Source organism: Acinetobacter sp. YH12239 (assembly GCF_013417635.1).
Classification (GTDB): domain Bacteria; phylum Pseudomonadota; class Gammaproteobacteria; order Pseudomonadales; family Moraxellaceae; genus Acinetobacter.
Map to the genome: position 1 here is coordinate 1 of NZ_VPDP01000010.1, position 57671 is coordinate 57671.

The following is a 57671-nucleotide window of genomic DNA, read 5'->3' on the forward strand; positions in this document are numbered from 1 at the left end:
ATGAAGCCCAACGCAGCCCAACCCGATTTGACAGTCAAGGCCAACTGCCGGACACCAAAAAACTCGCAGGGATTAAAAGTAAAGAAGTCCAAGGCGAAGGCTATGGACAACTCCGCTTTGATGACACTACAGGACAAATCTCCACCCAACTGCAAAACACCCACGGGGCGAGCCAACTCAACCTAGGGAATCTCAGTCATCCCAAAGCAACCGCAGAAAGTGAAGGACGAGGCGAAGGTTTCGAACTCAGAACTGACCAATGGGGTGCAGTACGAGCGGGCGAAGGCATACTCATCTCCACCTACAAACAAGAACAAGCCAAAGCAAACCATTTAGATGCAAGCGAAGCCAAACAACAACTCGAAAGTAGCTTAAACAACGCCAAAGCATTAAGTGAAGTGGCAAAAAATCAACAAACTGATCCACTGAACTTACTCGAAAACCTACAGGGCTATCTCAAGAACTTAGAGAGCGAAGACCAAAGCAAAGCCGCGGCTTTTAAACAAGCGATCATGCTCTTGGCTTCACCAAGTTCAATTGCCATAGAAAGTAACGAAGACATCTACCTTAGTGCAGATGGACAGATCAACCAGATTGCACAAGGAAGCATCAACACCAGTACGCAAGACAGTATCATCGGACATGCCAGCAAAAAGATCAGTTTATTTGCCGCGCAAGAAGGGGCACGACTGTATGCAGGGAAAGGTAAGATCGAGATTCAAGCTCAAGGAGATGATGCTGATCTGATTGCCAGAAAGGGCGTTCAGATTATTTCGACGGAGGCAAATGTCGACATCACGAGTGCGAAAGAAATCGTACTGACCGCAGGTGGTTCGCAACTAAAAATAAATGCTTCAGGGGTATTTCCTACGACTGCAAGTAAGTTTGAGGTTAAGGCAGGGCAGCATCAATTTGTGGGGGGAGCAAAGGTGCCGTTGAATTTTCCACTCATGCCAAATGAAATAAGAAAACAGATTGCAATTAAATATCATGATGATGAGCCTGTTAAAGGTGTAAACTTTAAAATGAAATACGCAAATGGTCAGATATTTTCAGGTGTGACTAATGATGAAGGGATAGCTGATATAAGAGATGCGCCTGATGGTGAAGCAGAGATTATTTTTGGGGAAGATGCTAGATCTTATGAAGTTGTAGCACAAGCAGAAGAAAATATTAATTTTAAAGCAGATTGGAACATCTCAGATCTAGAAGAATCATACCAACAAGCACTTAAGGATTCTAAAAAATGAGTGCAGAAAATAAAATAGCTATAATTCAAATTGGTTCAGAGCTTTGGTCGAATACCAAGGCTGCCGGCAGTTGGGTAGGTGGAGCCTTACAAGGTGAATTTAACGAAAAATCAACTTTAGGTCAGATCGTATTTGATGCAGTTATTAGTATGTTTCCTGTCGCAGGTGAAGCCACAGCTGTTAGGGATTTAATTGCTATTTCAAATCGCATGGCAGGTAGTGAACAAGAGAAAAATAAAGTCCTGAACTGGGTTAGTGTTATTTTGTGTTTATTGCCACTTATTCCAATATTTGGTGGTGTATTAAAGGGTATTGGGCGCTTACTCATTACGGTGATTAAAGATGCCAGTAAAGCCGCAGAAGTTGCAACCGCAATATTAGCGTTTCTTAGGAAAATGGGTTATGGCGATCCAATTAAATTTGTAAACACACTAAAATTTTCAAAATACCAAACTAAGATTTTATCCGAGTTTAAAAATTTTATTGCGCGATTAAAATCCTCGATTCAGTTTTTCTTATCAAAAACGAGCGTTGTTCTACCTAAGCATGTACAACAACAATTAAACTCATTTTTACCTGAGTTAGATAAACTTGCCAAACTCGCAGATAAAATGATTCCTTCTGCAATTAAAGAGTTGGATAATGCATTAAATAAAGTTCGATCTGAAATGATCAACCAGATGAATAAAGCTGGTGCAAAGATAGGTGGTGGAGAAACTAAGGTTTTAACCACGGAAGCACGTTTAGCTTCTACTGCTAGAAAAACGATTCCAAGTAAAGGGCATAAACCAGCATCTTTAAGTCACTATAATCATAAGGACGGATGGCCAGATTTAAGAAAGTTTTACAATACAGATAGTAAAAAATATGACGTAATTGCTTCTTTTAGTAAGAGTGCCAATATTGAAGCTAATATATATAAGCCGGGCACAAAAATTGATTGGAAGCGAATCATAGATAAAAGATATCCAAATAAGTCTGGAGCATATTGGGCAGACAAAATGCCACATAATGGCACAGCATGGCGTTTCGACTATGCAGTAAAAAGTGGCTGGTCGAAGAATGGAATATTTGTTTCCTTGGATCGTATCCCTACAGTTGCCGAGTTGAAAAAATTAGGAATTCCCGTTCCTAAGAATTGGCAGGGACTTAAAACATGGGAAGGTAAAGTCGCAGAACAATTTGATATGGATAAGATGGAAGGAAGTAAATTACTTTTACCTGGAGGGGAAAAGCAAATTTATATTGATTTTAGGCATTCTGATAATGCACCAATTAAAGCGTATATCGATAAAATGATCGAAATTAAAAAAACCAATTGGAATGATGCCATTCTTCCTGAAAATTTAAAAGATACGGTTGCTTATTTAGAAGCAAGAGAAAAAGCTCGTAAAACGGTACAACAAGGGCAAGTGGCCCGCGCTACTTCCACAACAGGTCGAGCAAATACTAAGCATGAGCAAAATAAGGCGAAGTAAAGGAATTTGTAATGTATACGATTGATCGTAAAGAAAGAGACCAAACTTTTTATTTAATTAAAAAATATTCAAGTTACCAATATCTATATCACATATATAAACTAAAAAAAGAGTTTGTGGATGCATTTGAACAACAACTAAGGCAACCACCTCCTTCTGTACAAGATCAAACAATAGGTGTTCACGAATATCACGAAAAAGAATTTTTATATTATTTGTATGTCATCAATAATTCAGAAAAGGGATTAGATTTATTACTAAAAACTGAATCTAAAAAAGATGCATATGACTTAATATTTGAGGGGAGTATTTACGGTAATATTTTTGGTCGTTATGGTGATGAACATGGCTTAGTAGATGATGTTTTTTATCAAAATTTGGGATTAGGTCGATATTATGGGGATCTTGATGGAAATCACGATCATACAAAATATATATTAAAGTTATTACTCGCAAGTGCAATGACTTTTTGTGTATCTAATACTCTGTATGCTGGGGAGTACGTGATCCATAAAGAAGATAGAATTTACGATAAATGGAGCTACGAATCTTTATTCAGTAAACCAAACTGGCCACCATGTAAGCAAATCGTTGAACCGATTAGCCCATGCCCAGATTATAATGAAAATGCAACAGATCAAATTCATACAGGTGAAGAAATCCAAATTTCAGGCATTTACGAACCATGGTTTGAAAAACCCGTTTATCAAAAATTAACCAATGACCCTGAATATAATGTGTATGTTGGTTGCCCAAATTATTTTTTGGAAGGTTCGGAAGCTACTCAATATAAATTAGAAGGCACAGATGATTGGTATGATGTTAAATGGCGTTTAATTTGGGAAGACAATCGCTATATAGATGGAACCATACCCGAGGAAGAAAAGAATTATATTTTTGATATAGAAAATATAGGAAAACAATCCAATCAACCCGAAACTGAATCAACTGAAAAATTAAGTATGGCGGCTGGGCAGGTTAGCCCTAAAGCAGGCTATTGGTATACAACAGCGAAATTAAATTCACGGCAATACTTTAAAAAAGGCGATATTTTTCCTGATTTTGAAAGTGATTGGGGCGAGGTGTACTGGCAGTTTGATGGAGAAGAATAAAACTATATCGCTCAAGGTGAAAACTTTCGCATTGATGGAAGTTTAATAAAAAACCCGCTTTCGCGGGTTTTTTTGATCTCAAACGAGATTACATATTCGGATAGTTCGGACCACCCGCACCCTCAGGTACAACCCAAGTAATGTTTTGTGACGGATCTTTAATATCACAAGTCTTACAGTGAACACAGTTCGCAGCATTAATTTGGAAACGCTTAGAACCATCATCATTTTCCATGATTTCGTATACGCCAGCAGGGCGGTAGCGCTGAGCAGGCTCATCCCATTGAGGAAGGTGAAGTTTTATATCGTGTTTTAGATCCACGTAGTTTAGATAACAGTATTTGTTGGATGAGGGAAGCTGAGTATAAAAAACTTAAGAGTAAAGCCGATTGGCGACGCTATTTTGCGGTATTTGCATCATGGAATCATAATGGTGAAGTTGTTAAATACAAAGTATCAAAGGGAGGGATCAATGTATGGGAAGGCCCAGCGGAGAGTCAAACCTTTAAAAACAGTGCTGGCAAAGTTGAAAAAGTAGATAACAAAGGCAATATCTTTGTACTGGAAGGTGGGGGCACACAGATTGTCCTTGATCCAAATGATTTGGTGCGCGATAAGGTGAGTAAACGTCAGGCAACACCGTGGGGCTATGACAGCGGTTTAATTGGTGAAACGAAAACCAATATGGTTGGTGTGCCGCGTTTAGAGCAGAATTGGTATGGAGATAAAAAATAATGTCGCAATCATCTGAAATTCGTCCGCAGGAAATTTTCCTACTTGAACGCTATAGTTCGGCTGAATATTTTAAAGAACCGGTAGATGCTTTTGAGCAGACGCTCACCGCTGCTGAGCGTGCACTTGAACTTTTTATGTCAGACCTTCCTTATGACTATCGGGATCGGCATATATCTGAACAACCCGATGTAATTTGGGGTGAGCATGTCTTACCTAATTTTAGATCGACCATGACTTCATTGCAGATAGTGCTCGACTAGCTCATAAGTATCGTGTAACAGACAGTAAAGCCACCAATGCACTAAGCCATCGATCACTGATGACACCTAAAGCAGCCATGATGGCATTGAAAATGGGTCTCGATGTTTATATGGCATCAGACCAAGATGATAAGGTTAAACGTTCAGTGGGGACGACTGTGAGTGATGGTGTGCAGATGTCGCATTTATGGATTGCGAGCAAAATAGATGCATCCAAAATTATTCCGAAACATAGTTCATTAATTCGTGATATTAAAACATGGAGAAGAGTCAATTTTAAGGCTTCTACAGAAAGAAGATTAGGGAAAGTTGTTGCAGTACATTGTCCTTATGACCGAAGTTTGGTCACTATTACTGGTGATAAATTTGATCATCATGAAAAATGTAAAGGTTTAAATAAACCCAAATGCACACGGACAGTGACGGCACACGGGATTAAATTAGAATTTGTTTTACCCAATGAGATGTTGGAGAGATAAAAGAATGTCGATACAAGTAAATGATCAAGAAATAGATTGGCAAAAATGGCAATTTTTAGAGATTAATGATGAAACAAAATTTAGAGATAATTTTTTAAATGCCCAAGATTATCATGAAAATTTTGAAGAACTTATAAATGGACTATATACCGTTGTAGATGGATTTAGTCATTATAAAAATGATTCTAAGTTTGGTGGATATATAGCATCTGGTCACCAAAGAATTAGAGATGCTTTAGATTTGATGTCCTTACAATATTCAGCAGGTGGTGATTTAAATTTTACAAAAGAACTTTACCCGTATCTTCTTCATTGGACAGAAGAATATGCTGAAACGAGTCATCTTTATAATTTAAGCCCTGATGCAGGTGGACGTTATGTCTGGCATATTTCCTTGGGAACTGAAGATTATTGGTATATTGCTTTACGATTGATATGCTTTGGTTTACTGACAGGGTATGCAGATCAAATGAGTCGAATTATGACGATTATCGACTACACAGAAGCAACACCTGAAGGACAAGAAAAAGATGGCTTAATCGAGCGATTGGTTGCTCCATTTGTAACAGATCGAGGCATACCACCGAATGATGCACGTCGTCATTTGCCTTATCGTAAGCTCATTAAAGTTTTTGATGCTGCACCTGAAAAACGTCCAGCGATGATGTTGCAATACTTAGAAGATTGGTATGAAGCCAGTCGTCGTGAACCTTATCATGATCAACATCCACAACCTGATATTAGATCAGGTATCAGTTATTTTGGTTATTGGTCATGGGAAGCGGCAGCTGTTACATGGTTGTTAGATATTGATGATACAACTTATCGAGAGCATCAATTTTATCCGAAAGATTTAGTTGATTTTTCTAAAGCACAATCAGAAAAAGTACAAACACAAGATTCAGTAGAAAAAATTAAAATCAAAGGTGGGGATAAATGTCCAAAAACAGGTTATTGGACGACTCCAGCCCAACCAAATGAACGTCAATATTTTGATAGAGGTGACATTTTACCAATGCTTTCAGAACAAGACTGGGGTGAAGTATATTGGTATTTTGATGGTGAAAAATAAACTTAGAATATCGCAAGATTTAGCCATCCTTATAGGGTGGCTTATTTTTTTATGATAAAGCCTAGTCATAATTACAGGCGAAAAATTTGATCATCATGAAAAATGTAAAGGCTTAAATAAACCTAAGTGTACACGGACAGTAACTGCACACGGGATTAAATTAGAATTTGTTTTACCAAACGAGATGTTGGAGAGATGAAAGTATGTCAATACAAGTAAATGATCAAGAAATAGATTGGCAAAAATGGTTGAGTTTAGAAGTAAAAGATACAAGTTTATTTAGAGATAAGTTGCTTGAGCAAGAAATGTATCACAAGAGATTTGATACGTTTGTTAATGGTATATATACAGTTGTTGATGGATTTAGCCATTATAAAAATGATTCTAAATTTGGTGGATATATAGCATCTGGTCATCAAAGATTAAAAGATGTTCTGAACTTGATATCTTTACAATATTCAGCAGGCGGGGATTTAAATTCTATAAAAGAACTTTATCCATATCTTCTTCATTGGACAGAAGAATATGCTGAAACGAGTCATCTTTATAATTTAAGCCCTGATGCAGGTGGCCGTTATGTCTGGCATATTTCTTTAGGAACTGAAGATTATTGGTATATTGCTTTACGATTGATATGCTTTGGTTTACTGACAGGCTATGCAGATCAAATGAATCGGATTATGCCGATTATCGACTACACAGAAGCAACGCCTGAAGGACAAGAAAAAGATGGCTTAATCGAGCGATTGGTTGCTCCATTTGTAACAGATCGAGGCATACCACCAAATGAAGCACGTCGTCATTTACCTTATCGTAAGCTCATTAAAGTTTTTGATACTGCACCTGAAAAACGTCCAGCTATGATGCTGCAATACTTAGAAGATTGGTATGAAGCCAGTCGGCGTGAACCATACTTTGAACAGCACCCAGAAACCGACTTAAGATCTGGTAGGAGTTATTATGGTTATTGGTCATGGGAAGCCGCAGCTGTGACATGGCTATTAGATATTGATGACACCATTTATCGAGAGCATCAATTTTATCCAAAAGATTTAGTTGATTTTGCTAGATCGCAAGCTGAATCGGTTTCAGCTGAAACAACTATTGAAAAAATTAAAATCAAAGGTGGAGAGCAATCCACGAAAATAGGTTTTTGGACGACACCTGCGCAACCGAATGGACGCCAATATTTCAAAAAAGGTGAGATTTTACCAACGCTTTCTGAACAAGATTGGGGTGAAGTATATTGGTATTTTGATGGTGAAGAATAATTTTAATATGCCCTTCGGGGCATTATTTTTTATTTATAATAATATTCTCAGTTAGACATTTCAAATAACAAAAGTTTAGACATAACTAAATTTTCTCATCAAGAGAAATGCAAAGAATTAAATAAAATTAAGTGCACACGGTCAGTGACTGCGCATGGGATTAAATTAGAATTTGTTTTACCGAATGATATTTTACCGGAGTAAGAAGATTGAATAGTCAAGTAAATGATATAGATATTAATTGGGAAGAGTGGTTTAAGCAAAAAATACTGATTAATAAAAATTACAGAGATAATCTATTACAACATGAAATGTATAGCCGAAGGTTTGATACGTTTCTTAATGGTATTTATTCAGTAACTGATGGTTTTCAAAAATATAAAACAGGTAGTAAAGCTAGTAAAAAAATGGCGGCAGGTCATCAAAGGTTACTAGATGTTTTAAATTTAATATCTTTACAATATTCTGCAGGTGGTGGTATACGCTTTATTCAAGAACTATATCCATACATTTTAAACTGGATGGAAGAATATGCAGATATTCATGCTCAGTACCATCAAAGTACAGAAGCAGAAGGACGTTATGTTTGGCATATCGCTTTGGGAACAGAAGATTATTGGGATATTGCTTTACGATTGATATGCTTTGGTTTACTGACAGGCTATGCAGATCAAATGAATCGGATTATGCAGATTATCGACTACACAGAAGCTACGCCTGAAGGACAAGAAAAAGATGGTTTAATCGAGCGATTGATTGCTCCATTTGTAACAGATCGAGGCACACCACCGAATGATGCACGTCGTCATTTGCCCTATTGTAAGCTCATTAAAGTTTTTGATGCTGATGCAGCAAAGCGTCCAGCCATGATGTTGCAATACTTAGAAGATTGGTATGAAGCCAGTCGTCGTGAACCATACCATGACCAGCACCCTCGGGCTGATATTGATGACGGTTTCCTTTATTATGGTTATTGGTCATGGGAAGCCGCAGCTGTGACATGGCTATTAGATATTGATGACACCATTTATCGAGAGCATCAATTTTATCCGAAAGATTTAGTCGATTTTGCTAAAGCACAATCAGAAAAAGTACAAACACAAGATTCGGTAGAAAAAATTAAAGTACGAGGCGGTGAAAAATGTTCTAAAACTGGTTTTTGGACGACACCTGCTCAGCCAAATCAACGTCTGCACTTTAATAAAGGTGACATTTTACCAATGCTTTCAGAACAAGACTGGGGTCAAGTATATTGGTATTTTGATGGTGAAAAATAAACTTAGAATATCGCAAGATTTAGCCATCCTTGTAGGGTGGCTTATTTTTTTATGATAAAGCCTAGTCATAATTACAGGCGATAAATTCGATCATCATGAAAAATGCATTTGCCTTATCGTAAGCTCATTAAAGTTTTTGATGCTGCACCTGAAAAACGTCCAGCGATGATGTTGCAATACTTAGAAGATTGGTATGAAGCCAGTCGTCGTGAACCTTATCATGATCAACATCCACAACCTGATATTAGATCAGGTATCAGTTATTTTGGTTGTTGGTCATGGGAAGCGGCAGCTGTTACATGGTTGTTAGATATTGATGATACAACTTATCGAGAGCACTAATTTTATCCGAAAGATTTAGTTGATTTTTCTAAAGCACAATCAGAAAAAGTACAAACACAAGATTCAGTAGAAAAAATTAAAATCAAAGGTGGGGATAAATGTCCAAAAACAGGTTATTGGATTTTATCTAATGATAAAGCAAAACGACTGTATTTCACCAAAGGAACCGTAATGAATAAATCTAGCAAAGACTGGGGCGAAGAATATTGGATATATGACGGTGAAGAATAGAAAGTCATTCTAGGCTTTTATTTAATTGAACGCATTGTCATGCTACCCCTTATGATGAAATCTTTGAACTCAGAACAGATCAATGGGGGCAGTGCGTGCAGGAGAAGGTATACTCATCTCTACCTACAAACAGCAACAAGCGAAAGACCTCAGTGAAGTGGCAAAAAATCAACAAACTGATCCACTGAGCTTACTCGAAAACCTATAGGGCTACCTCAAAAACTTAGAGAGCGAAGACCAAAGCAAAGCCGCGGTTTTCAAACAAGCGATCATGCTCTTGGCTTCACCAAGTTCAATTGCCGTAGAAAGTAACGAAGACATCCACCTCAGTGCAGATTATTTCCACAGAAGATCGAGTTGAAATTAAAGCTGCTTTAAAAAAAATGGGTTGTGGAGACCCAATTAAATTTTTAAACACACTTAAATTTTCAAAAACTAAGATTTTATCCGAGTTTAAAAATTTTATTGCGCCATTAAAATCCTCGATTCAGTTTTTCTTATCAAAAACGAGCGTTGTTCTACCTAAGCATGTACAACAACAATTAAACTCATTTTTACCTGAGTTAGATAAACTTGCCAAACTCGCAGATAAAATGATTCCTTCTGCAATTAAAGAGTTGGACAGTGCATTAAATAAAGTTCGATCTCAAATGATCAACCAGATGAATAAGGCTGGTGCGAAGATAGGTGGTGGAGAAACTAAGGTTTTAACCACAGAAGCACGTTTAGCCTCTACGGCAAAAAAGACGATTGCAAGCAAAGGGCATAAACCAGCATCTTTAAGTCACTATAATCATAAGGACGGATGGCCAGATTTGAGGGCATATAAAAAAGATGGTCCCCTAGGTGAAAAAATTTTTCCAGATATTCACTCATTTAGTATTAAAGTGCCAATTCAACCTAAATTATTAAAAGCAGGTTCAAAAGTTCCACTATTTCGAGTGGTGGAAAGAGTAAATCCTAGCAAATCTGGGGGATATTGGGCAGAAAAAATGTCAGAAAATGGTAAAGCGTGGCGTTTGGACTGTGCAGTAAAAGGGGCATGGGGTACTAATGGTGCTTATGTTGTTTTAGATCATGTACCTACTATTGCTGAAATGAGAAAGTTAGGCATAAGAGTATCTGATGATTGGGATGGTTTACGTGTCTGGCGTGGAAAGATTGCAGAACAGCTTGATAATGAGAGTAGCTTAGAAAAAGGTCATCAAGCTACTAATCTGTTACTACCGGGTGGTGATATTCAAATTTTTATAAACTTTAGAGATCCTCATAATTTACCTGTTAAAGAATACATCGATAAAATCCTCAAAGAAAAACCGACAAACTAGAACGATTCAAAAATACCAACTCAAAGTGAAACAATGGTGGAGTATTTGGAAAAGCGTGAACGATCAGCGAAAATTGTACAACAAGGTCAAGTATTAAGAGGAATTTCTTCAACTACACGTGCAGGTGTTGAATATCAACAAAATAAACAGACTGAGAAGCGTTAATCTATGTTAAACCCAAAATTTATGGCACCAATGCAAGAGCAAGAATCACGAAATAAAGCATTTTATTTAATTAAGAAATACACGAGTTATACGTTTTTAGATCAGATACGTGTCTTATACCAACAATTTTTAGATGCTTTTGAAAGACAATTAAGAAATCCACCGAAAAAAGTGCTTCAACACCAATTCTCAGATCACCTACAAAAAAGACACGAAGGAGAATATATTCATTTTTTGGAGAAAATGGTTCAACTAGAACAAGGATTGAATCTATTAAAGACAACAAAATATAAGAAAGAAGCTTATATTACATTCTTAGGACCTGACATTTCAGACAGAATGTTTGATAGATATGCTGATGAAAATGGTATTGTTGATGACCCTTTTTATATTTTGCTGGGTTTGGGATATTCAAAAAGTACTGATCTTTTTATGCCAATAGATCCTAGAATGTATTCTGTATCCACTAAGGTGGATCACTCTAATTATGTAAATTTAGTTTTGATTGCATTAAGTTTGCGCAGTCTGTGTATAAGATCTCTAGCTTCTGTTAAAACAGATCGTGATCCTTTTGCATATTTAGATAAAGAGACTATGCGGGCTTCAATAAAATGGTCATATGAGACAATTTTTTTCTCTAAAGAATGGCCACCGTTAAGAGTTTATCCTGAACCGATTCCTATGTGTCCACCTTTTAATTTAGACTCAAAAGAAGAAATAGCTACGGGTGAAGAAGTATATATCACAGGTATTTATGAGCCATGGTTGCCAATTAATGGAAAAGTAGGTTGTCCTAACTATTTTTTGGAAGGTACTACAGCAACTCAATATCAGTTAGATGGTACTGACGATTGGTATGATGTTAAATGGCGTTTAATTTGGGAAGACAATCGCTATATAGATGGAACCATACCCGAGGAAGAAAAGAATTATATTTTTGATATAGAAAATATAGGAAAACAATCCAATCAACCCGAAACTGAATCAACTGAAAAATTAAGTATAGCGGCTGGGCAGGTTTGTCCTAAAGCTGGCTATTGGTATACAACAGCGAAATCAAATTCACGGCAATACTTTAAACAGGGTGAGATCTTTCCAAATTATGAAAGTGATTGGGGCGAGGTGTACTGGCAGTTTGATGGAGAAGAATAAAATTATATCGTTCAAGGTGAAAACTTTCGCATTGATGGAAGTTTAATAAAAAACCCGCTTACGCGGGTTTTTTTGATCTCAAACGAGATTACATATTCGGATAGTTCGGACCACCCGCACCCTCAGGTACAACCCAAGTAATATTTTGTGACGGATCTTTAATATCACAAGTCTTACAGTGAACACAGTTCGCAGCATTAATTTGGAAACGCTTAGAACCATCATCATTTTCCATGATTTCGTATACACCAGCAGGGCAGTAGCGCTGAGCAGGCTCATCCCATTGAGGAAGGTTAACGTTTACTGGAATTGATGGATCAGTTAATTTTAAATGCGCTGGCTGGTTTTCTTCGTGTACTGTATTTGAAACAAACACTGAAGATAAACGGTCAAATGTAAGCTTACCATCTGGTTTTGGATAGTTTGGTTTGAAGTTCACTGCATCAACAGTTTTTAAAGCACTGTAGTCAGGTGTCAAATCACGTAAAGTGAACGGAACTTTGAATACATTTTGGTCGATAAAGTTGAATGCACCACCGAAGAATGTACCAAACTTATGCATTGCAGGGCCAAAGTTACGAGCATTATATAACTCTTCTTTTAACCAACTGTTGTTAAATTTCTCTATATATGACGTTAACTCTTTAGCAAAGAAATCTTCGCCTTCTGTCACACGAGCAATTGCAAGGTCGCCGCCTTTTTCTACACCAGCTTTAATTGCTTCAAATACAGCTTCACCACATAACATGCCTGATTTCATAGCAGTGTGTGAACCTTTAATTTTTGCAAAGTTCAAGAAGCCAGCATCATCACCAATTAAGCTTCCGCCTGGGAAGGTGAATTTTGGAAGAGAGTTAAAACCACCTTTAACCACTGCACGTGCACCGTAAGAAATACGTTTACCACCTTCCAATACATCTTTAATTAATGGATGTGTTTTCCAACGTTGCATTTCCATGAATGGATACATATGTGGGTTTTGGTAAGATAAGTCGACAATCATACCCAATGATACTTGGTTATTTTCAGCGTGATATAACCACCAACCACCAGATGAACCAGTTTCAGTTAAAGGCCAACCCGCACCGTGCATGACTTTACCTGGTTTGTGCTTCGCTGGATCGATTTCCCAAAGTTCTTTAATACCGATACCGTAATGTTGAGGATCAGCATCTTTATCTAAGCTGAATTGAGCGATTAGGCGTTTACCTAAGTGACCACGGCAGCCTTCAGCGAATAAAGTGTATTTCGCATGGAGCTCATAGCCTGGTGTAAAGTTATGTGTTGGCTCACCATCTTTACCAATACCCATATCACCTGTTTGGATACCTTTTACAGTACCATCAGCATGATACAGAATTTCCGCTGCTGCGAAGCCTGGGAAAATGGATACTTCAAGCTCTTCAGCTTTTTGTCCTAACCAGCGTACGACGTTACCCAGAGAGATGACATAGTTACCGTCGTTGTGCATTGTTTTAGGCACAAAAGCATGAGGCATTTTTTGAGATTTTTGATCTGAAAGAAGGAAGTACGTTTCATCTTCTGTAACAGGTACGTTTAAAGGCGCACCTTCTTCTTTCCAATTTGGGAACAATTCATTAATAGCGCGTGGTTCAAGCACAGCACCAGAAAGAATATGCGCACCTACTTCAGAGCCTTTTTCAACGACACATACAGATAAATCGTTGAGGTTGTTTTCAATTGCAAGTTGACGGATTTTGATCGCAGCTGAAAGACCCGCAGGGCCCGCTCCAACGATTACAACGTCAAACTCCATCGATTCACGTTCGATGTGTTCCATAAAGGACTCCTCATAAAGTAAAGGGTGGCAACCGATAATTCCGACGGTGCTGCCATGAGTGTTCTTAGTTGCAGGTACAATTTTGCTCTCGTACCTTTTATATATTTTGCGCTAGTATAGGTTCAAACCTTGATCAAGCCAATTGGCTGAGTCGCTTTATTTTCCGTCAGCAGGGCATAAACCATGGTAAAACAAAATGATTCTATAACAGCACAGCCTGATTCACTTGTACCTGATGATAAAAACTTAATCAATATCGTACAATATCTAAAAGATGCACAGTCAAGTCACAAAAGGTCAATCCCACCTCTTGAACAATGGAACCCAAAGCATTGTGGCTCAATGGATTTGAAAGTAAAAGCGAATGGTGAATGGTGGCACGAAGGTCAATTGATTAAAAGACAAAGCCTCATTGACCTATTCTCGACAGTACTGTGGAAAGAAGACAACAAATTTTACTTAAAAACACCCGTTGAGCAAATCGAAATTGAAGTCGAAGATGAACCTTTATTGGTCAATCAGGTAGATCAAGTCGAGATTCAAGGGCTTTCCTATCTACAGCTAACAACGACCACTCAAGATCTCATTATTGTGGATCAAGATCATCCAATCTTTATGCGTGATTTTCAAGGAGAGATGCGTCCTTACGTGCATGTGCGTTTCGGCATCAACGCATTGATACAACGATCAACTTTTTTTCATTTAGTTGAAATGGGGGAGTTGAGCGAAAATGAGCAAGGTGAATCAGTTTTGAATTTAAAAAGTGGTAATTTGCTATTGCAATTAGGGACTTGAGGTTTAAGCTTAGCCCATTCATTTAAGCATCATAAAAGTAGTCGTTGAGATGTCTGCAATTTTACCCCAACCGAGCTCTAATGAGCCTATGCCTCATGCACTTGAACATGCCCCTATTGGTATTTTCGACTCGGGTATTGGTGGTTTATCTGTTGCATTGGAAATAGCAAAATATTTACCCAATGAGCATATCCTTTACTATGCAGATACAGCTCATGTCCCTTATGGTCCGCGCGAAGATCAAGATATTCGTCAGCTCACAGCACATGCAATTGAGTGGTTGTATCGTCAAGGATGTAAAGTTGCGGTTGTTGCGTGTAATACGGCATCAGCTTTTAGTCTGGATTACTTAAGGACGCATTATGGTGAGCGATTTCCGATCATTGGGTTGGTTCCTGCGTTAAAACCTGCAGTGTTACAGACACAGTCTAAAGTGGTGGCTGTATTGGCGACTCCAGCGACTTTTAGAGGTCAGTTAATCAAGGATGTAATGCAGAATTTTGCAGATCCTTTAGGTGTTAAAGTTCATCAAGTCACCAGTTTGGATTTGGTTCCTTTTGTTGAATCTGGGCAACAAAATTCGCAAGCCTGTATAGCAACATTACAACGGATACTTGATCCCGTCATGCAAGATCAAGCCGATTTTTTGGTGTTGGGTTGTACGCATTATCCATTTTTAAAATCAGCAATTGAGCATCTTTATGCAGAGCGACTGACTTTGGTTGATTCTGGATTTGCTGTTGCACGCCAAACAGCAAGAGTCCTTATCAAAAATAAATTCAATGCAACTCAACCATATGACAAATCAGTGCAGTTGCGTTGTGTCGTCAGTGGTGGAAATGCGCTTGAACTTCAGCCTGTATTACAAAATATGATCGGGCATGAAATACTATGGTCAATTGAAAATTTAACTGATACATTCGAAGAAGAATGATCAATATCAAGCTATACATTTTAAGCCTTATGAATAGGGCATTTTTACCTAGATGCAGGATTGGATTAAGGCATGCTAGATAAGCGTTACCAAGTGTTTATTACAACTTCTGGTAAAGAGATGCAGCCAGAGCGTATGGTTGTGTCTCAAACGCTGATCGGTATGGGCTTTTTTTCCTGGGGTTTAGAACAAAGAACACCTGTAACAACCGCTTTTGCACGCCGTCAAATTGATGATTGTGATTATGTACTTCTGCTTTTAGGAAGCCAGTATGGTGAGCAATCTGTCTCTGGTATTAGTTACATGCACTTGGAATATATCTATGCAGTGACGAAGCAAAAGCCCATTATTGTATTTATGCATGAACAGCCAGAATCGCGTGAGGAGCATTTACGAGAGCATGAAGTGGATCTTCAACAGCGCTTTCAAAATTTCCGTCAACAGATCATTCAAGAAGTTGATCAGGTCGTATGTTTTAAAAGTGCTCGTGAATTAGAGCTTGCACTCAGGTCTCATATGCCTCAAATGCTTGAGCGTTACCCTGTTTTGGGTTGGGTAAGACCACAAAGCATTCAAGCAAAACAAGATGAGATTGATCGATTAAGAGCTCAGCTGGCACAAGCAAAAATGGAACAAGCCAAATCTGAAGTCGATCCTTTTCTATCTTTGCCTAGAATAGAATGGGATGATCAATTCAGTTTTGATTATCGTATGCATGCTTATGTTGATAGTCATTTTAAAGAAATTATTTGTATACGATCCATGCGATGGCATGAAATTTATACTGTTCTTGAGTCTCAATTTTCCCAAGCAACACCAGAAGATTTTTATTCTAAAGTGTTGAATCAGTATTTGACTGATACGGGGCTGGTCGATGCTCAATTGCAACTTCCTAAGGCACATATGGTATCTAGAGCACAGATTAATGTACGTGCATTGCATACCATCAAGCAACAAATGCGTAATAATGAATGGATCATTCCTGTAGGACGAGATGATCGTCAGCGGATGTTATGGAAATGCATGAATAAATAGATCAAGTTCATATGATAGTTTTTCTCTGTCATTCACATTTTAAAAAGCAATCATAAAATCACGCCGAATTTACTTAGACTCTGATAAAGTATTTCTCAATTAAACAGTGAATTGATGTGGATCAGATGTCTGAGTTAAAGCCGAAAATCACCGTAATTATTGCCAACTTGGGAACACCAGATGCCCCGACAGTGCCTGCGGTACGAACTTTTCTAAAACAGTTTTTATCTGATCAGCGTGTGATTGAGATTCCATCGTTTTTGTGGAAAATTATCTTACATTGTTTTGTTTTACCATTTCGACCAAAGCATGTTTCTGAAGCATATGCGCAGGTGTGGAATGAAGATTCACCTATGCGTGAAATTCTGTTGAAGCAAACAGATTTAATCCGTCAAAAAGTTATTCAAGATTATCCAGATTTTGATGTTCAGGTCGTTCCTGCGATGACTTATGGTCATCCTAGTATTCATGAGGTTCTAAAAAAACTTTCTCAGACACCGCAAGATCACGTCATTTTATTTCCACTTTTTCCTCAATATTCAGCGACATCTACAGCACCTTTGTATGATGCATTGGCGAAATGGGTTTTAACGCAGAGAAATTTACCTGGCTTAAGTTTAATACGCGATTATTATCAACATCCAAAATTTATTCAGGCTTTGGCAAAGAGTGTTCAGGTTTTTCAGGCGCAACACGGTAAAGCGGAAAAATTATTAATGTCTTTCCATGGGATTCCTCAGCCTTATGCAGATAAAGGTGATCCATATGCCGACCGTTGTAGAGTTACAGCGAAAAAAGTCGCAGAGGCTCTGGGATTACGTGACGATGAATGGGCTATCAGTTTCCAATCACGATTCGGTAAACAGGAGTGGGTCAAGCCATATACAGATGCGTTGCTGACTGAATGGGGACAACAAGGAGTTCAATCTGTCCATGTGCTCAGCCCTGCTTTTTCAGCAGATTGCTTAGAGACTTTAGAAGAGTTGGCTGTGGAAAATGCCGAAACCTTTAAAACAGCGGGCGGGAAAGACTATGCTTATATTCCAGCGTTAAACACTGATGCAGCACATATTGATTTGTTGGTCGATTTAGTAGAAGCTCAACTGGATGCACTCAAGATTACCCTCCAACATTCTGCGTAAATTTAAAGGTTCCTATGCTTCAAGTTAAAATTATTCCTGTGACAGCATTTCAGCAAAATTGTTCATTGGTTTGGGATCAAGAGACCAAAGAAGCTGTGTTAATTGATGCAGGTGGTGAGCCTGAAAAAATTATGCAAGTTGTGCAAGAGTTAGACTTAACAGTGAAGGAGCTATGGTTAACTCATGGTCATCTTGATCATGCTGGTGCGGTCGGAGCATTGGCGAGAGAGTGGGGTATTCCAGTAATTGGTCCTCATAAAGAAGATGCATTTTGGTTAGATATGATTCAGGAAGTTTCAGCACGATATGGGTTTCCGATACCTGAACCTGTTGTGGTTGATCAGTGGCTTGAAGGTGGTGAAACTTTAAAATTAGGGGATGAGTCCTTTGAGGTTCGATTCGCTCCCGGTCATACGCCTGGCCACGTCATGTTCTATAATGCTAACTATGGCTTGTTATGGACTGGCGATGTTCTTTTCAAGGGTTCAATTGGTCGAACAGATTTTCCCAAGGGAAATCATCAACAGTTGCTGGATTCGATTGAGAGAGAATGTTTTAGTTTGCCAGATGAAACACAGTTTATTTCAGGGCATGGTCCAATCAGTACCATTGGCTATGAGAAAAAGTTTAACCCTTTTGTGGCAGGTAAAGCTGGTTAATTAAAAACGAAAAAAGTGATCTCGATTGATGTCATTCAATTCCCAAAAGAGAAGGGCAGCGGCTAACACAAATAGTGCAGAGATTAAAATCAAGACGAAATCATGTTGATAAATGCCTAGACCTGCAAAAAGGAGGCCTAGGCAAGATAAAATTATACTGAGTGTGAATGTGAATTTATAAAGTCTCATGTATTTATGAAAGTAGAATTGTTGTTTTAATGTGATTGTTATCACAATATCACAACATAAACTTAAATAAAATCACATTTATTGAGTTTTCTTAAAAAAGCTAATTTTTTTGTTTGTGTAAATATAATTGAATTATTCTTTTAATATTGAGCAAAGTTGGCATTATTCATGATATTCCCCTTGATCAGCTTGAGGAGAATCCTGTGTTGGAAGGCGATATTCATCATTTGCCCAAGCTCCTAAATCGATAAGTTTGCATCGTTCAGAACAAAATGGACGAAATTCATTGCCAGTCCATTGACTAGGCTGTCCACAGCGTGGGCATGGAAATGTTTTTGGCATAAATGAATCCTAGTAAAATAAAACAGCTAAAATAGGCAAAAGCATCTAGAGTTGCTAGACTTGTCGCGTTTTCATAAGTTTGATCTGATTATGCCGATTCGTCAATTTCAAGCACAGCGTATGCATGCGCCACGCGACTTTCAACCGATTCTAGCTGAACCACTATGTGTTGAGATTGGGGCGGGTAAAGGTAAACATGCTTTATTGTTTACGCAACAAAATCCGCAAAGACAACTAATCGCGATTGAACGAACTAGAGAAAAATTTCTAGCGATGCAAAAACAGCATCAACTAGAGGGTCAAACCAATTTGCGACCTGTACATGCAGATGCAATCCCTTGGATCGTACATGCGCTATTTCCACAGCAAGTTGAAGATTTTTTTATTTTATATCCGAATCCTGAACCTCATAATCCAGCGCAACGTTGGTTGAATATGCCTTTTTTTGAATTTTTACTGTCTCGATTGCAACCGAATGGTACGATCACTTTAGCCAGCAATATTCCTGAATATATTGACGAGGCAGAGCAACAACTGCTTAATGTTTGGAACCTTTCTTATGTTAAAGAAAGAATCCCTTCAACTTCGGCAAGAACGCATTTTGAAGTAAAGTATCTAGAGCGTGGTGAATTATGCCAGCAGTTGATTATTCAAAAACCTGAAGCGTACCAAACTCGCTTCGATCACTTTATGCCTCTGCAAGGGCAAATGCCGATCTCTTCTGAAAATCAACAAACGAATAATCTATGAATTTGGAATATTCAAAGCGAATCGCAATCGTAGGCGCAGGTCCGGCAGGTTTAATGGCTGCTGAAGTTTTATCTGCTCATCCTGCATTTGAAGTTCATATTTTTGAACAAAAGCCTTCAGCTGCACGTAAATTTTTGATGGCAGGTAAAACAGGTTTAAATATTTCTCATGCCGAACCTATCGATCAATTTATTGGTCGTTATGATCATGCCGAATGGCTTACACCTTGGGTAAAAAAATGGGATGCGCGTTGGATTCGAAATTGGATGAAAAACCTAGGGATTGAATCCTATGTTGGAAGCTCTGGTCGTATATTTCCCAATGAAATGAAAGCAGCTCCATTACTGCGTGCTTGGTTAAAAAGTTTAGTAGATACCAAGGTCAATTTTCATTATCGGCATCAAATTACCGCGCTTAATCAAAATGAACTGACAGTTTTTGATACTCAATCCAATTCAATACGAACTGAGCAATTTGATGCGATTGTATTGGCGTGTGGCGCTGTGTCATGGGCGCAGTTGGGTAGTGATGGGGCTTGGCAGTCATGGTTGGCTAAAGAAGAGTTAAAAGCGTTTTCCCCGAGTAATGCTGGTGTAGTCAGAGCTTGGTCTTCGTATATGGAACCTGTATTTGGCTCGCCACTCAAACGAGTTGAAGCTTGGGTGGATCATCAGCCCAAAGCTAAGGGTGATATCGTGATCACCCACTATGGTTTGGAGAGTGGGTTGGTCTATAAGCATGGTCGGGCACTTCGAACACAATTGCAATATCAAGATTTCATGGTTTTAAATTTAGATTTACTGCCAGAATTATCTGAGCATGAAATCATCTCTAAACTTAAGAATGCTAAGAAACAAAGCATAAATAATGTTTGGCGAAAATTGGGATTAGACACTGCAAAGTCAAATTTATTACGTGAGTTGACCCCAAAGCATGATTGGGCGTTTGCAGAGAAAATGGCTCAGCATATTAAACATTTATCTATCAAACTAGATGGTTTTAGACCCATTGAAGAAGCCATTAGCTGCGCAGGTGGTGTACGGGAAATTGCCTTGACTAAACAGTTACAGTTGAAAAGTAATCCAATTGTTTTCTGCTGTGGAGAGATGTTGGATTGGGATGCCCCGACAGGTGGTTATTTACTTACAGCATGTTTTGCAACAGGTCGAGCAGCAGGATTAGGTGTAATTGAATACCTAAATAAAACTGTTGAAAAAGACTAGCTAAGCGCTAGTCTTTATTTATGATTATTTCGCAGTGAGTGCATTGCCTTCAAATTTAATGCCATCCCATCCATGAATCATGAATTGACGGATATTTTGATGATCTGATGCTTCAGGTGTCGCCAGAACAGAAGCGTAGTGTTCTGCAAAAAGCTGTAATGTTTGTTCTTGAGAAAGACCATTTAATTTGGCAAAGGAAAAAACTTTAGCACTCCCTTGATTTTCATTACTGGCATTATATTGTTGACCATTACTAAATGCGGTTGGCGTATGTGTATAACCTGCTTCAATCAATGAAATTACGTCGGCAAATTTTACTTCGCCATTTTCTAATTGTTCCAATAATGCTTGAGCCATAATTGAGTCCTTACACGTTTAAATTTGCTACATCTTAACGAAAAAACGCGTGAATCCAAGACAATAATTCGTTACTTTTTAAGGTAAAAATATGATCAATACACGAGAACGGACATAATATGAGTTGGTTATGGGTAGCATGTGGTGGAGCGATTGGTGCAACACTTCGATATATGACCAGTATGTGGTTCATGCAAAATGCAGATCAATTTCCATGGGCAACTTGGATTGTGAATATTCTGGGCTGTGTTCTAGCAGGGGGATTCTTTGCATTCAGTTTACAATATCCTGTATTACAACAAGAAGCTCGCCTATTTTTTATGGTTGGCATATTAGGTGGTTTTACCACATTTTCAAGTTTTGGCTTGGAAATTTTTCAATTGATAAAATCTGGGCAATACAATTTGGCACTGATGTATGTTGTGAGTAGTATCATGATTGGACTCTTAGGACTGATCTTTAGTTTTACCTTTACTCAATTTTATTTAGCCAATAAATAACGATAAGAACAAAAAAAAGCCTAAATTGGAGGAGTAAATTTAGGCTTAAAAATAGTGAGAGTCGAAAATTTTATTATTTACGTTTAAAGCGACCGAAACGCTTATTGAAACTTGCCACACGACCTTCATTATTGGCCTGACGGACCTCACCAGTATAGAAAGGGTGCGAAGCACTTGAAATATCTAGCGTGACATAGGGGTAAGTTTTCCCTTGATATTCTTTTGTTTGCTTTGACTGAATCGTACTACCGATGATGAAATACTGATCTGCGTTGGTATCATGAAATAGTACTTCATGGTATTCAGGATGAATATTGGGACGCATGAAAACACTCCGAATTATTTATATAATGTTATAATATAACATAACAATAATGAGGATTGTAAGGTCTTGTTAATTTTTTCAAATCGGAACGAGCGTTTCAAACAAATCATTGAGATTGTCATCGACCTTTAAGTTAATCAGATTCCAATAGTGTCCAGAAATCGTACGATTGACCATTAATGTGTCTGGAGAGGGCTTAAATGTATCCCAATACTTAAGTGATTTTTTCACTAAAATGACGCCATCATGATGAGATGAGTTTTCAGCAAAATTGTATTGAGTGGTAAGGGGTCTGAGCAACACTTCTAACCATTGTTTGTAAAGTTCCTCAGGGAATTTTCCTGTTTCAGCAAGAGCATCCAACGCGAATAGATGTTGTTCAATCTCTTGGATATTTTCAGCACGACCAGCGCGAACTAATTTTTTAAATCGATCCACCAGTTCAGCAGATAAGGTTTTAACACCACCAAAATCATAGATGATGACACTACCATCTGAGCGGAAAGCAAAATTGCCAGGATGCGGATCACAATGAAAGCGTTTTAAATAGAAAATCTGATGACCAAGAGCTTGAATTAGTCGACGACCAATTTCGTTGCGTGTTTCAAGTGGCCAAGAGCTTGCGGTTTCAATATTGTCACCTGCTTCTAAGCTCAAGGTAAGAACTCGTCTGCTGGAATAATCTTTGAAAACTTGTGGGATAATAATTTTAGAATCCAATGCTTGATGGAAGGTTCTAAATACCTCTAAATTTTGCGCTTCAATTTCATAGTTGAGCTCTTCGTGTAAGCTGTCTTGAATTTCTGCAAATAATCGATCTTGCAATTTTTTATCGATTTTTAGTACACCCATCAAACGTAAGGCCAAGCGAACTTGTTTTAGATCGCTTTCGCATGCTTCATCTACGCCTGGGTACTGTACTTTTACAACGACTTCTTGGCCATTTTTTAAGATTGCTTTATGAACTTGCCCAATCGAAGCTGCTGCAAAAGGTTGTTCATCGAATTTTTTAAAAATATCTAACAGTGGCTGACCAAGTTCTTTTTCTACTTGTTGCTTGATTTGTTGGAAGGGCATCGCAGGGGCTTGACGTTGTAATTTAGCAATAGCCTTCGCGACTTCAGGCGGGAAAATATCTTTATATTGTGATGCAATTTGACCAACTTTCATTACAGCACCTTTCATTTCCCCAAGGGTATCTGCAATTTGAACACCAATGTCTTGAAATAGCTTACTTCGTGCTTCGTTTTTTTTATCATCATCTGCATTAAAGGTGCGGATAGAGTTGGACACGGTTTTAGTAGCAATACTTGCAGTCATACCTGCGAGTTTCATGAAACGACGGCCGGGAGAGCTCGCTTTGTTTGCCATGAGTTAAGAACCTCGATTCATTATTTTCATCTTCTGATCTGATCATAGGCGACAAATCAAAAGATGCATATTTGAAATTGTTAATGAGTTGTAAGTAAATGATTGGCATAAAAAAATAAATCCCGATCATTCGGGATTTATAGTTCATGATGATTGACTACGCTCAAGCCGCTGATTATTCATATATAAACGTCCGAGTAAGAGTACACAGGCAATACTTAACCCCACGATCAATCCAATCCATACACCCGCGGGACCAATACTGGTGAATCTAGAGAGATATACGCCTACAGGGAATGCAATCACCCAATAGGCAAGCATAGTAATCCACATAGGACCCTTCGTATCTTGCATGCCTCTTAGACATCCTGCAGCACTGATTTGCCAAGCGTCCATCAGTTGGTAAGCAACAGCGAATAGCACCAAGTAAACCGCAATTTGAGTCACCAATACATCAGAGGTGTACAACGCGACAATTTGATGGCGGAAGACCCACAATAAAATCATGGTCATCAATGCGAGTACAGTGCCTGTTGCTAAACCCAACCATTGGACTTTACGCATAGATTGGTAATCCTTTTCACCATAATACGTTCCCACTCGGATGGTAAGTGCGATCGCGAGAGACATCGGGATCATAAATAATTGTGACGTAATGGAGATGGCGATCTGATGCGCTGCTACCGTAATTTCACCCAATGGACTCAATACAATTGCAGCGGTACTGAAAATACTGACCTCAAAGAAAATAGCCAAGCCAATTGGGAAACCTAAAGCAAGGATGCGTTTTAACCAGTAGCGATCAATTTTTTCAAAATGACTAAAGGGTTGGGTTTTTTGATATGCCTGATTATTCAAGATATACAATGCCAACGTGATCAGCATCAGCCATTGTAGAATTGCCGTTGCAAATCCACATCCAGCACTTCCTAATGCAGGAATTGGACCTAGACCATACATAAACACAAAATTAAGCGGAATAAGTACGACTAAGGCCATTAAACTGATTACAGTCACTGGGCGTGGATTACCAATCGCCTCAGAGTATCCTCGTAGTGCAGCAAACATGGTGACCGCTGGCATACCGAATCCAATCGCGTGTAAGAACAGGCCAGCTTTAGGGTGAAGTGACTCTGGAACGCCAAGAAGTGGAAGCGTATAGGGGAGAATCTGTAAGACTAGACCAGCAATAATCCCGAGAACTAAAGCTACCCATAATGCTTGTCGTGTAATAGTGGCAATTTTCTCTGGAGTCCTCGCACCGTTTGCTTCGGCAACCAACGGCGTTGTTGCAATCATAATGCCGCTAAATAGCAACATGACAGGAATCCAAAGACCTACCCCGACAGCAATTGCCGCTAAGTCTAATGCAGATAAATGTCCTGCCATAATGGTATCAATCAGTCCTAATCCTGCTTGCGAAAATTGCGTAATCAAGATTGGGATCATGAGATGAAATAGTTTTTTTAATTCATAACTGATGTTGGAAGTTGCAGTCACATTAGACACAAAAATTACTCATCGTTTTTATGTGCTTAGAATGAAGGTTTAGCGTTGTAAAGTGAGAAGCACACCTATAAAAATCACCACGCCACCCAAAATGCGCTGCCAATTAATGGCAATTTTTTCTGTACCTAAAATTCCAAAATGGTCGACTATCATGGACATAACAATCTGTCCAAAAATAATTAATGCCGATAAGGTTAAGAAACCTAATTTAGGTGCGGAATAAATACTAATACTGATGGCATAAACACCTAAAAAACCGCCAAGCCAAAGATGCCAAGGAATTTGTACAATTTCGCTCAATTGTGGTTTTTCAGTCTGTTGAAAAAAAACCAGTATTGCGAGAACTATTGTACCAATCAAAAATGATAAAAGTGCAGCTTGTAATGGAGAATATAAATATTCACGTAATTGTGTGTTAATCGCAGTTTGGAAGGTCATTGCGATTCCGATCCCCAGTGCTAAAGGGATAAAGAATAAAAATTGGCTCGCGACTTTAAACATAAATGCACCCACGTCCTTGTTTTATATTGAGTGTAAAGTAAAAACTGAATCAGTTCTGAGCGTTATGGTGTAGTCATGTTAAAATAAGTTTTTTAAGTTTTGAGCTGTACGTTTGGCTACTTTGAATCCACAAGATATTCCATTGTCACTTTATATTCATATGCCGTGGTGTGTGCGTAAATGTCCATATTGCGACTTTAATTCGCATGCAGTACCCAATGGGGCATTGTCCATGGCGTTGGAGAAAGAATATTTACAAGCATTGGTTGAGGATTTCAAAACACAGATAAATTTTGCTCAGGGTCGTCAAATTCATAGCGTGTTCATAGGTGGAGGTACTCCTTCTCTCATTTCTGCTCAAGGGTATCAATGGCTATTTGCTCAGCTAAGCGCTTTGATTCCGTTTGAGGATGATTGTGAAATTACCTTAGAAGCCAACCCGGGCACGGTAGAACATGATCCATTTGCAGATTATTTAAAGGCGGGGATCAATCGATTGTCTTTAGGTGTCCAAAGTTTTAACTCGAATCATCTTCAAAAACTGGGGCGTATTCATTCCAACCAAGATGCAATTTCAGCAATTGGTTTGGCGAAGGATGCAGGCTTTAAGCGAATTAATGTTGATTTAATGCACGGCTTACCTGAACAAACGCTTGAACAAGCATTACTTGACTTAAAACTTGCCGTAGAGCACGGTGCTACACATATCTCATGGTATCAGTTAACCATTGAGCCCAATACCGTATTTTTTCGAACTCAACCTATCTTGCCTGTCGATGATGTATTAGAAGAAATTCAGGTACAGGGTGAGGCCTATTTAATCGAAAATGGTTTTACCAACTACGAAGTGTCGGCTTGGCGTAAAGAAAAACCTTCAGCGCATAACTTAAATTATTGGCAATTTGGCGATTACTTAGCGATTGGTGCTGGTGCGCATGCTAAAGTGACGCTAAGCGATGGTGTATATCGTTACCAAAAAACACGATTACCGAAAGATTATCTGGCGAAAGTCCCTGCAGAGCATTTACAGTTTAAGAAAATTGAAGCTGATGAAATGCCATTCGAATTTATGATGAATGCACTGCGACTTAATCAAGGTGTACCAACCTCATATTATGAAGCTCGTACAGGTTTATCTTTGCAATCAATCCAAGTTCAAATTCAGTCATTGATTGACAGAAAATTAATGGTAGATGATCCAAACCGTTTGTCATGCACTGCTAAAGGACATTTATACTTGAACTCATTGCTTGAGGAGTTTCTGTAAGTTCTATAGTTAAACTCCAATGTAATTTTTAACAGCGAAACTGTTAAATCCACACTTATTTCGCTCCTTTACTGTGAAAATAATGATGAGTTTTTTAATGGTTCTCATCAAGATAGGTAATAAAAATGAAATTAGTTCTAGTAGCTTCAATCTTGGGATTGGCATTCGTTGGTTGTGCTGATAAAAACAAAAATAGTGAGCAAATGTCAGAACAAGAGAGACCAGCGCATTTAAATGCTGAAGCTTCTGCGCCTGTTGATCAAGTTGCTCGTGCTGAAGGTGAACAGGTGATCCATTTTACTGGACCAATGGATTTAACATTAGAGCTAAAAACAAACGACAATTTTCAAACGGCTGAACTCAGGGATAACTCGGATGCGGTTTATCACTTGAAGAGCACGGTTGCAGCAAGTGGTGTAAAACTTGCAAATGAAGATGGAGTTTCAATTCATTTTAAAAATTTCAATGGTTTGAATGAGGGAACAGTTGAACTCGTGAAAGATAAGCCAATAGAGATTAAAGAGTACCGTGAGCATTAAAATATATGCATTAATTTACAACACCTGATTGGTTGGTCAATCAGGTGTTTTTAATCCCTTAATTTGAGCTTTGATCTTCAACATATTTTTTTAAATGATTGGCCATTTCCCACTGAGAACCAATAAAACGATACAGGGCTTCAACTTCTTGTTTTGTCGCGCCTTGAATAAATTTATCGTCTAAAGTTACTTCAATAGTTCGTTCAAATTCTGTGCTATTAGCGTTGATACGGTCAAATTCATAGGTAATTTTTGAATGGATTGGGACTTGAGCAAATTGCTCTATGGTTGCGATAACAAACTTCTTATCTTTCTCAAACTCAATCACATGCCATTCATTACTCCAATCTTTTATGCCTGGAATCGGGCTGCTAATAAACTCTTTAAAAGTCGTACCTTTTTGAACGCGAATATTCTTAGGCTCGATGGCTTGAGTTGCACCCAAATTAATTTTCGGCCAAAGATTTACATTGGTTAAAATATTGAAGACTTCACTCACAGGGAGATGAATAATGACTTCAGCAGAGCCACTCGTCGAGTAATTCAAATTCTTTGTTGAATCCGTCGTGGTTTTTTGGTGATTTTTAATATCCGATTCAGTGAAGCTATTTGTAGCGAAAAAGACTGCACTGAGTAAAGATAGGGAGATCAATGTCTTATGCATATTATTTTCCTTTTTGTATATTGATAAAAGCTCGTTTGGAATATTTATATCGCTTGATCAAGATATCACTGTTGTATTCTTGCTCTAAATGTAATTTCGTATTCTTAAAGTAAGATAGTTTATTCGATCAATAAAAAAAGACCGCCTTTGCGGTCTTTTTTCTATGAAATCTTAGTAATCAAAACTGAAGTGTTCAGCTTCTAAAGACATTAAGGTTTTCGAAGGGTTAACCATAGATTCAGCATGACCTTGAGCACGTGGAAGTAAACGCTCAAAGTAGAAATCTGCAACTTTGATTTTCGCTTTATAAAACTCAGGAGTTTCTTGACCATCACCTGATGCTAACTTCGCTGATGCCACTGCCGCTTGTTGAGCCCAATAATATGCCATCATTGCATAACCAGAGAACATTAAGTAATCCACAGAAGCACTTGAAACGATGTCGCGATCTTTGCGTGCAGCAAGCATAATACGTACAGTTAATGCGTTCCATTGTGCACAAATCTTAGTTAAGTCCCAAGCAAAACGGCGCATGTATTTATTGCGTGCGTGCTGGCCACAGAATTTTAAGATTTCAGCTGTATAGTCACGAACGACTTTACCTTTAGAAGATAACAGTACTTTACGACCGATTAAGTCTAGTGCTTGAACACCAGTTGTACCTTCGTAAAGCGTTGAAATACGCGCATCACGAACGATCTGTTCCATACCATGTTCTTTGATATAACCATGGCCACCAAAGACTTGCATACCGTGGTTTGCTGCTTCTAAGCCTAACTCTGTTAAGAAGCCTTTCAAAATTGGGGTATAGAAACCTAATTTATCATCGTAATCATCAAACTTCGCTTGATCACCTTGAGCTAAAGCATCAGTCATTTTGTCAGCAAGTTGTGCAGCATGATAGATCATTGCACGGCCACCTTCGGCAATCGCTTTTTGAGTCAAAAGCATACGGCGAACATCAGCATGGTGGATAATTGAGTCAGCTACTTTTTCAGGCTCTTTTTTACCTGAGAGTGCGCGCATTGACATACGTTCTTTTGCATAAGGTAATGCACCTTGGAATGCAAGTTCTGCATGTGCTAAACCTTGAACAGCAGTTCCGATACGCGCCGTATTCATGAAGGTAAACATTGCGTGTAAGCCTTTGTTGACTTCACCAATCAGATAACCCGTTGCAGCATCAAAGTTCAGTACGGCAGTAGCAGATGCTCTGATCCCCATTTTGTGTTCAATAGAACCGCAAGTCACAGGATTGCGTTCGCCTGCACCACCATCAGCAGTTGGGATGAATTTTGGAACGATGAATAATGAAATACCACGCGTACCAGCTGGAGAGTCTGGAAGACGTGCCAACACAATATGAATGATATTTTCAGTTAAATCGTGCTCACCCGCAGAAATAAAGATTTTAGTACCTGTGATAGCATAAGTACCGTCACCTTTAGGCTCAGCTTTAGTTTTAACTTGACCCAAGTCTGTACCACATTGTGGTTCAGTTAAACACATTGTGCCTGACCAAGTACCAGCAGTGAGGTGAGGCATGTAGGTGTTTTTCTGTTCTTCAGTACCAAATTGCATGATGGTATTCATACAACCCATACTTAAGCCCGGATACATCGTGAAAGACCAGTTTGCTGTACCCATCATTTCTGATTTGATCAGGTTCAGCGACATAGGCAGTGCTTGACCACCAAACTCTTCAGGATAAGAAAGACCTTGCCAGCCACCTTGTACAAACTGCTCGTAAGCTTCTTTGAAACCTTTAGGCGTTTTGACTTCGCCATCTTTAAAATGACAGCCTTCTTCATCTCCAGACTGATTAAGTGGAGATAATACATTTTCACAGAAATCTGCAGCACCTTCGATAATCATATCGATAGTATCAGAGTCAGCAGCTTCGCCGTTGCTTAGAGTTTTATAGTGCGCAGGATAATCAAAAACTTCGTTCATTAAGAAACGAATATCACGTACGGGCGCTTTATATGCAGGCATTGAACTTTTCCTAATTTGAATAGAGAAAATACTCGTTAGATGACCCGATTATTGACCTACAACACTAAAAAAACATTGATGTAAGTCACGGAAATAAATGTCAGAATTGCGAATTAGTGTTTAGACTCTTGAATGAATATAAACTGAATTTGTTTGTTTTAGTAAGAGTGTGTTTGAAGAAATAATATTATTAATACATAAGCTTAGGTTGATTTTGTTCTGTAAATGAGCATGTGTTTAATTTGAATTTATCCAATTTGAATGTGCACTAAAAATATGTCACTAAAATCAATTTAAAGATATTTAATAGATATTTTAGAGAGAAAAAAGTGCAATTTAAAAAATTGCACTGTTCACAAGGCGCTAAAAGTGTGCAAAAACTAAATAAAGTCTTTTAATTCTGGACGTACACCATTCCAAATCGCGAAAGATTCTATCGCTTGTCCAACGAGCATTCCAAATCCTTCTGCAGTCGGAATTCCACGCTGCTTCGCTTGATCAAGGAAAGTGGAAGGTTTGCCATAGGCCATTTCATAGGCATATTTGAATTTTAACTGTTGAGGTAGATTGAGTGCATCACCAGACAAGCTCGCAGAGGTGGCATTGATAACAATATCAAATTCACCTGCTAAGTGATCAAGACCACAAGCGTTTAGCTCTAGATCTGGGACAGCAGGTTGTAAGTCCTGAATCAATTGCTCTGCGCGTGCAACCGTTCGATTAGCAATCATGATTTTATTTACACCAGCTTTATGCAGTGGATAAATCACGCCACGTGTTGCACCACCTGCGCCTAAAATAAGCACGCTTGCTTGCTCAAGAGGCCAATTTAGATGTTGAATGGCTGCAACAAGTCCTTGGCCATCGGTATTGTCGCCATGCAATACACCATCTTTCATCCATAGTGTATTTACTGCTTTTGCAATTTTGGCACGTTCAGTGAGTACATCACATTGTGCAAAAGCTTGTTCTTTAAACGGCACCGTGACATTCAGACCAATACCACCAGCCTTAAAAAATTCATTGATACTCTGTGTAAAACCATCGAGAGGAGCAAGGCGTTTGCTATATTCAAGGATCACCCCAGTCTTTTGTGCGAACGCATGATGAAGCTCTGGAGATCGAGATTGTTCAATGGGATTTCCAATTACGGCAAATTGTTTGCGCATTGCTCTAATTCCTGATGAAGAGGTGGCAAACAATATACGTCAAATGCAGAAAGTTCCCAATATGAACATATTCAATGAAGTGTATTAATGACTTGGGTTACAAATTTCAAATAGGGTATGAAGTAAGATATGCGCAATGTTGAGCAGTAGACCAACAGCTGCAAACACCATCAAGCTAAAACCAAAGCTATCATTGAGTAGTGTTTCTGAAAATATAGTGGTACTGATTGCACTCAAAAGAGCAATAACCAGTGTCCAAAATACGACAACACGTGCGCGAATAGAGTTGTGTTGCATATCGATTCCTTATGCAGAAGTAAAAACTTCCATGGGTGATACAAGTAAAAATTGATTGTACAGTAATTTGCTTAAATTAAACTTAAGAGCTGTGTCAGAAGTGTGACAAAATTTAATCAATTTTATCTATTGTGCCTTTTTTTCTAAGAGAATGAAATGGAATTATTCAATTTCGTTAGACAATGGAGTGAATATATTGCTCAACAAAAAAGCCCTGTTTTAACAGGGCGAGTGATTTACATTTAATGCAGTTCAGCGAGCCAATCTCTCGGTTTTAAATAGTAGTCGGTTAATTTTTTTTCAGCAGAGCCTTCATCCCATTCAGGTCTGTATTTCCAACCCGTTAATGGAGGAAGACTTACTAAAATAGACTCAATTCGACCGCCAGTTTGTAATCCAAATAACGTCCCTCGATCGTAAACTAAGTTATATTCCACATAGCGCCCACGACGATACAATTGGAAATCGCGTTGAGCTTCACTATAGGGTTTATCTTGATTACGTTGGAAGATTGGTAGAATCGCATTGAGATATCCATTGCCTACAGCTTGCATGTATTTAAAACAAGTTTCGAAATCCCACTGATTTAAGTCATCAAAAAATAACCCACCGACACCACGTTGTTCATCACGATGCTTCAAATAAAAATAATCATCACACCATTTTTTATGATCTTGGTAGACATGATCGCCAAAAGGTGCACAAAGATCGTGCGCAGTTTGATGCCATGATTTAACATCTTCATCATTCGGATAAAATGGCGTTAAGTCAAAACCGCCGCCAAACCACCAAATAGGATCTTGTCCTTCTTTTTCTGCGACAAATAGTCTTACGTTGGCATGTGAGGTCGGTACATTTGGATTTCTAGGATGGATCACCAAAGAAACCCCCATGGCTTGTGCTCGTGCGCCAGCTATATGTGGATGTCGTTCGGTAGCAGATGCTGGTAACTTTGAAATATTGATGTGCGAGAACATCACACCACCTTTTTCGATCACTGTACCATCTTGCAATACGCGTGATCTGCCACCACCACCTTCGGGACGTTCCCAATCATCGATCTCAAATTGGGCATTACCGCCACCTTGTTGTTCTTGTTGTTCAAGCGCAGCACAAATTCGAGTTTGTAAGTCGAGTAAAAATTCACGGACACGTTGAATATCTGCAGAAGTCGGGTGTGACATACCAAGCCTCTTGGGCAATGAAAAACTAGCTACATCAAAACATAAATTGTATGAAAGATTAAGGTGATTTTATCGATATAGCAGATCGAGATTTAAGTTTAGTCAGGGTAAACGTACTTTGTGATTTGAATTTACTTATGAATCCTGACCAAGATACTAGGTTGAATTAAAAGAATAAGCTCCTCAAAATAGGACGACTGAAAGCAGTTAAGCTTTTAATATGCGGTGATTTTAAAGGTGGGGATATGTTCGAAAACGTTGTTTCACTGGTGCAAAAATATAATGTTCCAGGTCCTCGATATACGAGCTATCCCACAGTTCCGTATTGGGAGCAGTCGACTTTTGATCAAGTACTATGGCAGCAAAAACTAAAAATACGTTTTGATAAATCGAATAGCCAACATGGTATTAGCCTTTACATTCACTTACCTTTTTGCGAGTCATTATGTACTTTTTGTGGATGTCATAAAAAAATCACTAAAAAACATGAAATGGAACAGCCCTATATTTTGGCTTTGTTAAAAGAATGGAAATTGTATTGTGAGTTATTTGTAGAGCGTCCTTTGATTAAAGAGATACATCTAGGGGGAGGGACACCTACATTTTTTTCTCCTCAGCATCTTAAACAGTTGATTGATGGGCTTTTAGCACTATCAGAAGTAGCTGAAGATCATCAATTTAGTTTTGAAGGACATCCTAATAATACTTCTTACGATCATTTAAAGACGCTGTTTGAATTGGGTTTTAGACGCGTTAGCTTTGGTGTGCAGGATTATAATGAAACCGTGCAGAAAGCGATCCACCGAATTCAACCTTTTGAACACGTAAAGCAGGTTACAGAATGGGCGCGTGAAATTGGTTATACCTCTATTTCGCATGATTTGGTCTACGGGCTGCCCTTTCAATATTTAGATGATGTTTTAAACACAATTGATCAAACCATTCAAATTAAGCCAGATCGTTTAGCCTTTTACAGTTATGCGCATGTACCATGGATCAAAGGCAATGGGCAACGTGGTTTTAAAGACCATGATGTTCCGCGCGATGAAGAGAAAAGACAGTGTTATGAGCAAGGAAAACAAAAATTATTGTCTGCTGGATATCATGAAATAGGGATGGATCATTTTGCGCTTGAGCATGATGATATGTATCAGGTATTTCAAGCCCAACAGTTACATCGTAATTTTATGGGATATACCGTTTCAAAAACAGAAGTGATGATTGGCTTAGGGATGTCGGCTATTGGCGATTGTTGGCAAGGTTTTGCTCAAAATGAAAAGACGCTTGAAGATTATTATGCTCGATTAGAACAAAACGAAATTCCAGTTTTTAAAGGTCATCTTTTAACAGAAGAAGATTTGAAAATTAGAAAGCATATTTTAAATCTCATGTGCCACTTTGAGACGAATTGGCAAGGTGATATGGATTTTGTACAGCGACCACAAGTTTTAGAAGATTTAGCTGAAATGCAAAATGATCAACTTGTGAAGATGAGTGAATATGGATTGAAGGTGACTGAAGCTGGAAAACCATTTGTACGAAATATCTGTATGGCTTTCGATTTAAGGTTAAAAAGAAACAAACCTGAAAATCGGATATTTTCTATGACGATATAGTCATCTTCACAAATTGGGCTGAGTCTAAGTGAAAAAATACCCCTAAGCATCGGGGTATTTTTTTACAGTGATTAAATTATGCTGTAGTTAAAAATCATCCTTTTGATACATATGTGACATGCGCTCATGTTTGGTTTTTAAGTATTCTTCATTGAATTTATTCAAACCAACGGTTAACGGTACACGATCAACCACATCAATTCCTAAATCAGTTAAAGCTTTAATTTTGAGAGGATTGTTTGTGACAAGTTTGACTTGTTTCACTTGTAAGTGATCTAGCATGATACTGCACATATCGTATTTACGCGCATCAGCGGGTAAGTTGAGCATCAGGTTAGCGTCCACTGTGTCATGTCCTTGATCTTGCAAGGCATAAGCACGAATTTTATTGGTCAAACCAATACCACGACCTTCTTGGCGTAAATATAAAATTACGCCTTGTCCTGCTTCGTTAATCAGTTTTTGAGTTGCTTGAAGTTGTGGACCACAATCACATTTTAATGAAGCAAAAGCATCACCTGTTAAACATTCGGAATGGATTCGTACCAAGACAGGAGAGGTGGGTGCTGTATCTAATCCTTTTGACAATGCTACGTGTTCTTCACCTGTTTTAGGATCTTGAAAAACAGTGATTTTAAAATCACCAAAGGCAGTGGGTAACTTAGATGTGGCAACAAACTCTATAGGCACAGCGACTTCCATTACATGTTCATAATTTGGCTAAAGTATAGCTGAATGATCAGACCATAGTTGAGTATCATTGTGCAAATTTACACAGAAGATTTCCTTTTTTTTGCAAAGCACAAGATAATAGTTGATAAGTAGCATCGATATTCAGGATAATCTAGCTACCTAACAACGCCCGTTTAGCGAAAGCTCAACACTGGACCAATATAAATGTGGTTGATTTAAGGTGTTTTTTTTCGATTTCTCGATCAATAAGAAGAATCGAGCTAACCCATTTACCTAGCTTAGGATTTGCCAGGCTTTAGAAGGCATTGCCACATATGTTGTATACCGAAATACCTAGTCAACGTCCTGTTACGCCTTTGTTGGATGCGATTGATCATCCAATGCAATTGCGTCAACTAGCCAAAGAACAATTGAGTCAAGTGTCGGACGAGCTACGTCAATTTATTTTGTATGCTGCTGGACAAAGTGGTGGGCATTTCGGTGCCAATCTAGGTGTAATCGAATTAACTGTTGCCTTGCATTATTGTTTCAATACACCGCATGATCGTCTTATCTGGGATGTGGGACATCAAGCATATCCACATAAAGCTTTGACTGGACGTCGTGAGCAACTGACTACAATTCGTGCAAAAAATGGCTTAGCGGCGTTCCCCGCTCGTGAAGAGTCTGAATTTGATACTTTTGGTGTGGGCCACTCATCGACTGCTATTTCAGCGGGTTTGGGAATGACTTTAGCTCGTCGTTATCAAAAAGATCCTTGTGAAGTGGTTGCAATTATCGGTGATGGTGCAATGACAGCAGGGATGGCATTCGAAGCCATGAATGATGCTGTTGCACATAATGCTGATCTCATGGTGGTACTGAACGATAATGATATGTCGATTTCATGTAGCACGGGTGGTTTTGCAAAACATTTGGCTGCTATTTGGGAAAAAGGGCAGTCTGTGCATATTGATGAGCAGGGTAATCCATTTATTCAGGACTATCCTGAGTGGGACTACACTTCACGTTTACATTGTGCTGCTACCGAGGCTGCGGATAACTTATTTAAAGCGATTGGATTTGACTATTTTGGTCCATTTGATGGTCATAACGTCGATGAGCTTGTTAATGTATTTAGTGCCTTAAAAAAACGTAAGGGGCCGCGCTTAATTCATATCTATACCAAGAAAGGTAAGGGCTTCGCACCTGCTGAAGCAGATCAAATAAAATATCACGCAATTGCTAAATTAAATGCTGCAGCAGCTTCAACAAAAGCACCCAAATATTCTGATGTTTTTGGGCAGTGGTTGTGCGATGAAGCCCAGTTAGATGATAAGTTGTTAGCCATTACACCTGCCATGTGTGAAGGTTCAGGTATGGTGCAATTCGCCAAACAATATCCTGATCGTTATTTTGATGTGGCAATTGCAGAACAACATGCAGTGACTTTAGCTGCAGGTATGGCGTGTGAAGGTTTAAAACCAGTAGTCGCAATTTATTCAACCTTCTTACAGCGTGGTTATGATCAGCTCATTCATGATGTGGCATTACAAAACCTTGATGTCACATTTGGTATCGATCGTGCAGGTTTAGTAGGTGAGGATGGACCAACTCATGCTGGTGCATACGATTACGCATTTATGCGTACAGTTCCGAATATCGTGATTATGGCACCAAAAGATGAAAATGAATGCCGTCAAATGCTACATACCGCTTATTTGCACCCGGGTCCTGCTGCAGTGCGTTATCCACGCGGAAATGGTTTAGGTGTTGAAATTCAAAATGAACTGACAGCGCTTGAAATTGGTAAAGCTGAGGTAACTTTGGAGCTGAATGTAAAAGCCGAAGAGGTGATTACTATTTTAGCTTTCGGTAGCCGTGTGAGCGTTGCAGAACAAGCTGCCCAGCTTTTAGTTGATCAATTGGATGTTGCAGTACGCGTTGTGAATATGCGGTTTGTTAAACCACTAGATGGTCAAATCATTCGACAATATGCAGATCAAACCCAACTTTTTGTAACGGTTGAAGAGCATGCAGTCATGGGTGGTGCTGGAAGTGCTGTGAATGAATTTATAATGGCCGAACACATTCTGAAGCCAGTTTTGAACATAGGCTTACCTGATCAATTCTTAGCGCAAGCCAGTCATGCTGAGATGCTTAAAGATTGTGGATTAGATGCAGAAGGTATCCAATCTTCAATTCAACAAGCTTGGTTAAAGCTTGTACAGGTGGTTTAAATACAAGTCATAAAATTTTAGAAACATTTTTTACCTAAAAGCGCCGATATTTGATAAAATGTCGGCGCTTTTATGCATTATTCTTTATCAGTATCTTCAAATTTGTAGTGGGTGTTCAATGGAACCTATGGTGGTGATGGCTGCGCGTGCGGCTCAAACAGTTGGTCAAGAGCTTTTAAAAGCGCATCAGAATCGTCATAAACTTGATCTGCAAGTTGAAGAAAAAGGTATCGAAGGTCCTGTGACTCGCGTTGATCGCTATGTTGAAGAGTTGACGATCGATATCTTGCGCAAAAGCTATAAAAATCACAGCTTCCTTGGTGAAGAGTTTGGTATGCAAGAAGGTAAAGGTCACGATGCTGATTGGTGTTGGGTGATCGATCCTTTAGATGGTACTTTAAACTTCATTAATGGTGTCCCACACTTCTGTATTTCTATTGCAGTTCAACACAAAGGCGTGACTCAACACGGTGTTGTGTATGACCCAATCAAAGATGAATTGTTCTCTGCGAGTCGCGGTCGCGGTGCAATGATGAACCAACGTCGTATTCGTGTGAATGTAAAAGATAGTTTAGATCGTACGTTCTTGGCTGTTGGTCATGCATATCGTGCTAAACGCGATGGCGAAGTAGTTTCTTATGCAAAAAATCACTTCGATTCTTTGTTGGCAGTATCTGAACAAGGCGCTCAATTCCGCCGTTTAGGTTCGGCAGCACTTGACTTAGCTTATGTTGCTGCTGGTCGTTACGATGGTTATTTCGAACTTGGTTTGAAACCATGGGATATTGCAGCGGGTGAACTAATTGTAAAAGAAGCTGGTGGTACAGTAGTTGATGCGCGCGGTGGTTCAAATTCAATGGAAAATGGTCAAGTCTTGGCTTGTTCTATGAAATTATTGAAACCATTGATGCAAGCAGTTGTCCCAGCTTGGGGTGCTGCTGCTAAATAAGCAGATCAAATTTATGAAAGCTCCCTAATAGGGAGCTTTTTTATCTCCAAAACATGATAAATTTGAATATTTGTACTTGAATGCATCAAAAAGCAATTAAACTTAATGACATTATAAAAAAATCTGTTATACTCCGCGCACGCACTAAATTTCGTTCATTACCTGAACATTTCTCTTCTATATTGTGTATGCGCGTCCGGTCCAAAGAGAGGACATTATTTCGCGCCCCACCCAATCGCTAAAAGCGATTCCTTCAGGTTCAGGCTGTAATCATGTGTGCGTTATACGCATCGTCGTTCTCGGATCGCCGCTGATTCTATATTTTCAGCGATTATTGCTGTACCGCTTTTTGCCGATGTCCATCAGACTTTATTTAATGGAGCACCCAATTTTCGGGTGAAAAACTCTATGAGCAAAACTTTTGCTGATTTTCCACTACACGAATCACTTCAACAAGCATTACAAGCATTAGGCTTTACATCGCCTACTCCTGTTCAGGAACAATCAATTCCTGCTGCTTTAGATGGTAAAGATCTTTTAGTATCAAGCCAAACAGGTTCTGGTAAAACTGCTGCATTCTTATTACCTACACTTCACGCTTTAGCGGGTAGTGAAGATACGTTGCTTTCTTTCAAAGAGCGTATGCGTGCTGTAACTGCACCTACAATTTTAGTACTTTGCCCAACACGTGAATTGGCTCAACAGGTCAGCCAAGATGCGATTGCATTTGTACGTCACATGAAAGGTGTTCGTATTGCTGCGATTATGGGTGGTATGCCTTTTGGTAAACAAATCCAACAATTAAAAGGTGCACAAGTTGTTGTAGCGACTCCAGGTCGTTTACTTGATCTTGTAAACCGTCGTCAAATCAAATTGGACAAAGTTAAATCATTAATCGTAGATGAAGCAGACCGTATGCTTGATCTTGGTTTTTCTGAAGATTTAGAGGCGATCAGTGATTTAGCGGGTAACCGTGATCAAACATTAATGTTCTCTGCGACTTTCGCACCACGTATTATTACGTTGGCAGAACGTATGATGAATGAACCAGAACGTATTGCGATTGAAACTGGTCACACGACGAATACTGACATTACTCAGACTCTACATTGGACTGATGGTTTTGAGCACAAGAAAAAGCTTTTAACACATTGGTTAAATGAAGAAGATCTTGATCAAGCTGTTGTATTTGCTTCTACGCAAGAAGATACAGATATGCTTGCAGAAGAACTCTCTGAAGCTGGTCTTTCAGTTGTAGCACTTCATGGTGCAATGCCACAGACTGTACGTAACCGTCGTTTGCGCAGCATTCGTGAAGGTCGCGCAAAAATTTTAGTTGCAACTGACGTTGCAGCACGTGGTCTAGATGTACCAACAATTTCACACGTGATTAACTTTGGTCTTCCAATGAAGAACGAAGATTATGTACACCGTATTGGTCGTACAGGTCGTGCAGGTCGTACTGGTAAAGCAATCACATTAGCGACTTACCGTGAACGTGGTAAAATTCGTGCTTTAGAAGACTACTTAGATGCACGTCTAGAAGTTTCTGAAATTGAAGGTCTTGAGCCATCTCCACCTCCAGCACGCGGTAGTCGTGATGGCGCTGGTCGCAGTCGTGGCCGTGGTGGTGAAGGCCGTGGCCGTGGTGGTTTCGGTGGTGGTCGTCGTTTTGAAGGTGAATCAAACTTCAAACGTCGCGAAGGTAACCGTGATGGCGAACGCCGTTCGTTTGGTGAAGATCGTCCACGTCGTGAATTCAATGGTGAAGATCGTCCACGTCGCGAGTTTAACAACGACCGTCCACGTCGTGAATTTAATGGCGAAGATCGTCCACGTCGCGAGTTTAACAACGATCGTCCACGTCGTGAATTCAATGGTGAAGATCGTCCACGTCGCGAGTTTAACAATGACCGTCCACGTCGCGATTTCGGTGACCGTCCGCAACGTTCATTTGATGATCGTCCAAAGCGTGATTTCGGTGATCGCCCTCGTTCTAACGATGACAATCGTGGTAACCGTGTAGATTATAAACCTCGTGAAAACAGTTTTGGTGACCGTCCAAAACGTGATTTCGGTGACCGTCCAGCACGTCGTGAAGGTGGTTTTGATCGTCCAAAACGTACATTTGGTGATGACCGTCCAAAGCGTGAATTCAATAGCGATCGCCCACGTCGTAAATTTAACGACTAATCGGTAAAGCTAAATAAAAAACCAGCCTTCGGGCTGGTTTTTTATTGCTCATATAAAAAAATCTGTTAGAATAAAAGTGAATAAGTTCACATTATTTATGGTAAATGTAAAATATGAATAATAAGATTATAATGATTGAGACGAAGCAAATGAATGTTGGTGCAATCATGATGTACGTGTTCTTTTTATTGGTATTACTTAATCTTGCTTATTACTTTTTTAGTATCACATTATAAATTTATAAAAAAGAATAATTTTAAATCATTGTTTCATAAATAAAACACATCTTTCTATAAGCAAAATTAATAAAAATGATCAATAATGCTACAATGTCTGCTTAACCTTGTATTTTATAAATAACATTTAAATTCAGTTATTTCAGAGTATAGTATGCAAGCTGAAAAATTGTAGGAACACGCTCAGCTATGAATAATCAAATACAAATCGATGAGCAAGCGTTGATCGAAGTAAAAAATTTAAGCTTTAATCGTGGTGATCGTGTTATTTACGACCAAGTCAATTTAAAGATTCGTAAGGGGCAAATTACTGCCATTATGGGGCCTTCAGGGACGGGGAAAACCACGCTTCTTAGACTCATTGGGGGGCAACTTGTACCTGATGCAGGCGAGGTCTTGTTGGATGGCAAAAATATTAGCCAAATGAGTCGTCAGGAATTGTTTAAAGCTCGTGCTCGTATGGGGATGCTCTTTCAGAGTGGTGCCCTTTTCACTGATATGACTGTCTATGAAAATGTAGCTTTCCCTATCCGCGCCCATACTCAATTGCCTGAACATTTGATTGCAGAACTGGTCGCTTTAAAACTCGAATCTGTGGGATTACGTGGCGCTGAGCAAATGATGCCTTCTGAGCTTTCAGGGGGGATGAATCGCCGTGTGGCGTTAGCTCGTGCAATTGCACTAGATCCAGATTTGATTATGTACGATGAACCATTTGCTGGTCAGGATCCCATCGTAATGGGGGTTTTAACCCGATTGATTCGTTCTTTACGAGAAGCGTTGGACCTAACGACTATTATCGTGTCTCACGATGTTGCTGAAACATTATCGATCGCAGATTACATTTATGTGGTTGCGGAAGGTAAAGTACAAGGCGAGGGCACACCTGATCAGTTAAAGAATCATAGTTCGCCTTTCGTCCGTCAATTCTTAACAGGTTCGGTCGAAGGTCCTGTGGATTATCAATTTAGTCATCAAGCGTATTTAAGTGATGAGGTGCGTACATGAATGCGATAGCCTCACTAGGTAGACGCGTTATAGAGCGTGTTCAAGGTATTGGCGTTGCAGCCATTATGCTAGTTCAAATTTTATTTTCGATGCCGACTTGGATTGGAGTCAAACTCTTTATCTATCAAATGTACCGTGTTGGCGTATTATCATTGCTTATCATTGTGGTGTCAGGACTGTTTATAGGTGCAGTCTTGGGTTTACAGATGTATAGCATTTTGGTCACTTTCGGCAGTGAAGCGATGCTTGGTGCAGCAGTTTCGTTGACCTTGTTGCGTGAACTTGCGCCAGTGGTTGCTGCACTTCTTTTTGCGGGGCGTGCAGGATCTGCTTTAACCGCCGAAATTGGTTTGATGAAAGCGACTGAGCAATTGTCTAGTATGGAAATGATCGGTGTTGATCCACTTAAACGCATTATTTCACCACGTTTATGGGCGGGTATATTTAGTTTGCCTATGCTTGCCGTAATTTTTGCTGCTGTGGGGATCATGGGCGGAAAAATGGTCGGTGTGGATTTTTTAGGTGCTGATGAAGGTTCGTATTGGAGTGGTATGGAAAGTGCCGTTCAATTTTATAAAGATGTCTTTAATGGCACGATCATCAAAAGCTTTGTATTTGCTTTAATCTGTACGTGGATTGCCGTATATCAGGGGTATTCATGCGAGCCTACATCAGAAGGTATTGCGACAGCAACAACAAGAACGGTAGTGTATTCATCACTATGTGTTTTAGGATTTGATTTTGTTTTGACTGCGGTCATGTTTGGAGGTGTGTAATGAAATCACGTACGAGTGAGCTCGCAGTTGGAATATTCGTGATTCTATTTGGTTGTGCATTATTTTTCTTGGCAATGAAAGTAAGTGGCTTAGCTGGGACAAATTTAAAAGATAGTTATAGCATGACGGCAACTTTTGATAACGTGAATGGTATTAAACCACGTGCTAAAGTTGCACTGAGCGGCGTAAAAGTAGGTGAAGTTGAGTCAATCACATTAGATCCGTTAACACGTCTTGCAACAGTGAAAATTAATTTAGATGGTGAGCTGACATCTTTCAATGATGAGCAACTTAAAACTGTGCAAGAAGGTGCTTTAGAAGAGTTGCGTTATAGCAGTGACTATGAAGCTGCGACGCCATCGCAACAAAAAGAAATGGAAAAGCAACTGATCGCTAACATGAACTCCATCACCAATATTGATGAAGATGCTTACATTATGGTAGCGACAAATGGCCTACTGGGCGAGAAGTATCTCAAAATTGTTCCAGGTGGTGGTTTAAATTATTTAAAACGTGGTGATCAAATTGGTAACACACAAAGCACAATGGAAATCGAAGACTTAGTGTCTAAATTTGTGACAGGTGGTGCTGGTGACTCAGCTGCGAAAAAAGATTCAAATGATTCATCAGATGCAGAGACTGTGGAATTCACAGATGAAACTGCTTCTTTTGTTGAATGATTAAATAGAGGAAAAATAAATGAATACGTTCGTAAAGCAAACACTGACTGTTAGCGTTTTATCGACGATGATTGCGAGTACAGCATTTGCTGCACCTACGGAGACTCCTCCTGCATTTATCAAAAAAGTAGCTGATGGCTTAATTTCACGTTTAAAAGCAGACCAAGCTAAGTTGCAAAATAACCCTGCTGCGGTACGCGCAATTGTTCGTCAAAATTTAGATCCATATATTGATTCGCAATCATTTACTCGTATCGTGATGGGAACTTATGCGACGAATCAATATAGTAATGCTGCTCAACGCGCACAGTTTGAGAAGAACTTCCGTGAAACATTGATTGAAAACTATGGTAGTGCTTTCTCTAAGTTTTCTAATCAGACATATACAATTCGTCCGTATAAAGCATCTAACACTAAAAACCCTGTTGTAACGATTGATTTTATTAACAAGGGTGAGAAGATCCCTGTATCGTTCCAATTGGCTGATAAAGGTGATCAGTGGAAGATTCGCAATATCAACGTTTCTGGAATTGACCTAGGTTTGCAATTCCGTAATCAGTTTGCTGCTACGGTGAAGCGTAATGGCGGTGATATCAATAAAGCAATTGCAAACTTTAAGCCTGATGCTGAAGCTGCAGTTGAGAAAAAATAACAGAGAACAATTGTGATTTCACTCAAAGATCAAGAAATTATGGTTTCTGGAAAAATTAGCTTCGACAATGCTGAGCAGTATTATCAACAAGGTTTAATGTTGATTCAGCAGGCAAAGCAGTTTCCACTTACTGTAAATTTATCAGGTCTTGAACATGGTAGTACTCTGGCGCTAGCTGTTTTAGTGCGTTTATTGCGTCAAGCACCTGGAACATCGAGTTTGCAGTTTAAATCTGTGCCAGAAAAAATGATGAAAATCATTCAATCTTGCCATTTAGAAAATGATTTAAAATTGATTTGATTGAAAAATAAAAAAGCACCTTAGGGTGCTTTTTTATCGCTTTAAAATAGTAATTTACTCAACAAAAGGTACTTCATACGTTGTTTAAAAAATGCGACATCAAAGCGTACTCAAATCCATTTTTTCCATCTAAAATAAATCAGTGGTCCAAATAAGAACACTAGGATAATCAAACTGACAACAACAAAGCTCGTCGTTCCTTGAGCAAAGGGCAGTACATCAGTGTTCATACCATAAATACTGGCCACCAACATCGGGGGAGCAAGCATGCTAGGTAAAATCGAGAATCGACGAATCGTATCATTCTGTTCAGTATTAATGAAACCCGAAGTGGTATCCAATAGGAATCGAACCTTCTGGAACAAGAATGCATCATGTTCTACTAATGAGCGAACATCCTCACTGAGTTCTCGAATATCAGCATCATAAATATGACTGCCTAAGGCACGGGGTCTTGCTAAGAAGGTCAGAACGCGGCGTAAGTCAATTAAACAGAGTTGCGCTTTACCCAACATATCTTCTTTTTGAGCAAGACGGGTAATCATATCATCGAGATCAAGAATTTGTTCACGGTGGCGAACATTCAATACTTCTGTAGAGTAGAGTTCTAGATCCTTGTGGATATCTTCTAAGATATCCGCAAGCTCATCGAGTTTAGCTTCGAGTAAACCCAAAAGTATCCAAGTCGGATCTTTATAGTCAATGTCGTAATCATTACGGCGAGCTCGTGCTCGAAAGGCACGGAAAGCAACGAGCTTTTCACCACGTAAAGTAAATAGTCGATCTTTATGTAGAATAAATGCAACGGTTTGAACCGTTCCTAACATATTAGATGACTCTTCAGGGTCACCATCGACTTGGTAGTTTTTATTTTTCGTTAAAAAATACGTACTGATATGTAAAATGCCATCATCATCACGGTAGAATCGTGCAGATGATGAAATATCTTCTAATGATTTTAGTGTTGGAAGATTTTGTTTATAGGCATCTAAAACCCATTCTTGCTCATCTTGAGAGGGTGCAATTAAATCGATCCAAACCAATTCAGGGTGTAAATCAAACCCACCATTGATCGTTGCATCTTCTAGACTACCGCGCTCTGTGGCATAAAAGGCTTCAAGCATTTTATCTTTTCTCCCTTGCGCAGTTTGTGTGTGAACGATGGGTGTATTTTAGACAAGGATGCCATGAAAAAAAACCGATTCCATCATTAATTGGGTTAAAAAACACAGAACATATCATTTTAATTGTTGTTATAAAAACTTAAGGCTAATTTTAAATGAATTCTATTGCAATATTTTGTGGTTCAACATTAGGTTCCGATCCTGTTTATGCTGATGCAGCAAAGAAAACAGGGAAATATTTAGCGCAACAAGGCAAGACCTTGGTGTATGGTGGCGGTCGTTCAGGATTGATGGGAATTGTTGCGGATAGTGCATTAGAGGCTGGTGGAAAGGTCATTGGCGTGATTCCACAAGGATTGGTGGATCGTGAATTAGCACATCCAAATTTGACTGAACTTCACGTTGTTACCAGTATGCATGAGCGTAAAACGCTGATGGCAGATTTGTCGGATGGTTTTATTGCCTTACCGGGTGGTGCAGGAACAATTGAAGAAATTTTTGAACAATGGACATGGGCGCAACTCGGTATTCATCTTAAACCCTGCGCATTTTTAAACATCAACGGATTTTATGATGGTCTATTACAATTCATTCAACATACGACAGATCAAGAGTTTACTCGAGCTCGCTTTACCAATGCATTAATCAATTCAACTTCAATCGAAGATATTGTGTCAAAATTCGAGTCTTATCAGGCACCACAACCGAAATGGGGTGTCCAAGATCGAGAAGATTTGGTGAAACTAGATACATGAGCAAAATCATTACTGTCGCAGCAGCGATTATTTCCAATGAGGATCAGCAGTTGTTGTTGGTTCGAAAAAAGAATACCCAGTTTTTCATGCAAGTTGGTGGGAAGTTAGAGGAGAATGAGCCTTCTGAAGACACGATTCTGCGAGAAATTAAAGAAGAAATTGGCGCTGAGGCAGTAATAGATCAATATATAGGTCGTTTTGAAACCAAAGCTGTAAATGAAGCGGATCATCAGTTGATTAGTTATCTCTATCGAGTTCAGCTTAAACAAGAGCCTCACATTCATGCAGAAATTGCTGAAATGAAATGGATCGATTTAGATGATGATGCTACGCCTTTAGCACCGTTAACTCGAGAAATCGTGATTCCTTGGTGTAGGCAGCATTTTAATGCCGATTAAAACTCAAAGTGACTGTGTCAATATTCTGCGGCTGCAATGCATGCGATCTGAATGTTCTGACATCCGAGCTTTTCTAGTGCATTGGCCAACGCATTGACTGAACTCCCTGTGGTCACGACATCGTCAATAATCAGGATATTTCTAAACTTTCCTTTTTCTGAACGTATTGGTTTGAATTGAGATTGAATGTCTTCTATCCTTTCTACACGTGTTAAGCCTTTCTGTGAGTGTTGTGCTGAACGTTCAATTGGCTGCCAAATGGGTATTTGCAGTTTTTTGGACAGAATTTTTCCGATGACCATCATTTGATTATAACCACGCTCTTTCAAGCGCTCGTTTGAAATAGGCATAGGTACAATCGCTTGAAAACGTTTCAGTTTAAGTTCTAGCAATGTGTGTGCTAGAAAAGTTTGATAATGAAGTTGTTGTTCATATTTGAATAAATGAATAATGCGATCTATAGGAAAGCTATAGTCGAAACAAGCATAAATATTTCTTCCATGTCGATGAATGAGTGAAGGGCTTTTCCATGGGAGCATTGTCCAACAGTCATCACATAGTCTGTGGGTTTGAGTTGGAGAGAATCCGCATAGTTGGCAAGCGCGTCGTGATAATAATGTGTGATAGAGGTTATGAATAGGGCTTAGCATCATGGCTCAAGTTATTTTTATTGTGAGTATCTATGATTATAACTGAGCTCGTTGATTAAGGAACATATTAAACATACGCATATCTAGGCGCTTCTGGTAACCATCGTTTAAGCAGAGCATCCGCTTGATTTGGGTAATCTTTTAAAATTTGATTCGCGACATAGTGCGCTTGAGTTAGCAGATGGTCATCCCGTTCCAATTTAGCCACGCGAAAGCCTATGTCTCCAGTCTGTTTCGTTCCTAACAGTTCGCCTGGGCCGCGGATTTCCAAATCTTTTTCTGCTATTAAAAAGCCATCATTGGTTTCACGCATAATGCGTAAACGCTCTTGTCCATTCTGCGATAAAGGACTTTTATATAATAATGCGCAAAAACTTGCTTTAGCACCTCGACCCACACGGCCCCTTAATTGATGTAGTTGAGATAGACCCAGTCGCTCCGCATTTTCAATGACCATGATGGATGCATTTGGTACATCCACTCCAACTTCGATCACGGTTGTTGCGATCAGCAGTTGTAATTGATTGTCTTTGAACTGTTGCATGACAGCTTGTTTTTCATCAGCTTTCATTTTGCCATGAACCAAACCAATATTGAGGTGCGGAAAGCGTTCTTTAATCTCCTGATAAGTCGCTTCAGCAGCTTGAGCATCTAGCGTCTCTGATTGTTCCACTAATGTACAGACCCAATAAGCCTGCTTACCTTCAGCGCAGTTTGTCGCAATACGCTGCAGGACCTCTTCACGACGATCGAGTGGAATAGTGACTGTTTGGATTGGGGTACGCCCTGGGGGTAACTCATCAATCACAGAAGTATCTAAATCTCCGTACGCTGACATTGCTAACGTACGTGGGATAGGCGTGGCGGTCATGACTAACTGATGTGGTGTCGTATTCTGTGCCCCTTTATTTCGTAATGCTAGACGCTGGTCAACTCCAAACCGATGCTGTTCATCAATGATGACAAGACCCAATTTATGAAACTGGACGTTATCCTGAAATAGTGCATGAGTGCCGACGACCAATTGGGCAGAGCCTTCTCTAATCTGCTGTTCTGTAGCAGCGCGTGCTTTCCCTTTTTGTTTGCCTGATAACCAAGAAACTTGGATGCCGAGTGGTTCGAACCATTTTTTAAAATTTAAATAATGTTGTTCTGCGAGGATTTCAGTCGGTGCCATAAGAGCAACTTGCCATCCCTCTTCGAGTGGATGACATGCCGCAATGCCTGCTACTAAGGTTTTGCCTGCACCTACATCACCTTGCACCAGTCTGAGCATCGGTTTGTTTTGTTTAAGATCTTTCACAATTTCATTTGAAACACGTTTTTGAGCATTCGTCATTTTAAAGGGAAGTGTGGAGAGAAGTTGTTTGGCAAATGTTCGACTGGCTGAAAATGCAGGTGCGGAGATCTGTTGAATGTATGCACGACGAGTCAACAAACTAATTTGATGACTGACTAATTCTTCAAAGATGAGACGTTGCTGCGCAGGATGCTGTCCTTCAGCCAGTTGCAACATATTGGCATTGGTGGGAGGGTGATGAATATATTCTAGTGCTTCTTTTAAAGCATACCCATTGGTAAATTTTGCAGGAATCAGTTCTGGTAAATCATGGGCATGTTGTGCTAAAGCTTGTTTAATATATTCGCGCAGTTTAGATTGAGAGAGTCCTTCCGTTGATGGGTAAATTGCGGTTAGCTGCGTTTTTGGAAGTGGTGTATGTTCAGTAATCAATTGAATTTCTGGGTGATACATTTCTAGGCCACGAGCGCCTACTCGGACTTCACCAAACACTCTTAAACGATTTCCAGGCTTTGCGCGATCCATCAATGCTTTATAAATATGATAAAAACGTAAGGTGACTTTTCCAAAATCATCTTGTATTAATATTGCCATGGATTTGCGTTTACCGGGCGGCATATCCATTGATGCGACAGTGCCTTCAAGTAAATAGCTTCGACCTACTTGAAGTTGATTCATGGGCACAATAGTACTGCGATCTTCATAATCTCGAGGCAGATGAAACAAAAGATCATCCGTATTCCAGATATTTAATTTTTCGAGTAAAGCGGCAGCGGCGTTTCCTACACCTTGCAACTGATGGACTGCAGTCATGTCCCCTCAACTTTGCTTAAATTGAATTTATAACACTAGAGAATAGGTCTTACATGCATATTCTATTTATCGGTTATGGTAAAACATCGCAACATGTTGCTAAACAATTATTTCAACAAGGACATCAAATTACCACAGTCAGTTTAAGCAGGAAAGATCAAGCAGGTGCTATGCATCTTCAACAAGATATACACCAACTTGATTTATCGACATTGTCGCCTATTGATGCAGTATACGTGTTGATTGCACCCAAAGATCCATCACTAAACGGGTATAAAGCAGCTTTCATAGATGCGATTCCACATATGAGAAATCAGCTGGCACTGCATCCTATCCAAAAGATTATTGTTGTCTCATCAACACGCGTTTACGGACAAGATCAAGGGGAGGAGATTGATGACCAAACAGAGATCAATCCGAAAGATGAGAAAGCATTAGTGTTAGCCACAATGGAGAAACTTTGGCAAGAAGCCTTCCCACAGCAATGTATTATTGTGAGACCCACTGGTATTTATGGCGTATCGGTGAAGAGAATGATGCAGCTTGCTCAAAATACAATGACCTATCCCAATGTGCATTGGTCGAATCGAATTCATATCGAAGATTTAGCGGGTTTTCTTGTCCATTTACTTCACGTGGAACATCCAGAAAAAACTTATATTTGTAGTAATAATCAACCCATTCCATTACATGAAATTATTCTGTGGTTCCAAAAGCAGTTAAACATCCCTCCATTAAAATTATTGAGTGAGGCACAGCATGGAAAGAAAATTTATGCCTCTCGAATGTTAAGCACTGGTTTTAAATTGAAACATAATCAATTTTTTAAGGATTATCGAGAATTCATTTAGGCATAAAAAAACCCTCGCTGGGGAGGGTTTTAGATACTATTTTTTCTTGCGTTTTAAGCGTTTTTTGGCTTGTTGATCAGCAACTGCATCCAAAGCTTCTTTGAGCTCTTCATCGTTAAATGAAGTGATATGTTGCAACATTTGTAAGGTTACATCATCTAGTACCAAGTTGGCATATTGAGCAACCTCTTTGAATTGTGCATCAAAGACTATTGCGCCTTCTTCGTTATTACTGATATAGCCTTGTTGAGTCAGAACTTTGATAAAACTTTGGAAGAGCGCTTTATCAAAGAATTCAGGTGAGTTGAACTCATAAAGTACAGATAAACGCTGACCTAATAGATGGCTTAAATCTTCGACCTGCTTGGTCGTAATATTTCCAGAGCCACGTTGAGTAATTAGGGCAAGTGTCATGTAGTAGCGTTCAATACTTTGCTTCACTGGAGCAGCAAGCACGACTAACTGATTGTGTTGTTCAGAGTTAGGTGCAGGGCTACATAAATTTCCATGTTCATCAATCGTAATCAACTGTGCTTCTACCAGACCTTGAACATAGTTACAGATCTGTTCTTTAAGCTCATCCGTATTCCACTTAAGGAAAAGTTCAGCTTTCAAGAATGGATAAAGTGTACGAATGACATTAATCAAATCGCCCTGTGAAATTTTACCATTGTGCTCGACCATCGCAGCAATCAGTGATGGCAAGACATAAGCATGCAAAATATTATTGCGGAAATATGTCAGTAATACTGCTTGACCATCTTCAATCGCAATGATGTCGCCAAGGACATGTTTTACACGCTTAATCAACTTGAGTTTTAAACCATAAGCAATGATTTCTTTACCAGACAGTGGTGTGATTTGAACTCGATGATCATAAGGTAAAGCTGTTAGAAGATTGCGATAGGTATCTAACTGTTTAATACAAATCTCTTCATCAAGCGTGTGCTTGGAAGTCGATAGAAGAATAAGTGACAATAACGAAACTGGGTTGATAACAGCAGCACGGTTAATATTTTCAAGAATTGCATTTGCTGAGGTGTTGACTGCATCAGAAACTTCTTGAGGAATCGGGTCATCATTCTTCTCAATTTTGATATGTTCAGCACCATGCTGTTTCAAAATCTCATCAAGGAAGACGGGTTCACCAAAGTTTACGTGTACTTTACCGAAGATGCGTTCAATCTTTCTTAAGGTTTGTAAAATACCAAAGATAGATTCGGCCTCTTTAGGCTTACCATTCATTTCACCGACGTAAGTTGCACCTTCCATCAGGCGTTCATAACCAAAATAGGTCGGGACAAATACAATAGGTTTAGCACGACCACGCAAATGACTATGCACAGTCATTGCCAACATACCTGTTTTCGGCGGTAATAAACGTCCAGTACGTGAACGTCCACCTTCAATAAAGTATTCTAATGGCGTGTTGCGCGATAGGATACTGTATAGATATTCTTTGAATACAGTGGTGTATAACGCATTTCCACGGAAGGTTCGACGTATAAAAAATGCACCGCCACCACGTAAAAGCTGTCCAACGAATGGCATATTCAGGTTATCACCTGCAGCAATGTACGGTACCATCATCCCACGCTTATAAATCACATAAGAGAGTAATAGGTAGTCAATATGGCTACGATGACAAGGTGTATAAATAATTTCGTAGTCTTTCGCTAATTCACGAACTGTATTGAAATTATGTACTTCTACGCCGTCATAGAGTTGAGTCCAAAGACGCGTCAGGGCTTGTTCTGCAAAACGTACGGTTGCATGAGAATAGTCTGATGCAATTTCATTCACGTAGCCGATCGCACGGCGCTCAGCTTCAATCAAACTGATTTTAGAGCGAATACTTTCTTTGCGAATTCCGTCCTGAACATCTTGAGATTTAATCAATGATTGCATCACGTTTCGACGATCTGACAAATCTGGACCTAATACAACTTCACGCTGACGATCTAGATAATCATTGAGTTGATTGACGATATATGTTGCAGGAGACAAGTTTGGATGTGTTACACGTGCGTAATCTACCAATTCGCGCAGTGATTTTGGTTCATGAAATTCAAGAAAAGATTGGCGACCATGTAAACCAATATTCATCAGTTGTTTAACAGTACTTGGCGTTGCCCAAGTGTCCGTAAATAGCAATTTAAATAATGAATCTTCTTTGTCCGGTGAGCGGCCCCACAATACAGTCACAGGTATAAGTTCAATATCAGTATCTGGATGCTTATCCAATATCTCGATCAATCTGAGGAGACGAGGTGGAAATGCATGGGGTGGCGGATTAAGTAAGTTTGTTTCATCTTGGTGTTGTAAAAATAATACAGCAGCTTTCTCTTTATGGTCCCCGATCATGAGTGGGTCAAGTGCTGGCGCGAGATTTAATCGACGAGTTTCGCCGTCAACCACTAACGCATTACTACGCGAGTAATTTTGTAATACATAGCACACCACTTTTTTGTGAGTCGTATTATTTTCAGTGGGTGGTGTTGAAGGTTGGGTTTCAGTAGGAACCTCTCCAAGAACATGCGGTGTTACTACGAGGTCAAGCAACTTACTGGAAAGTCGACGATACATTTGACCAAAGCCATTCTTGGACATACATACTCCTAGCCAAAGACGAATTTCGCATGACGCGAATGAAGGCAATTATTTTCTTAAATCTGTGATCAAAACAATATGTCATTTTCTAACAAAATGCACAGAATTTGGATGAATTTTCGTTAATAATCGTATTTTTAGCCAAAATATCAAATTTGTTTTATGACAATATAGTCAAGCAAAGTTTAGTTGTTTACTCGGAAATTATGGCAATATAGAGATTGAGTCATTAAATTGGAAAATCTGTTTAAATTCAACAGGCCCAATTTAATGTCGTAGCAATGAAATATATAGGTCCGATATGAATCAGCTCACGCAAGAACTCGTAGATTTACTCACGCTAGAAAGACTTGAAGAAAACATTTTTAGAGGCAAAAGCCAAAATTTGGTTGGCAAACGTGTCTTTGGTGGGCAAGTTCTAGGTCAAGCGTTACGTGCTGCTTCATATACAACTGATCGCCCTGCACACTCATTGCATGCATATTTCTTATTTGGTGGAGATGTTAATGCACCCATTATTTATGAGGTAGATCGAATCCGAGATGGGCGTAGTTTTGTGAGTCGCCAAGTTCGTGCGATTCAACATGGCAAGACGATATTCATGTGTATGGTATCTTTTGCAGACCAAGAAGAGGGTCTCAATTATCAAGTTGCTGAACCCGAATACCCGCCAGTAGATGGGTTAAAATCTGAAGCTGAACTCAAGAAAATGATTGTGGATTTTGTACCAGAGAATGTGCGTGCCAGCTTTATGCGTGATCGTCATGTTGAAATTAAGCCTGTAATGCCAGTGAATCCATTCCAACCACAACCTGAGGCACCGTCTTACGCGCACTATATTCGTACACATGATCGTTTGGCTGATGATGTAGATGAAAACGCATTACATCAGGCGATCGCTGCTTTTTATTCAGACTTTACTTTGATGACAACCGCGCTACGACCACATGGACTCAGTTATATTTCACCGAGTTTACAGTGTGCCAGCATTGACCATACCATGTACTTTCATAAACCATTTCGTGTAGATGATTGGATGCTCTATGACATGGAGGCAACGATTAGTGCAAGTTCAAGAGGATTGAACTTTGGACGAATGTGGCAAAATGGACAATTGGTCTGTAGTACAGTACAAGAAGGTCTAATTAGAATTCGTGAAATCGAAACGCAATAAGATAATTGATCTATGCTTCAAGCCAAATCTTCAGATTTGGCTTTTTTACTTCATATTTGTATTTATAAATTATTAGTTTCGGTTGCAAAGCTAACAAGAAAAAATGATCGATTCTTGAAGTCGCTCATGGCATAGTGCGACTAATAAATCAAAATGAAAAGCACAGGACATGAGTCTAAATACGCAAATTTTAATTGCTGCAATTTTAGGTGTGGCTTTTGGCATCTTGTTAAATGTATTCCCTGATACAGCATTTTTTAACGGAAGTTTATATGGCTTAGGGATTGCCAGTAGTATTTTTATTGGTCTACTTAAACTATTACTGATTCCTCTAATTTTTAGTTCTATTGTTGTCGGAGTTTCCAATCTGCAGACTGGTGGCCAACTTGGTAGAACTTGGAAAATTACCCTTGCTTGTTGTGTCACAACCACAACGTTGGCGCTGATTTTAGGGCTTGCGTGTGCGCATCTTTTCGAGGTCGGGAAGGGTGTAGACATCACTATTTTTCAAGAGACCATGAATCAGCATCAGACGCCTGATACTTTGACGCCCTCGAGTTTTTTTACCAACTTTATCCAAAATACACTAATAAACCCGTTTAAAGCATTTGCTGAAGGTAATGTGTTAGCCGTTGTCGTTTTTGCACTTTTAATTGGGGTGGCTCTCGTTAAAGGTGGTGAAAAATTTAAAACAGTGAAAGCGTTGAGTCAGCAATTTTTTGAAATCATGATGTTGATGATTGGTTGGGTGATGAAGCTCGCACCAATAGGGATTTTTGCGTTACTGGCAAAGCTAATCGCGACGGAGGACCTATCCGTTCTGAGTCGATTAGCAGAATTCGCAGCAGTAGTCACGGGAACGACCATCTTTCATGGTCTTGTTGTTTTGCCTTTGTTGCTCTGGATTTTCGGGAGAATGAATCCAATTACATTTTTTAAGGGAACACGAGCAGCCTTGATTACGGCGTTTGCTACCAGCTCAAGTTCCGCAACCATGCCGCTATCAATGAAGTGTGCTCAGGAAAATTTAGGAGTAAGGCCTCAGACTGCAGGATTTGTGATCCCTCTCGGGACACAGTTGAATATGGATGGGACGGCATTATATGAGGCTGCGGCGGCGCTGTTTATTGCGAATTTAATGGGGCTTGACTTAACGTTAGGACAACAATTGATTGTGTGTGCGACAGCAATGATTGCATCTTTAGGGGCACCAGGTATACCTAGCGCAGGTATGGTTACCATGATTATGGTTTTACAATCAGTTGGACTTCCAGCAGAAGCAATCGCGATATTATTGCCGATTGACCGTTTGTTAGATACCGTTAGAACAGTGGTGAATGTGCAGGGGGATATGATGATTAGTGTTGTTGTAGATCGTTACACGAATCCTGATCATGAACCCATGGAAAAAAATACAGCTTAAAGATTAGATCAGATAAAAAAAAGCAGGGTGATCCCTGCTTTTTTGGATTGAATATATTATGCAACTTTTAGCGCTGCACGTTCCGCTGCTGGTGATTGATTTAGATAGTTAATCGCATCTTCAGTTTTTGCTTCATGAACAGGGTCATACCAAGGCATTAAATAGCCGAGTTGTTGAGAAACAAGCCAGAATGGGTGAGGAAGTAAACCATTGTCTTTTTGGGCAATTCGTGCCCATTCACGCCAAATCCAAGGTTTGTAAACAGCTGGTTTAATTGATTTAAAGCGAGGGTCTTGACCCATAATATGAGCAGCACCATCAACCCATAAACCTAATACAGCAGCAATCACAACTACACTTTGATAATAGCGAGAAATATAACCACCGCCGAGATGACGATATAAGTCAAATGCAACGGTACGGTGTTCAATTTCTTCAGCGCCATGCCATTTTACGAGATCGAGCATATTGGCATCAGCGCCCAATTCACCCCATTTTTTGTTGTACAAGGCATATTTGCCGAGGACACAAGTCATATGTTCAACGGTAGCAATAATACCTAATCTGAATAAATCCCATTGATGATCTAAGGCTTTTGGGACGTTTAGACCTAAAGGTTTATCTGCTAAAAGTTTTCCAAAAAGAAAGTCCATAATATCGAGGTTACGTTGAATATCGATATGACGTGCGCTGAGATATTCTTTATTCGCTGAATTATGTGCTTGAGCGTGCATCGCTTCTTGGCGAATAAAAGCTTTCACATCTTCTGCAAGTTTTTCATCAGTAATTTTGGGTAATACTTTGTTGTACAGACGACAAAACCAAAATTCGCCTGCTGGTAAGATATTGTTAATTTCATTGATAAAATAACTAACGAAAGGCTGATTTGGAACCCAATCTACTGGTGTATCCGCCCACTCAAATTTAACTTTACGAGGTTTGATGTGATACTCAATAGAAGATCCAATCTTACTATTTCTTAATCGAGACAATAATTTCATCACACTTTCCTGAATTTTTGTTGTGATTACCATTTTTCAGTATAAAAAAATGCCCTCAAATAACCTTAGCATTTGAGGACATTGATGTATCAATTAGTGAATGTAATGATTTAACCATTCGGTAGGGTGGATACTATTCGGCTTTGTTGGATTCTAGTTCGGTTGTTTCGCTTGGTGATTCATCATCTTCTTGAATAACATGATCAAAATCTTCATCGATGTCTGATTCACTTACTTCAGGAATTGCACTTAGATCAAATCCGTTAGGCTGCTCAAGCGTAAAATTTAAACGACCAGCAATAACGCTTGCGAGTTCTTCAAGACCTTGCTTATTGAGGGATGAGAACAATTGGATAGAGAAGTTAAGCTTCATTTTCTTTAGTTGAGCTTTGACTTCTTGCAATGCTTTGGAAGCTGGACCACGATTTAACTTATCTGATTTTGTTAATAAAACATGGACAAATAATTTACGTGAGTAAGCCCATTCTAACATCATGACATCGAAATGTTGTAAAGGGTGTCGTATGTCCATCAACAGTACAAGCCCTTGTAAACTTTCACGATGAATGAGGTAGTTTTCAAGCTCTTTTTGCCAAACGATTTTCATGCTTTCAGGTACAGCAGCATAGCCATATCCAGGAAGGTCAACTAATCTTTGTTCGGCATTGCCCATGCTAAAAAAGTTAATCATTTGTGTGCGACCAGGTTTTTTAGACGCACGTGCAAGTTGTTTTTGATTGGTTAATGCATTAATCGCACTCGATTTACCAGCATTCGAACGACCTGCAAAAGCAATCTCAAAACCTGTGTCTTCTACACATAAATTCAGTTTTGGTGCACTCATTAAGAATTCGGCTTTGCGCAACCAGTTGAGCGCTTGAACCGAATATTCAGTAATCGCTGGATCGGCTTTTTTCTCATAGCTGATCTTTTGCTTTGGGGCATTTGACGCCTTACTGTTTTTCGACTTTCCTCTGCTGTGATGCATAGCTCAACTTCAATAACTCAATTTACAATCAGCTATTATAAAGGAAGTCGCGCATGCAAGCGAATACTCAATCGAATTGAGTCAATCTATGGTGTAACTTGAATGAAAGGAATGGGTGAGTCTGAATTGAATTTTATACCTGAGGTGGGTATAACGTCCTTCAGTTTAAATTGATCTAAATGCTGATAAAACTGTTTGACTGCATGATCTAAAATGCCTTTTAAGCCACAGTCACTTCTTAATACGCATGGTGGGTTATGACACTCTACAATTTGCTGATCGCCTTGAAGTGTTCTCACTAAAGTCCCTAATGAGATATTCAGAGTTTGAGGGGCTAGACGTATACCGCCACCTTTGCCTCGAGTGGTCATTAGCCAATTTTGTTTTGCCATAAAGTGAACGATTTTCATGGCGTGGTTTTCTGAGACCTGCAATTGGTTTGCCAGTTCTGCAATGGTATAAGGCAAGTCGCGAGGTTGTGCGACATACATCAATATACGCAGGGCATAGTCGGTAAATTTATTCAGTTGCATAGATCATCATAAAAGATAGCTTATTTCTA

54 protein-coding genes and 6 pseudogenes are annotated in these 57671 nt (G+C 39.2%); 39 read left to right on the forward strand and 21 right to left on the reverse strand.

Features of this window, described 5'->3' with window-relative positions:
• From FTV17_RS09750 to FTV17_RS09760, 3 genes are all read left to right on the forward strand, one after another.
• Nucleotides 1-1250 (forward strand): type VI secretion system Vgr family protein (locus tag FTV17_RS09750; protein WP_179999194.1); only part of this gene is annotated, 1250 nt, incomplete at its 5' end.
• Nucleotides 1247-2728 carry a hypothetical protein gene (locus FTV17_RS09755; protein WP_179999196.1) on the forward strand — a complete coding sequence of 494 codons (1482 nt, stop codon included), beginning with the start codon at nucleotides 1247-1249 and terminating at the stop codon, nucleotides 2726-2728. The genes FTV17_RS09750 and FTV17_RS09755, both read left to right, overlap by 4 nt.
• An 11-nt stretch (nucleotides 2729-2739) precedes the next feature.
• Nucleotides 2740-3840 (forward strand): Imm72 family immunity protein, encoded by a 1101-nt coding sequence (locus FTV17_RS09760; protein WP_179999198.1) that lies wholly within the window; start codon nucleotides 2740-2742, stop codon nucleotides 3838-3840.
• An 88-nt stretch (nucleotides 3841-3928) separates the two neighbouring features.
• Here FTV17_RS09760 and FTV17_RS09765 read toward each other — a convergent pair.
• Nucleotides 3929-4132 (reverse strand): annotated as a pseudogene (locus FTV17_RS09765) (4Fe-4S dicluster domain-containing protein); the annotation flags it as partial.
• 56 nt (nucleotides 4133-4188) lie between these two features.
• On the opposite strand from FTV17_RS09765, the gene FTV17_RS09770 reads away from it, so the two are divergent.
• The 12 genes and pseudogenes from FTV17_RS09770 (at nucleotide 4189) to FTV17_RS09815 (ending at nucleotide 12152) form a co-directional block, all read left to right on the forward strand.
• On the forward strand, nucleotides 4189-4575 hold the full coding sequence (locus FTV17_RS09770) for a hypothetical protein (protein WP_218945330.1): 387 nt from the start codon (nucleotides 4189-4191) through the stop codon (nucleotides 4573-4575).
• Nucleotides 4575-4817: pseudogene (locus FTV17_RS09775) on the forward strand (hypothetical protein); the annotation flags it as partial. The gene FTV17_RS09770 and the pseudogene FTV17_RS09775, both read left to right, overlap by 1 nt.
• Nucleotides 4808-5314 (forward strand): annotated as a pseudogene (locus tag FTV17_RS09780) (hypothetical protein); the annotation flags it as partial. The pseudogenes FTV17_RS09775 and FTV17_RS09780, both read left to right, overlap by 10 nt.
• 4 nt (nucleotides 5315-5318) lie before the next feature.
• On the forward strand, nucleotides 5319-6386 hold the full coding sequence (locus FTV17_RS09785; RefSeq protein WP_179999200.1) for a PoNe immunity protein domain-containing protein: 1068 nt from the start codon (nucleotides 5319-5321) through the stop codon (nucleotides 6384-6386).
• Nucleotides 6387-6444: 58 nt separating this feature from the next.
• Nucleotides 6445-6585: pseudogene (locus FTV17_RS15525) on the forward strand (hypothetical protein); the annotation flags it as partial.
• A gap of 4 nt (nucleotides 6586-6589) precedes the next feature.
• Nucleotides 6590-7657, forward strand: coding sequence for a PoNe immunity protein domain-containing protein (locus FTV17_RS09790; protein WP_179999203.1), 1068 nt, complete (start codon nucleotides 6590-6592; stop codon nucleotides 7655-7657).
• A 209-nt stretch (nucleotides 7658-7866) separates the two neighbouring features.
• On the forward strand, nucleotides 7867-8934 hold the full coding sequence (locus FTV17_RS09795) for a PoNe immunity protein domain-containing protein (RefSeq protein ID WP_179999205.1): 1068 nt from the start codon (nucleotides 7867-7869) through the stop codon (nucleotides 8932-8934).
• Nucleotides 8935-9033: 99 nt separating this feature from the next.
• Nucleotides 9034-9273: pseudogene (locus FTV17_RS15635) on the forward strand (PoNe immunity protein domain-containing protein); the annotation flags it as partial.
• 290 nt (nucleotides 9274-9563) lie between these two features.
• Nucleotides 9564-9844 (forward strand): annotated as a pseudogene (locus FTV17_RS09805) (type VI secretion system Vgr family protein); the annotation flags it as partial.
• On the forward strand, nucleotides 9837-10835 hold the full coding sequence (locus FTV17_RS09810) for a hypothetical protein (RefSeq protein ID WP_257219923.1): 999 nt from the start codon (nucleotides 9837-9839) through the stop codon (nucleotides 10833-10835). The pseudogene FTV17_RS09805 and the gene FTV17_RS09810, both read left to right, overlap by 8 nt.
• Nucleotides 10836-10868: 33 nt before the next feature.
• On the forward strand, nucleotides 10869-11000 hold the full coding sequence (locus FTV17_RS15535) for a hypothetical protein (protein WP_257219924.1): 132 nt from the start codon (nucleotides 10869-10871) through the stop codon (nucleotides 10998-11000).
• 3 nt (nucleotides 11001-11003) lie between these two features.
• Complete coding sequence (locus FTV17_RS09815) at nucleotides 11004-12152, forward strand: Imm72 family immunity protein (protein WP_179999207.1); 1149 nt, start codon at nucleotides 11004-11006, stop codon at nucleotides 12150-12152.
• Between the two features lie 88 nt (nucleotides 12153-12240).
• On the opposite strand, the gene FTV17_RS09820 is transcribed toward FTV17_RS09815, so the two are convergent.
• Entirely contained in the window at nucleotides 12241-13953 is a 1713-nt protein-coding gene (locus FTV17_RS09820; RefSeq protein WP_179999210.1) for an electron transfer flavoprotein-ubiquinone oxidoreductase, read from the reverse strand.
• A gap of 183 nt (nucleotides 13954-14136) precedes the next feature.
• Here FTV17_RS09820 and FTV17_RS09825 point away from each other — a divergent pair, with 183 nt between their 5' ends.
• The 5 genes from FTV17_RS09825 (at nucleotide 14137) to FTV17_RS09845 (ending at nucleotide 18518) form a co-directional block, all read left to right on the forward strand.
• The gene (locus tag FTV17_RS09825; protein ID WP_035264966.1) at nucleotides 14137-14748 is read left to right on the forward strand and encodes a DUF1285 domain-containing protein; all 612 of its coding nucleotides are present in this window, start codon (nucleotides 14137-14139) and stop codon (nucleotides 14746-14748) included.
• A gap of 49 nt (nucleotides 14749-14797) precedes the next feature.
• Complete coding sequence (murI, locus tag FTV17_RS09830) at nucleotides 14798-15682, forward strand: glutamate racemase (protein ID WP_179999212.1); 885 nt, start codon at nucleotides 14798-14800, stop codon at nucleotides 15680-15682.
• Between the two features lie 72 nt (nucleotides 15683-15754).
• Nucleotides 15755-16717 (forward strand): DUF4062 domain-containing protein, encoded by a 963-nt coding sequence (locus FTV17_RS09835; RefSeq protein WP_179999214.1) that lies wholly within the window; start codon nucleotides 15755-15757, stop codon nucleotides 16715-16717.
• 125 nt (nucleotides 16718-16842) lie between these two features.
• On the forward strand, nucleotides 16843-17859 hold the full coding sequence (gene hemH, locus FTV17_RS09840) for a ferrochelatase (protein ID WP_179999216.1): 1017 nt from the start codon (nucleotides 16843-16845) through the stop codon (nucleotides 17857-17859).
• Nucleotides 17860-17873: 14 nt separating this feature from the next.
• On the forward strand, nucleotides 17874-18518 hold the full coding sequence (locus FTV17_RS09845) for an MBL fold metallo-hydrolase (RefSeq protein ID WP_092768141.1): 645 nt from the start codon (nucleotides 17874-17876) through the stop codon (nucleotides 18516-18518).
• A gap of 351 nt (nucleotides 18519-18869) precedes the next feature.
• Here the strand turns inward: FTV17_RS09845 and FTV17_RS09850 are convergent, their stop codons facing one another.
• Nucleotides 18870-19049 (reverse strand): DNA gyrase inhibitor YacG, encoded by a 180-nt coding sequence (locus tag FTV17_RS09850; protein WP_035264978.1) that lies wholly within the window; start codon nucleotides 19047-19049, stop codon nucleotides 18870-18872.
• Nucleotides 19050-19133: 84 nt separating this feature from the next.
• On the opposite strand from FTV17_RS09850, the gene FTV17_RS09855 reads away from it, so the two are divergent.
• Both FTV17_RS09855 and FTV17_RS09860 read left to right on the forward strand, forming a co-directional pair.
• The gene (locus FTV17_RS09855) at nucleotides 19134-19799 is read left to right on the forward strand and encodes an SAM-dependent methyltransferase (RefSeq protein ID WP_179999332.1); all 666 of its coding nucleotides are present in this window, start codon (nucleotides 19134-19136) and stop codon (nucleotides 19797-19799) included.
• Nucleotides 19796-21022 carry a TIGR03862 family flavoprotein gene (locus tag FTV17_RS09860; RefSeq protein WP_179999218.1) on the forward strand — a complete coding sequence of 409 codons (1227 nt, stop codon included), beginning with the start codon at nucleotides 19796-19798 and terminating at the stop codon, nucleotides 21020-21022. The genes FTV17_RS09855 and FTV17_RS09860 overlap by 4 nt, the downstream gene beginning before the upstream one ends.
• A 24-nt stretch (nucleotides 21023-21046) precedes the next feature.
• Here FTV17_RS09860 and FTV17_RS09865 read toward each other — a convergent pair whose 3' ends face one another.
• Complete coding sequence (locus FTV17_RS09865; protein ID WP_179999220.1) at nucleotides 21047-21379, reverse strand: HopJ type III effector protein; 333 nt, start codon at nucleotides 21377-21379, stop codon at nucleotides 21047-21049.
• A gap of 119 nt (nucleotides 21380-21498) precedes the next feature.
• Between FTV17_RS09865 and crcB the strand changes: the two genes are divergently transcribed.
• Entirely contained in the window at nucleotides 21499-21879 is a 381-nt protein-coding gene (crcB, locus tag FTV17_RS09870) for a fluoride efflux transporter CrcB (RefSeq protein ID WP_179999222.1), read from the forward strand.
• Nucleotides 21880-21952: 73 nt separating this feature from the next.
• On the opposite strand, the gene FTV17_RS09875 is transcribed toward crcB, so the two are convergent.
• From FTV17_RS09875 to FTV17_RS09890, 4 genes are all read right to left on the reverse strand, one after another.
• On the reverse strand, nucleotides 21953-22204 hold the full coding sequence (locus tag FTV17_RS09875; RefSeq protein WP_035264993.1) for a type B 50S ribosomal protein L31: 252 nt from the start codon (nucleotides 22202-22204) through the stop codon (nucleotides 21953-21955).
• A gap of 78 nt (nucleotides 22205-22282) precedes the next feature.
• A complete protein-coding gene (locus tag FTV17_RS09880) occupies nucleotides 22283-23575 on the reverse strand; it encodes an AarF/ABC1/UbiB kinase family protein (protein ID WP_179999224.1) in 1293 nt (430 codons plus the stop codon).
• Between the two features lie 144 nt (nucleotides 23576-23719).
• Complete coding sequence (locus FTV17_RS09885; RefSeq protein ID WP_218945336.1) at nucleotides 23720-25024, reverse strand: MATE family efflux transporter; 1305 nt, start codon at nucleotides 25022-25024, stop codon at nucleotides 23720-23722.
• Between the two features lie 99 nt (nucleotides 25025-25123).
• Nucleotides 25124-25585, reverse strand: coding sequence for a DMT family transporter (locus tag FTV17_RS09890; RefSeq protein ID WP_035264998.1), 462 nt, complete (start codon nucleotides 25583-25585; stop codon nucleotides 25124-25126).
• 112 nt (nucleotides 25586-25697) lie between these two features.
• Between FTV17_RS09890 and hemW the strand changes: the two genes are divergently transcribed.
• A complete protein-coding gene (hemW, locus tag FTV17_RS09895; protein ID WP_179999228.1) occupies nucleotides 25698-26852 on the forward strand; it encodes a radical SAM family heme chaperone HemW in 1155 nt (384 codons plus the stop codon).
• Nucleotides 26853-26977: 125 nt separating this feature from the next.
• Nucleotides 26978-27391, forward strand: a complete 414-nt coding sequence (locus FTV17_RS09900; protein WP_179999230.1) for a hypothetical protein — start codon at nucleotides 26978-26980, stop codon at nucleotides 27389-27391.
• Between the two features lie 58 nt (nucleotides 27392-27449).
• Here the strand turns inward: FTV17_RS09900 and FTV17_RS09905 are convergent, their stop codons facing one another.
• From FTV17_RS09905 to hemF, 5 genes are all read right to left on the reverse strand, one after another.
• On the reverse strand, nucleotides 27450-28055 hold the full coding sequence (locus FTV17_RS09905) for an SRPBCC family protein (RefSeq protein WP_179999232.1): 606 nt from the start codon (nucleotides 28053-28055) through the stop codon (nucleotides 27450-27452).
• 171 nt (nucleotides 28056-28226) lie between these two features.
• Complete coding sequence (locus FTV17_RS09910) at nucleotides 28227-30050, reverse strand: acyl-CoA dehydrogenase C-terminal domain-containing protein (protein WP_179999234.1); 1824 nt, start codon at nucleotides 30048-30050, stop codon at nucleotides 28227-28229.
• 380 nt (nucleotides 30051-30430) lie between these two features.
• Nucleotides 30431-31219 (reverse strand): shikimate dehydrogenase, encoded by a 789-nt coding sequence (aroE, locus tag FTV17_RS09915; RefSeq protein WP_179999236.1) that lies wholly within the window; start codon nucleotides 31217-31219, stop codon nucleotides 30431-30433.
• A gap of 84 nt (nucleotides 31220-31303) precedes the next feature.
• Nucleotides 31304-31516: a hypothetical protein gene (locus FTV17_RS09920; protein ID WP_035265018.1), complete on the reverse strand. Its 213-nt coding sequence runs from the start codon at nucleotides 31514-31516 to the stop codon at nucleotides 31304-31306.
• 242 nt (nucleotides 31517-31758) lie between these two features.
• Entirely contained in the window at nucleotides 31759-32700 is a 942-nt protein-coding gene (gene hemF, locus FTV17_RS09925; protein WP_179999238.1) for an oxygen-dependent coproporphyrinogen oxidase, read from the reverse strand.
• 245 nt (nucleotides 32701-32945) lie between these two features.
• Here hemF and hemN point away from each other — a divergent pair, with 245 nt between their 5' ends.
• Complete coding sequence (gene hemN, locus FTV17_RS09930) at nucleotides 32946-34316, forward strand: oxygen-independent coproporphyrinogen III oxidase (protein ID WP_179999240.1); 1371 nt, start codon at nucleotides 32946-32948, stop codon at nucleotides 34314-34316.
• An 87-nt stretch (nucleotides 34317-34403) separates the two neighbouring features.
• Here hemN and ribA read toward each other — a convergent pair whose 3' ends face one another.
• Entirely contained in the window at nucleotides 34404-35006 is a 603-nt protein-coding gene (gene ribA, locus FTV17_RS09935) for a GTP cyclohydrolase II (protein ID WP_179999334.1), read from the reverse strand.
• A 317-nt stretch (nucleotides 35007-35323) separates the two neighbouring features.
• On the opposite strand from ribA, the gene dxs reads away from it, so the two are divergent.
• The 8 genes from dxs to FTV17_RS09975 all read left to right on the forward strand — a co-directional run bounded on the left by dxs (nucleotide 35324) and on the right by FTV17_RS09975 (nucleotide 44022).
• Entirely contained in the window at nucleotides 35324-37228 is a 1905-nt protein-coding gene (gene dxs, locus FTV17_RS09940; protein WP_179999243.1) for a 1-deoxy-D-xylulose-5-phosphate synthase, read from the forward strand.
• Nucleotides 37229-37346: 118 nt separating this feature from the next.
• Entirely contained in the window at nucleotides 37347-38177 is an 831-nt protein-coding gene (locus tag FTV17_RS09945) for an inositol monophosphatase family protein (protein ID WP_035265030.1), read from the forward strand.
• 408 nt (nucleotides 38178-38585) lie between these two features.
• On the forward strand, nucleotides 38586-40370 hold the full coding sequence (locus FTV17_RS09950; RefSeq protein ID WP_179999336.1) for a DEAD/DEAH box helicase: 1785 nt from the start codon (nucleotides 38586-38588) through the stop codon (nucleotides 40368-40370).
• A 425-nt stretch (nucleotides 40371-40795) separates the two neighbouring features.
• The gene (locus tag FTV17_RS09955) at nucleotides 40796-41614 is read left to right on the forward strand and encodes an ABC transporter ATP-binding protein (RefSeq protein WP_035265033.1); all 819 of its coding nucleotides are present in this window, start codon (nucleotides 40796-40798) and stop codon (nucleotides 41612-41614) included.
• Nucleotides 41611-42390 (forward strand): lipid asymmetry maintenance ABC transporter permease subunit MlaE, encoded by a 780-nt coding sequence (mlaE, locus tag FTV17_RS09960; protein WP_035265034.1) that lies wholly within the window; start codon nucleotides 41611-41613, stop codon nucleotides 42388-42390. The genes FTV17_RS09955 and mlaE overlap by 4 nt, the downstream gene beginning before the upstream one ends.
• Nucleotides 42390-43070 carry an outer membrane lipid asymmetry maintenance protein MlaD gene (locus tag FTV17_RS09965; RefSeq protein WP_179999244.1) on the forward strand — a complete coding sequence of 227 codons (681 nt, stop codon included), beginning with the start codon at nucleotides 42390-42392 and terminating at the stop codon, nucleotides 43068-43070. The genes mlaE and FTV17_RS09965 overlap by 1 nt, the downstream gene beginning before the upstream one ends.
• Nucleotides 43071-43089: 19 nt before the next feature.
• Nucleotides 43090-43722, forward strand: a complete 633-nt coding sequence (locus FTV17_RS09970; RefSeq protein WP_035265038.1) for a phospholipid-binding protein MlaC — start codon at nucleotides 43090-43092, stop codon at nucleotides 43720-43722.
• Between the two features lie 39 nt (nucleotides 43723-43761).
• Nucleotides 43762-44022, forward strand: coding sequence for an STAS domain-containing protein (locus FTV17_RS09975; protein ID WP_218945337.1), 261 nt, complete (start codon nucleotides 43762-43764; stop codon nucleotides 44020-44022).
• 110 nt (nucleotides 44023-44132) lie between these two features.
• Here the strand turns inward: FTV17_RS09975 and FTV17_RS09980 are convergent, their stop codons facing one another.
• Nucleotides 44133-45146 carry a CorA family divalent cation transporter gene (locus FTV17_RS09980; RefSeq protein WP_035265042.1) on the reverse strand — a complete coding sequence of 338 codons (1014 nt, stop codon included), beginning with the start codon at nucleotides 45144-45146 and terminating at the stop codon, nucleotides 44133-44135.
• Between the two features lie 155 nt (nucleotides 45147-45301).
• On the opposite strand from FTV17_RS09980, the gene FTV17_RS09985 reads away from it, so the two are divergent.
• Together FTV17_RS09985 and FTV17_RS09990 are read left to right on the forward strand one after the other, a co-directional pair.
• Nucleotides 45302-45901 carry a TIGR00730 family Rossman fold protein gene (locus FTV17_RS09985; protein ID WP_092768108.1) on the forward strand — a complete coding sequence of 200 codons (600 nt, stop codon included), beginning with the start codon at nucleotides 45302-45304 and terminating at the stop codon, nucleotides 45899-45901.
• Complete coding sequence (locus FTV17_RS09990; protein ID WP_179999248.1) at nucleotides 45898-46299, forward strand: NUDIX domain-containing protein; 402 nt, start codon at nucleotides 45898-45900, stop codon at nucleotides 46297-46299. Before FTV17_RS09985 ends, FTV17_RS09990 begins: the two co-directional genes overlap by 4 nt.
• 17 nt (nucleotides 46300-46316) lie before the next feature.
• Here the strand turns inward: FTV17_RS09990 and FTV17_RS09995 are convergent, their stop codons facing one another.
• Nucleotides 46317-46949 (reverse strand): phosphoribosyltransferase family protein, encoded by a 633-nt coding sequence (locus FTV17_RS09995; RefSeq protein ID WP_179999250.1) that lies wholly within the window; start codon nucleotides 46947-46949, stop codon nucleotides 46317-46319.
• Nucleotides 46950-47016: 67 nt separating this feature from the next.
• A complete protein-coding gene (gene recG, locus FTV17_RS10000) occupies nucleotides 47017-49062 on the reverse strand; it encodes an ATP-dependent DNA helicase RecG (RefSeq protein WP_179999252.1) in 2046 nt (681 codons plus the stop codon).
• Between the two features lie 53 nt (nucleotides 49063-49115).
• On the opposite strand from recG, the gene FTV17_RS10005 reads away from it, so the two are divergent.
• A complete protein-coding gene (locus tag FTV17_RS10005) occupies nucleotides 49116-49913 on the forward strand; it encodes an NAD-dependent epimerase/dehydratase family protein (RefSeq protein ID WP_179999254.1) in 798 nt (265 codons plus the stop codon).
• Between the two features lie 36 nt (nucleotides 49914-49949).
• Here FTV17_RS10005 and plsB read toward each other — a convergent pair whose 3' ends face one another.
• The gene (gene plsB, locus FTV17_RS10010; protein ID WP_035265057.1) at nucleotides 49950-52523 is read right to left on the reverse strand and encodes a glycerol-3-phosphate 1-O-acyltransferase PlsB; all 2574 of its coding nucleotides are present in this window, start codon (nucleotides 52521-52523) and stop codon (nucleotides 49950-49952) included.
• Nucleotides 52524-52824: 301 nt separating this feature from the next.
• On the opposite strand from plsB, the gene FTV17_RS10015 reads away from it, so the two are divergent.
• Nucleotides 52825-53697 (forward strand): acyl-CoA thioesterase II, encoded by an 873-nt coding sequence (locus tag FTV17_RS10015; RefSeq protein ID WP_035265059.1) that lies wholly within the window; start codon nucleotides 52825-52827, stop codon nucleotides 53695-53697.
• A 169-nt stretch (nucleotides 53698-53866) separates the two neighbouring features.
• Nucleotides 53867-55120, forward strand: a complete 1254-nt coding sequence (locus tag FTV17_RS10020) for a dicarboxylate/amino acid:cation symporter (RefSeq protein WP_179999256.1) — start codon at nucleotides 53867-53869, stop codon at nucleotides 55118-55120.
• 56 nt (nucleotides 55121-55176) lie between these two features.
• Here the strand turns inward: FTV17_RS10020 and FTV17_RS10025 are convergent, their stop codons facing one another.
• From FTV17_RS10025 to FTV17_RS10035, 3 genes are all read right to left on the reverse strand, one after another.
• Nucleotides 55177-56121, reverse strand: coding sequence for a metal-dependent hydrolase (locus tag FTV17_RS10025; RefSeq protein ID WP_035265065.1), 945 nt, complete (start codon nucleotides 56119-56121; stop codon nucleotides 55177-55179).
• Nucleotides 56122-56254: 133 nt separating this feature from the next.
• The gene (yihA, locus tag FTV17_RS10030; RefSeq protein WP_179999258.1) at nucleotides 56255-57109 is read right to left on the reverse strand and encodes a ribosome biogenesis GTP-binding protein YihA/YsxC; all 855 of its coding nucleotides are present in this window, start codon (nucleotides 57107-57109) and stop codon (nucleotides 56255-56257) included.
• A gap of 86 nt (nucleotides 57110-57195) precedes the next feature.
• A complete protein-coding gene (locus FTV17_RS10035) occupies nucleotides 57196-57642 on the reverse strand; it encodes an Rrf2 family transcriptional regulator (RefSeq protein ID WP_179999260.1) in 447 nt (148 codons plus the stop codon).
• Nucleotides 57643-57671 lie beyond the last annotated feature (29 nt).

Coding starts and splice junctions, on each gene's coding strand:
- FTV17_RS09755 (WP_179999196.1), top strand. CDS start 1,247: ATGAGTGCAGAAAATAAAATAGCTATAATTCAAATTGGTTCAGAGCTT.
- FTV17_RS09760 (WP_179999198.1), top strand. CDS start 2,740: ATGTATACGATTGATCGTAAAGAAAGAGACCAAACTTTTTATTTAATT.
- FTV17_RS09770 (WP_218945330.1), top strand. CDS start 4,189: ATGAGGGAAGCTGAGTATAAAAAACTTAAGAGTAAAGCCGATTGGCGA.
- FTV17_RS09785 (WP_179999200.1), top strand. CDS start 5,319: ATGTCGATACAAGTAAATGATCAAGAAATAGATTGGCAAAAATGGCAA.
- FTV17_RS09790 (WP_179999203.1), top strand. CDS start 6,590: ATGTCAATACAAGTAAATGATCAAGAAATAGATTGGCAAAAATGGTTG.
- FTV17_RS15535 (WP_257219924.1), top strand. CDS start 10,869: ATGGTGGAGTATTTGGAAAAGCGTGAACGATCAGCGAAAATTGTACAA.
- FTV17_RS09815 (WP_179999207.1), top strand. CDS start 11,004: ATGTTAAACCCAAAATTTATGGCACCAATGCAAGAGCAAGAATCACGA.
- FTV17_RS09820 (WP_179999210.1), bottom strand. CDS start 13,953: ATGGAACACATCGAACGTGAATCGATGGAGTTTGACGTTGTAATCGTT.
- FTV17_RS09825 (WP_035264966.1), top strand. CDS start 14,137: ATGGTAAAACAAAATGATTCTATAACAGCACAGCCTGATTCACTTGTA.
- murI (WP_179999212.1), top strand. CDS start 14,798: ATGTCTGCAATTTTACCCCAACCGAGCTCTAATGAGCCTATGCCTCAT.
- FTV17_RS09835 (WP_179999214.1), top strand. CDS start 15,755: ATGCTAGATAAGCGTTACCAAGTGTTTATTACAACTTCTGGTAAAGAG.
- hemH (WP_179999216.1), top strand. CDS start 16,843: ATGTCTGAGTTAAAGCCGAAAATCACCGTAATTATTGCCAACTTGGGA.
- FTV17_RS09845 (WP_092768141.1), top strand. CDS start 17,874: ATGCTTCAAGTTAAAATTATTCCTGTGACAGCATTTCAGCAAAATTGT.
- FTV17_RS09850 (WP_035264978.1), bottom strand. CDS start 19,049: ATGCCAAAAACATTTCCATGCCCACGCTGTGGACAGCCTAGTCAATGG.
- FTV17_RS09860 (WP_179999218.1), top strand. CDS start 19,796: ATGAATTTGGAATATTCAAAGCGAATCGCAATCGTAGGCGCAGGTCCG.
- FTV17_RS09865 (WP_179999220.1), bottom strand. CDS start 21,379: ATGGCTCAAGCATTATTGGAACAATTAGAAAATGGCGAAGTAAAATTT.
- crcB (WP_179999222.1), top strand. CDS start 21,499: ATGAGTTGGTTATGGGTAGCATGTGGTGGAGCGATTGGTGCAACACTT.
- FTV17_RS09875 (WP_035264993.1), bottom strand. CDS start 22,204: ATGCGTCCCAATATTCATCCTGAATACCATGAAGTACTATTTCATGAT.
- FTV17_RS09880 (WP_179999224.1), bottom strand. CDS start 23,575: ATGGCAAACAAAGCGAGCTCTCCCGGCCGTCGTTTCATGAAACTCGCA.
- FTV17_RS09885 (WP_218945336.1), bottom strand. CDS start 25,024: ATGATCCCAATCTTGATTACGCAATTTTCGCAAGCAGGATTAGGACTG.
- FTV17_RS09890 (WP_035264998.1), bottom strand. CDS start 25,585: ATGTTTAAAGTCGCGAGCCAATTTTTATTCTTTATCCCTTTAGCACTG.
- FTV17_RS09900 (WP_179999230.1), top strand. CDS start 26,978: ATGAAATTAGTTCTAGTAGCTTCAATCTTGGGATTGGCATTCGTTGGT.
- FTV17_RS09905 (WP_179999232.1), bottom strand. CDS start 28,055: ATGCATAAGACATTGATCTCCCTATCTTTACTCAGTGCAGTCTTTTTC.
- FTV17_RS09910 (WP_179999234.1), bottom strand. CDS start 30,050: ATGCCTGCATATAAAGCGCCCGTACGTGATATTCGTTTCTTAATGAAC.
- aroE (WP_179999236.1), bottom strand. CDS start 31,219: ATGCGCAAACAATTTGCCGTAATTGGAAATCCCATTGAACAATCTCGA.
- FTV17_RS09920 (WP_035265018.1), bottom strand. CDS start 31,516: ATGCAACACAACTCTATTCGCGCACGTGTTGTCGTATTTTGGACACTG.
- hemF (WP_179999238.1), bottom strand. CDS start 32,700: ATGTCACACCCGACTTCTGCAGATATTCAACGTGTCCGTGAATTTTTA.
- hemN (WP_179999240.1), top strand. CDS start 32,946: ATGTTCGAAAACGTTGTTTCACTGGTGCAAAAATATAATGTTCCAGGT.
- dxs (WP_179999243.1), top strand. CDS start 35,324: ATGTTGTATACCGAAATACCTAGTCAACGTCCTGTTACGCCTTTGTTG.
- FTV17_RS09945 (WP_035265030.1), top strand. CDS start 37,347: ATGGAACCTATGGTGGTGATGGCTGCGCGTGCGGCTCAAACAGTTGGT.
- FTV17_RS09950 (WP_179999336.1), top strand. CDS start 38,586: ATGAGCAAAACTTTTGCTGATTTTCCACTACACGAATCACTTCAACAA.
- FTV17_RS09955 (WP_035265033.1), top strand. CDS start 40,796: ATGAATAATCAAATACAAATCGATGAGCAAGCGTTGATCGAAGTAAAA.
- mlaE (WP_035265034.1), top strand. CDS start 41,611: ATGAATGCGATAGCCTCACTAGGTAGACGCGTTATAGAGCGTGTTCAA.
- FTV17_RS09965 (WP_179999244.1), top strand. CDS start 42,390: ATGAAATCACGTACGAGTGAGCTCGCAGTTGGAATATTCGTGATTCTA.
- FTV17_RS09970 (WP_035265038.1), top strand. CDS start 43,090: ATGAATACGTTCGTAAAGCAAACACTGACTGTTAGCGTTTTATCGACG.
- FTV17_RS09975 (WP_218945337.1), top strand. CDS start 43,762: ATGGTTTCTGGAAAAATTAGCTTCGACAATGCTGAGCAGTATTATCAA.
- FTV17_RS09980 (WP_035265042.1), bottom strand. CDS start 45,146: ATGCTTGAAGCCTTTTATGCCACAGAGCGCGGTAGTCTAGAAGATGCA.
- FTV17_RS09985 (WP_092768108.1), top strand. CDS start 45,302: ATGAATTCTATTGCAATATTTTGTGGTTCAACATTAGGTTCCGATCCT.
- FTV17_RS09990 (WP_179999248.1), top strand. CDS start 45,898: ATGAGCAAAATCATTACTGTCGCAGCAGCGATTATTTCCAATGAGGAT.
- FTV17_RS09995 (WP_179999250.1), bottom strand. CDS start 46,949: ATGCTAAGCCCTATTCATAACCTCTATCACACATTATTATCACGACGC.
- recG (WP_179999252.1), bottom strand. CDS start 49,062: ATGACTGCAGTCCATCAGTTGCAAGGTGTAGGAAACGCCGCTGCCGCT.
- FTV17_RS10005 (WP_179999254.1), top strand. CDS start 49,116: ATGCATATTCTATTTATCGGTTATGGTAAAACATCGCAACATGTTGCT.
- plsB (WP_035265057.1), bottom strand. CDS start 52,523: ATGTCCAAGAATGGCTTTGGTCAAATGTATCGTCGACTTTCCAGTAAG.
- FTV17_RS10015 (WP_035265059.1), top strand. CDS start 52,825: ATGAATCAGCTCACGCAAGAACTCGTAGATTTACTCACGCTAGAAAGA.
- FTV17_RS10020 (WP_179999256.1), top strand. CDS start 53,867: ATGAGTCTAAATACGCAAATTTTAATTGCTGCAATTTTAGGTGTGGCT.
- FTV17_RS10025 (WP_035265065.1), bottom strand. CDS start 56,121: ATGAAATTATTGTCTCGATTAAGAAATAGTAAGATTGGATCTTCTATT.
- yihA (WP_179999258.1), bottom strand. CDS start 57,109: ATGCATCACAGCAGAGGAAAGTCGAAAAACAGTAAGGCGTCAAATGCC.
- FTV17_RS10035 (WP_179999260.1), bottom strand. CDS start 57,642: ATGCAACTGAATAAATTTACCGACTATGCCCTGCGTATATTGATGTAT.